At 60.2% G+C, this 56424-nt stretch carries 53 protein-coding genes, 1 tRNA gene and 4 pseudogenes (2 of these 58 cut by a window edge); 27 read left to right on the forward strand and 31 right to left on the reverse strand.

Annotated features, from left to right (window positions below; genetic code table 11):
- Nucleotides 1–2499, reverse strand: the 5' portion of a protein-coding gene (locus HJB84_RS10880; protein WP_221115924.1) for a PAS domain-containing sensor histidine kinase. The gene continues 162 nt to the left of window position 1, outside the view; only the first 2499 of its 2661 coding nucleotides appear in the window; it begins with the start codon at nt 2497–2499; its stop codon lies off the left edge, out of view.
- 138 nt (nt 2500–2637) lie between these two features.
- Nucleotides 2638–3306, reverse strand: a pseudogene (locus HJB84_RS10885) (response regulator transcription factor); the annotation flags it as partial.
- Nucleotides 3307–3554: 248 nt separating this feature from the next.
- Between HJB84_RS10885 and HJB84_RS10890 the strand changes: the two are divergent.
- The gene (locus tag HJB84_RS10890) at nt 3555–4487 is read left to right on the forward strand and encodes a LysR family transcriptional regulator (protein ID WP_207584023.1); all 933 of its coding nucleotides are present in this window, start codon (nt 3555–3557) and stop codon (nt 4485–4487) included.
- Between the two features lie 236 nt (nt 4488–4723).
- Here the strand turns inward: HJB84_RS10890 and HJB84_RS10895 are convergent, their stop codons facing one another.
- Nucleotides 4724–5392, reverse strand: a complete 669-nt coding sequence (locus tag HJB84_RS10895) for a VOC family protein (RefSeq protein WP_207584024.1) — start codon at nt 5390–5392, stop codon at nt 4724–4726.
- A 213-nt stretch (nt 5393–5605) separates the two neighbouring features.
- Between HJB84_RS10895 and HJB84_RS10900 the strand changes: the two genes are divergently transcribed.
- From HJB84_RS10900 to HJB84_RS10915, 4 genes are read left to right on the forward strand one after another with little or no spacing between them, the layout of a single operon-like run.
- Nucleotides 5606–6892: an epoxide hydrolase family protein gene (locus HJB84_RS10900; RefSeq protein ID WP_207584025.1), complete on the forward strand. Its 1287-nt coding sequence runs from the start codon at nt 5606–5608 to the stop codon at nt 6890–6892.
- A 38-nt stretch (nt 6893–6930) separates the two neighbouring features.
- A complete protein-coding gene (locus tag HJB84_RS10905; protein ID WP_207584026.1) occupies nt 6931–7740 on the forward strand; it encodes an SDR family oxidoreductase in 810 nt (269 codons plus the stop codon).
- A gap of 35 nt (nt 7741–7775) precedes the next feature.
- Nucleotides 7776–8804 carry a D-cysteine desulfhydrase family protein gene (locus HJB84_RS10910; RefSeq protein WP_207584027.1) on the forward strand — a complete coding sequence of 343 codons (1029 nt, stop codon included), beginning with the start codon at nt 7776–7778 and terminating at the stop codon, nt 8802–8804.
- A 52-nt stretch (nt 8805–8856) separates the two neighbouring features.
- Nucleotides 8857–9450 (forward strand): NADPH-dependent FMN reductase, encoded by a 594-nt coding sequence (locus HJB84_RS10915; RefSeq protein ID WP_077988599.1) that lies wholly within the window; start codon nt 8857–8859, stop codon nt 9448–9450.
- A gap of 52 nt (nt 9451–9502) precedes the next feature.
- On the opposite strand, the gene HJB84_RS10920 is transcribed toward HJB84_RS10915, so the two are convergent.
- The 6 genes from HJB84_RS10920 to HJB84_RS10945 all read right to left on the reverse strand — a co-directional run bounded on the left by HJB84_RS10920 (nt 9503) and on the right by HJB84_RS10945 (nt 14759).
- On the reverse strand, nt 9503–11050 hold the full coding sequence (locus HJB84_RS10920) for an aldehyde dehydrogenase (NADP(+)) (RefSeq protein WP_221115925.1): 1548 nt from the start codon (nt 11048–11050) through the stop codon (nt 9503–9505).
- A gap of 206 nt (nt 11051–11256) precedes the next feature.
- Nucleotides 11257–11892, reverse strand: a complete 636-nt coding sequence (locus HJB84_RS10925) for an isochorismatase family cysteine hydrolase (protein ID WP_207584029.1) — start codon at nt 11890–11892, stop codon at nt 11257–11259.
- A gap of 19 nt (nt 11893–11911) precedes the next feature.
- Nucleotides 11912–12460 carry a hypothetical protein gene (locus HJB84_RS10930; RefSeq protein WP_207584030.1) on the reverse strand — a complete coding sequence of 183 codons (549 nt, stop codon included), beginning with the start codon at nt 12458–12460 and terminating at the stop codon, nt 11912–11914.
- Nucleotides 12461–12547: 87 nt separating this feature from the next.
- Nucleotides 12548–13537, reverse strand: coding sequence for an enoyl-CoA hydratase/isomerase family protein (locus HJB84_RS10935; protein WP_221115926.1), 990 nt, complete (start codon nt 13535–13537; stop codon nt 12548–12550).
- On the reverse strand, nt 13534–14040 hold the full coding sequence (locus HJB84_RS10940; RefSeq protein WP_207584032.1) for a RidA family protein: 507 nt from the start codon (nt 14038–14040) through the stop codon (nt 13534–13536). Before HJB84_RS10940 ends, HJB84_RS10935 begins: the two co-directional genes overlap by 4 nt.
- A complete protein-coding gene (locus tag HJB84_RS10945; RefSeq protein WP_221115927.1) occupies nt 14034–14759 on the reverse strand; it encodes an SDR family NAD(P)-dependent oxidoreductase in 726 nt (241 codons plus the stop codon). Before HJB84_RS10945 ends, HJB84_RS10940 begins: the two co-directional genes overlap by 7 nt.
- A gap of 288 nt (nt 14760–15047) precedes the next feature.
- Between HJB84_RS10945 and HJB84_RS10950 the strand changes: the two genes are divergently transcribed.
- From HJB84_RS10950 to HJB84_RS10960, 3 genes are all read left to right on the forward strand, one after another.
- Nucleotides 15048–16133 (forward strand): nitronate monooxygenase family protein, encoded by a 1086-nt coding sequence (locus HJB84_RS10950; RefSeq protein ID WP_221115928.1) that lies wholly within the window; start codon nt 15048–15050, stop codon nt 16131–16133.
- Between the two features lie 145 nt (nt 16134–16278).
- Nucleotides 16279–17505, forward strand: coding sequence for a YbfB/YjiJ family MFS transporter (locus tag HJB84_RS10955; RefSeq protein WP_207584035.1), 1227 nt, complete (start codon nt 16279–16281; stop codon nt 17503–17505).
- Between the two features lie 202 nt (nt 17506–17707).
- A complete protein-coding gene (locus HJB84_RS10960; protein WP_207584036.1) occupies nt 17708–18166 on the forward strand; it encodes a nuclear transport factor 2 family protein in 459 nt (152 codons plus the stop codon).
- A gap of 48 nt (nt 18167–18214) precedes the next feature.
- On the opposite strand, the gene HJB84_RS10965 is transcribed toward HJB84_RS10960, so the two are convergent.
- The 3 genes from HJB84_RS10965 to HJB84_RS10975 all read right to left on the reverse strand — a co-directional run bounded on the left by HJB84_RS10965 (nt 18215) and on the right by HJB84_RS10975 (nt 21272).
- A complete protein-coding gene (locus tag HJB84_RS10965) occupies nt 18215–19252 on the reverse strand; it encodes an LLM class flavin-dependent oxidoreductase (protein ID WP_221115929.1) in 1038 nt (345 codons plus the stop codon).
- A 165-nt stretch (nt 19253–19417) separates the two neighbouring features.
- Nucleotides 19418–20455, reverse strand: a complete 1038-nt coding sequence (locus tag HJB84_RS10970) for an alpha/beta fold hydrolase (RefSeq protein WP_207584038.1) — start codon at nt 20453–20455, stop codon at nt 19418–19420.
- Nucleotides 20456–20603: 148 nt separating this feature from the next.
- Nucleotides 20604–21272, reverse strand: coding sequence for a response regulator transcription factor (locus tag HJB84_RS10975; protein WP_221115930.1), 669 nt, complete (start codon nt 21270–21272; stop codon nt 20604–20606).
- A 250-nt stretch (nt 21273–21522) separates the two neighbouring features.
- On the opposite strand from HJB84_RS10975, the gene HJB84_RS10980 reads away from it, so the two are divergent.
- Entirely contained in the window at nt 21523–24363 is a 2841-nt protein-coding gene (locus HJB84_RS10980; RefSeq protein ID WP_207584040.1) for a winged helix-turn-helix domain-containing protein, read from the forward strand.
- A gap of 710 nt (nt 24364–25073) precedes the next feature.
- Here the strand turns inward: HJB84_RS10980 and HJB84_RS10985 are convergent.
- A pseudogene (locus HJB84_RS10985) lies at nt 25074–27364 on the reverse strand (FdhF/YdeP family oxidoreductase).
- A gap of 719 nt (nt 27365–28083) precedes the next feature.
- Between HJB84_RS10985 and HJB84_RS10990 the strand changes: the two are divergent.
- The 6 genes from HJB84_RS10990 (at nt 28084) to HJB84_RS11015 (ending at nt 32046) form a co-directional block, all read left to right on the forward strand.
- Nucleotides 28084–28626 (forward strand): VOC family protein, encoded by a 543-nt coding sequence (locus HJB84_RS10990; RefSeq protein ID WP_207584041.1) that lies wholly within the window; start codon nt 28084–28086, stop codon nt 28624–28626.
- 176 nt (nt 28627–28802) lie between these two features.
- Nucleotides 28803–29516, forward strand: coding sequence for an SDR family NAD(P)-dependent oxidoreductase (locus tag HJB84_RS10995; RefSeq protein ID WP_221115931.1), 714 nt, complete (start codon nt 28803–28805; stop codon nt 29514–29516).
- Nucleotides 29517–29586: 70 nt separating this feature from the next.
- The gene (locus tag HJB84_RS11000; RefSeq protein ID WP_221115932.1) at nt 29587–30219 is read left to right on the forward strand and encodes a DsbA family protein; all 633 of its coding nucleotides are present in this window, start codon (nt 29587–29589) and stop codon (nt 30217–30219) included.
- Nucleotides 30220–30255: 36 nt separating this feature from the next.
- Nucleotides 30256–30492, forward strand: a complete 237-nt coding sequence (locus HJB84_RS11005; protein WP_012763342.1) for a 4-oxalocrotonate tautomerase family protein — start codon at nt 30256–30258, stop codon at nt 30490–30492.
- Nucleotides 30493–30803: 311 nt separating this feature from the next.
- Nucleotides 30804–31193 (forward strand): tautomerase family protein, encoded by a 390-nt coding sequence (locus HJB84_RS11010; protein WP_012763341.1) that lies wholly within the window; start codon nt 30804–30806, stop codon nt 31191–31193.
- 148 nt (nt 31194–31341) lie between these two features.
- Nucleotides 31342–32046 carry a type 1 glutamine amidotransferase domain-containing protein gene (locus tag HJB84_RS11015; RefSeq protein ID WP_221115933.1) on the forward strand — a complete coding sequence of 235 codons (705 nt, stop codon included), beginning with the start codon at nt 31342–31344 and terminating at the stop codon, nt 32044–32046.
- A 219-nt stretch (nt 32047–32265) separates the two neighbouring features.
- On the opposite strand, the gene HJB84_RS11020 is transcribed toward HJB84_RS11015, so the two are convergent.
- On the reverse strand, nt 32266–32685 hold the full coding sequence (locus tag HJB84_RS11020) for a heme-binding protein (protein ID WP_221115934.1): 420 nt from the start codon (nt 32683–32685) through the stop codon (nt 32266–32268).
- 1187 nt (nt 32686–33872) lie between these two features.
- On the opposite strand from HJB84_RS11020, the pseudogene HJB84_RS33555 reads away from it, so the two are divergent.
- Nucleotides 33873–34037: pseudogene (locus tag HJB84_RS33555) on the forward strand (ISAs1 family transposase); the annotation flags it as partial.
- A 582-nt stretch (nt 34038–34619) separates the two neighbouring features.
- Here the strand turns inward: HJB84_RS33555 and HJB84_RS11030 are convergent.
- Nucleotides 34620–35077, reverse strand: a pseudogene (locus tag HJB84_RS11030) (IS5 family transposase); the annotation flags it as partial.
- Nucleotides 35078–35427: 350 nt separating this feature from the next.
- On the opposite strand from HJB84_RS11030, the gene HJB84_RS11035 reads away from it, so the two are divergent.
- Entirely contained in the window at nt 35428–35985 is a 558-nt protein-coding gene (locus HJB84_RS11035; protein WP_221115936.1) for a hypothetical protein, read from the forward strand.
- 752 nt (nt 35986–36737) lie between these two features.
- Here HJB84_RS11035 and HJB84_RS11040 read toward each other — a convergent pair.
- Nucleotides 36738–37487: a cytochrome c biogenesis CcdA family protein gene (locus HJB84_RS11040; protein ID WP_207584142.1), complete on the reverse strand. Its 750-nt coding sequence runs from the start codon at nt 37485–37487 to the stop codon at nt 36738–36740.
- 170 nt (nt 37488–37657) lie between these two features.
- A complete protein-coding gene (locus tag HJB84_RS11045) occupies nt 37658–38539 on the reverse strand; it encodes a GyrI-like domain-containing protein (RefSeq protein WP_221115937.1) in 882 nt (293 codons plus the stop codon).
- Nucleotides 38540–38870: 331 nt separating this feature from the next.
- Between HJB84_RS11045 and HJB84_RS11050 the strand changes: the two genes are divergently transcribed.
- Nucleotides 38871–38946: transfer RNA gene (locus HJB84_RS11050), tRNA-Lys, on the forward strand.
- A gap of 201 nt (nt 38947–39147) precedes the next feature.
- Complete coding sequence (locus HJB84_RS11055; RefSeq protein ID WP_207584144.1) at nt 39148–39351, forward strand: CsbD family protein; 204 nt, start codon at nt 39148–39150, stop codon at nt 39349–39351.
- A gap of 105 nt (nt 39352–39456) precedes the next feature.
- On the opposite strand, the gene HJB84_RS33560 is transcribed toward HJB84_RS11055, so the two are convergent.
- A complete protein-coding gene (locus HJB84_RS33560; protein ID WP_259671073.1) occupies nt 39457–39684 on the reverse strand; it encodes a hypothetical protein in 228 nt (75 codons plus the stop codon).
- A gap of 90 nt (nt 39685–39774) precedes the next feature.
- Here HJB84_RS33560 and HJB84_RS11060 point away from each other — a divergent pair, with 90 nt between their 5' ends.
- Nucleotides 39775–39945, forward strand: a complete 171-nt coding sequence (locus HJB84_RS11060) for a hypothetical protein (protein ID WP_207584146.1) — start codon at nt 39775–39777, stop codon at nt 39943–39945.
- Between the two features lie 423 nt (nt 39946–40368).
- Here HJB84_RS11060 and HJB84_RS11065 read toward each other — a convergent pair whose 3' ends face one another.
- Nucleotides 40369–40827, reverse strand: a complete 459-nt coding sequence (locus HJB84_RS11065; RefSeq protein ID WP_221115938.1) for a DUF3237 domain-containing protein — start codon at nt 40825–40827, stop codon at nt 40369–40371.
- Between the two features lie 107 nt (nt 40828–40934).
- Here HJB84_RS11065 and HJB84_RS11070 point away from each other — a divergent pair, with 107 nt between their 5' ends.
- Complete coding sequence (locus tag HJB84_RS11070; protein WP_221115939.1) at nt 40935–41792, forward strand: LysR family transcriptional regulator; 858 nt, start codon at nt 40935–40937, stop codon at nt 41790–41792.
- Nucleotides 41793–41909: 117 nt separating this feature from the next.
- Nucleotides 41910–43400: an FAD-dependent monooxygenase gene (locus HJB84_RS11075; RefSeq protein WP_221115940.1), complete on the forward strand. Its 1491-nt coding sequence runs from the start codon at nt 41910–41912 to the stop codon at nt 43398–43400.
- Between the two features lie 102 nt (nt 43401–43502).
- On the opposite strand, the gene HJB84_RS11080 is transcribed toward HJB84_RS11075, so the two are convergent.
- The 3 genes from HJB84_RS11080 to HJB84_RS11090 form a co-directional block, all read right to left on the reverse strand.
- Nucleotides 43503–44279 carry a hypothetical protein gene (locus tag HJB84_RS11080; RefSeq protein ID WP_259671074.1) on the reverse strand — a complete coding sequence of 259 codons (777 nt, stop codon included), beginning with the start codon at nt 44277–44279 and terminating at the stop codon, nt 43503–43505.
- Between the two features lie 303 nt (nt 44280–44582).
- Nucleotides 44583–45161 (reverse strand): Fic family protein, encoded by a 579-nt coding sequence (locus HJB84_RS11085; RefSeq protein ID WP_207584151.1) that lies wholly within the window; start codon nt 45159–45161, stop codon nt 44583–44585.
- A gap of 3 nt (nt 45162–45164) precedes the next feature.
- The gene (locus HJB84_RS11090) at nt 45165–45374 is read right to left on the reverse strand and encodes a hypothetical protein (protein ID WP_207584152.1); all 210 of its coding nucleotides are present in this window, start codon (nt 45372–45374) and stop codon (nt 45165–45167) included.
- Between the two features lie 843 nt (nt 45375–46217).
- Here HJB84_RS11090 and HJB84_RS11095 point away from each other — a divergent pair.
- A complete protein-coding gene (locus tag HJB84_RS11095; RefSeq protein WP_207584153.1) occupies nt 46218–46511 on the forward strand; it encodes a DUF982 domain-containing protein in 294 nt (97 codons plus the stop codon).
- Between the two features lie 93 nt (nt 46512–46604).
- Here the strand turns inward: HJB84_RS11095 and HJB84_RS11100 are convergent, their stop codons facing one another.
- Entirely contained in the window at nt 46605–47432 is an 828-nt protein-coding gene (locus tag HJB84_RS11100) for a nickel-binding protein (protein WP_207584154.1), read from the reverse strand.
- Between the two features lie 384 nt (nt 47433–47816).
- On the opposite strand from HJB84_RS11100, the gene HJB84_RS11105 reads away from it, so the two are divergent.
- The 3 genes from HJB84_RS11105 to HJB84_RS11115 all read left to right on the forward strand — a co-directional run bounded on the left by HJB84_RS11105 (nt 47817) and on the right by HJB84_RS11115 (nt 48633).
- Nucleotides 47817–48074, forward strand: coding sequence for a DUF982 domain-containing protein (locus HJB84_RS11105; RefSeq protein WP_207584309.1), 258 nt, complete (start codon nt 47817–47819; stop codon nt 48072–48074).
- 122 nt (nt 48075–48196) lie between these two features.
- A complete protein-coding gene (locus HJB84_RS11110) occupies nt 48197–48367 on the forward strand; it encodes a hypothetical protein (protein ID WP_010069037.1) in 171 nt (56 codons plus the stop codon).
- Complete coding sequence (locus HJB84_RS11115; RefSeq protein ID WP_207584155.1) at nt 48367–48633, forward strand: hypothetical protein; 267 nt, start codon at nt 48367–48369, stop codon at nt 48631–48633. Before HJB84_RS11110 ends, HJB84_RS11115 begins: the two co-directional genes overlap by 1 nt.
- Nucleotides 48634–48760: 127 nt before the next feature.
- Here HJB84_RS11115 and HJB84_RS11120 read toward each other — a convergent pair whose 3' ends face one another.
- On the reverse strand, nt 48761–50257 hold the full coding sequence (locus HJB84_RS11120) for an FAD-dependent oxidoreductase (protein ID WP_207584156.1): 1497 nt from the start codon (nt 50255–50257) through the stop codon (nt 48761–48763).
- Between the two features lie 44 nt (nt 50258–50301).
- On the opposite strand from HJB84_RS11120, the gene HJB84_RS11125 reads away from it, so the two are divergent.
- A complete protein-coding gene (locus tag HJB84_RS11125) occupies nt 50302–50814 on the forward strand; it encodes a MarR family winged helix-turn-helix transcriptional regulator (RefSeq protein WP_207584157.1) in 513 nt (170 codons plus the stop codon).
- Between the two features lie 25 nt (nt 50815–50839).
- Here HJB84_RS11125 and HJB84_RS11130 read toward each other — a convergent pair whose 3' ends face one another.
- From HJB84_RS11130 to HJB84_RS11160, 7 genes are all read right to left on the reverse strand, one after another.
- Complete coding sequence (locus tag HJB84_RS11130; protein ID WP_221115941.1) at nt 50840–51229, reverse strand: RidA family protein; 390 nt, start codon at nt 51227–51229, stop codon at nt 50840–50842.
- Between the two features lie 54 nt (nt 51230–51283).
- Nucleotides 51284–51865, reverse strand: a complete 582-nt coding sequence (locus tag HJB84_RS11135; protein ID WP_207584159.1) for an NAD(P)H-dependent oxidoreductase — start codon at nt 51863–51865, stop codon at nt 51284–51286.
- Entirely contained in the window at nt 51865–53271 is a 1407-nt protein-coding gene (locus HJB84_RS11140; protein ID WP_221115942.1) for an FAD-binding oxidoreductase, read from the reverse strand. Before HJB84_RS11140 ends, HJB84_RS11135 begins: the two co-directional genes overlap by 1 nt.
- A gap of 1 nt (nt 53272) precedes the next feature.
- The gene (locus HJB84_RS11145; RefSeq protein ID WP_207584161.1) at nt 53273–54586 is read right to left on the reverse strand and encodes a cytosine deaminase; all 1314 of its coding nucleotides are present in this window, start codon (nt 54584–54586) and stop codon (nt 53273–53275) included.
- A complete protein-coding gene (locus tag HJB84_RS11150) occupies nt 54586–55449 on the reverse strand; it encodes an ABC transporter permease (RefSeq protein WP_259669482.1) in 864 nt (287 codons plus the stop codon). Before HJB84_RS11150 ends, HJB84_RS11145 begins: the two co-directional genes overlap by 1 nt.
- Complete coding sequence (locus HJB84_RS11155; protein WP_221115943.1) at nt 55449–56273, reverse strand: ABC transporter ATP-binding protein; 825 nt, start codon at nt 56271–56273, stop codon at nt 55449–55451. The genes HJB84_RS11150 and HJB84_RS11155 overlap by 1 nt, the downstream gene beginning before the upstream one ends.
- Before the next feature lie 70 nt (nt 56274–56343).
- Nucleotides 56344–56424, reverse strand: partial view of an ABC transporter substrate-binding protein gene (locus HJB84_RS11160; protein ID WP_221115944.1) — the 3' portion only. The gene runs 936 nt beyond the window's last position; the window shows 81 of its 1017 coding nt (coding positions 937–1017); its start codon lies beyond the right edge, outside the window; its stop codon occupies nt 56344–56346.

Genomic DNA, 56424 nt, shown 5'->3' on the forward strand with positions numbered 1-56424 from the left:
ACTGACAGAGAGGCCGATTCCCATGCCGTCTGGCTTCGTCGTGTAAAAAGCGTCGTAAATTCGGTCCACCCCCTGGGGGGCAAAGCCTACGCCGGTATCCTCGATGTAGAGCCGGATTTCTCGAAGGCCTCCCTCTGTCCTCAAACGAATTCGTCGCGGCCGATCTCCCGCGGCCGGCATCGCCTCGATCGAATTTCGAAGCAGGTTCATGATAACTTGCTGAAGCTGCACGCGAGCGCCGGTCACGCGCGGCAAATCGTTTGCGAAGTCGGCCGTCAATGACGTTTTCGCATGCTGCAGATCGCTCGATATCAGTGCGATGACTTCCTCGGCAATCTCATTGATGTCGACTGCCTCGAGGTGCGGCGGTTTGCGGCTAAACAATTCCCAAAGACGGGCGATCACGTCGGCAGCGCGGTTGGCGTCGCGGATCGTTCGCCGGGCCGTGTCCTTCGCGATATCGAGATTTGGAGGATTCGAAGCCAGAACTCGCAGACAAGTCTCCGCATTGGTCACCATGCCAGCTAGCGGTTGATTCACCTCGTGAGCAATTGACGCGGTCAACACGCCGAGGCTCGTAACGCGAGTTACGTAGGACAGTTCTGATCGCGCCCGATTGAGCGCATCTTCCGCCTTCCGGCTCTCGGTGACGTCCTGCACGGCGCCGATCAATTCCTGATCCCCATCCCTGTTCCGCTCACTATGCGCAAGCACCCGTACGTATTTTGGCGATTGGCTCGGCGTTATCAGGGTTATGTCGTAGTCGAAGTCGCCGGCCCCTCTGTTGGCTTGATCGATAACCTGCTCCACCGTAGCTAGACTATCGGGATCCAGACGGGACAGGACGATGTCGAGCGTCACCGGCGTCGTCGGATCGACTTCGAAGATACGATAGGTTTCCGCCGACCAGGTGACTTCGCTTGTGCCGAGATTGAGCAGGAAACTCCCCGTCTTGCTGAGGCGTTGAGCGTCCGCGAGGAAAGCCTCGCTTCTGCGAAGCTTCTCCTCGGCTCGCTTTCGGTCGTCGATATCCGTCAATAGTCCATACCAACGGATGATCTTGCCTTCGGCGTCGCGAAGGGGAAGCCCTCGAAGCTGGAACCATCTCCAGGTGCCGTCGTGCCGCAGAAAGCGGGTTTCGTAGTCGTATGGTTCTCCCGTGGCGATTGAACCCATGAAGCTATCGATGCAGGTCTGCAGATCGTCCGGGTGCGTGATGCCGTTGCTCGACCAGTCGTTCAACTCTGAGAGCGGACGCTCGAAATAGTCGAGGATCTGCTGATTGCCATCGATCAACTGGGCATCCGGCGAGAAGATCGCGATCATGCCCGCGATGCCGTCGACGATCAAACGGGACTCACGCTCCCGTTCGGCCAGTGCTCGTTCCGCGCGCTTCCGGTCTTCGATATCGATGTGGGTTCCATACCACTTTACGACCGTACCGTCGTCTCCGAGAAGCGGCGTTGCGCGAAAGAGAAACCACCGGTATGCGCCATCGCTTCCACGCATTCGCGCTTCGAAATCAGCAGGTCGGCCCGATATCAGTGACGCGTTCCAAAACTTTGCGAGATCGCTGGCGTCCTCCGGATGAATGACGGATTCCCAACCGGAGCCTTCGGCTTGTTCGGCATTCATTCCTGCATATTCAAGCCATCTATCGTTCACGAAGTCGCAGTAGCCATCGGGGCGGCACGTCCATACGGTGACTGGCATCGCGTTAACGATGTTGCGAAATGCCAGTTCGTTGAACCGCAGCGCTTCCTCGGCTTTCCGCCGATCATCGATATCGATATGAAGCGCGTACCAACGTGCGACGGCGCCGCTTTCATCCGCGAGGGGACAACCGACAATCCTGAACCATCGATATTCGCCGTCGGCGCGCCGGAGCCGTACCTCGGCCTCGTAGGCGGTGCCTTTATCGACCGCCCGTTGAATGGCTTTGGTTAACCCCTGCATGTCATCGGGATGGACGACATCACTTCGACCCCAGGAACGTAGTTCATCAAGCGACCGACCATAGTATTGCAGGAGGTGGCCGTTGATCGCCTCGACGTTTCCGTTCGAATCGAGAACTCCTATGCCGGCCGGAATACTTTCCAAGATAGTCTGATTTTCCGATGCCTTCGCGGCGGCGCCGTGTCGCATCTCTGGTCGCGATGCAATGTCCGCCCCCTCGGTCGCCAAGCCGTACCACCTCTCCACCCGGTCGTTGTCGATCAATGGCTTGCAGCGGACATGCAATTCCTGCAACGCGGCGGTGGGGTGACTTATTGGCAATGTGATTTCGAAAGGCTCGCGTCCGGACAGCAGCGCGTACCACTGCTGTCTCGTGTTCCGCAAGTCTGCGGGAGAGGCGGCTAGTGGCCAAACCGTCACCGCTTCGCCAAGCCCGAGGAAATCAACCAAATTGGCGTTCATGAAATCGATGCTGCCGTCCGGGAGGGCGGTAAAAGCCATTCCTGGCAACGCTTCCAGAACCCGAACGAGTTCCACGCTCATATCTATCCTTTTCGCGGGATTGCACCCTCAGGATACCGTGCGTTTTAATCAACCTGCCGTATATTATCCTATGGTATCGGTTGTGCCGTTATCGCCGGGTTCTACCAAGTTGTGCCGCGCGCCGATCGAGGCTTTACAGTGAATTTCGGGTGGCTCCTCCAGCCGAAGGCGCGCGGCCATGTTCACGAGGTCGGGAAGAGTTCGGGCGCACATCTTCCGCATGACTTGGCCGCGATGCGCCTTGACGGTGATCTCGCTGATATCCAACTCGTATGCCACTTGCTTGTTGAGAAGCCCTTTGACCACGCGCACCATGACCTCTCGTTCGCGCTTGGTAAGCGCCTCGTAACACCCTTGCAGCGCAAGCAGGTTGCTATCGTCACGCAACATGGCCGCGCTCTGTTCCAACGCCGAGCTCACGGCCTCCAGGAACGCAACCGTCTCGATCGGTTTGGTAAGGAAATCCAACGCGCCTCCTTTGAGAGCTTTCACGGTCGTCGGGACGTCGCCGAAACCGGACACGAATATGATCGGCATCCTGCTCCGGCTTATCGTAATCATGCTCTGGAGATCGAGGCCGTTCAGTCCTGGCATATTCACGTCAAGAACCAGGCAGCAGGGAGAGGCCAGAACCGGTGCTTCGAGAAAACTATGCGCGGAGTCGAAAAGCAGGGGTCGCCACCCGGCGGAGCCAATCAGCAGCTCCAGCGATTCTCGCACTGAGATGTCGTCATCAACGACGAAGACTGTCGGTCGATCCTGATCGCCTAGGTTCGAAGTCGTCACCGTGGAGGTCATCCGGTACATGTGCTCTCCCAAAGAGCTGTCCAGGTCGTCGCCAACTTCCCGAAAAATGGTATCACAAAATGTGCGCTTGGCGACAAAATCATCAGTTCGCTTAGCAAGCCTGGACAGAATGATCGGTCCAGCGGGGAAGTCCATTGTACGATGGTATCGGGCCTTAAGGGTCGCGCGTCACCTGCTTGTTGGGTAGAAGGCCCGTGACCGGCAACTTCGCGCGGCTCGCCGGCGCCTAAAGCGGTCAGGAGCAGATAATGGATCGTATCGATGCAATGAAGGTCTTTGTCACTGCGGTTGAAGAAGGAAGCCTGGCGGGCGCCGCTCGTAGGCTGAAGCGGTCCCCGACTGCGATCAGTCGGGCATTGGGTCTGCTTGAGCAACATGTTGGCGTGGAGCTCCTTCACCGAACGACAAGGAGTCTAAAGCTCAGCGAAGCGGGCCAGAGATATGTCGAAGCATGCCGCAGGGTGCTTGTCGATCTCGAGGAGGCGGACATGATCGCCGGCTCAGAGCGATCCTCTCCGCGAGGAACGCTGACAATTTCGGCGCCGCCCATCCTGGGCGAAGAGGTGCTCCGGCCGATCCTCGACAGCTTCCTTCGTGAGAACGCCAACGTCTCCGTTCGGCTTTTGATGCTCGATCGCTTCGTGAACCTGGTCGACGAGGGAGTGGACTTCGCCCTGAGGATCGGAAATCTCGCCGACTCGACCCACATGTCCACGCGCATTGGCGGAGATGTTCGCCGCGTCGTGGTCGCCGCGCCGCAATATCTCGACAGTCGAGCCGCAATCACTGAGCCGTCGGATCTCTCCCGCCACGACTTGATCGCCTTCTCGAACTTCGGCCTCGAATCCTGGAGCTTCGCGCCGGCCAAAGGCACTTCCGTCCCAAGAACCGTTCACTTCACCCCACGCTATCTCGTCAACAGCGTCCGAGCGGCTGCGGCATCGGCCGCCGAAGGAATGGGCGTGACGCGGCTCTATTCGTATCACGTCGCAGAATATGTCCGCGACGGTCGCCTAAGAGTCGTTCTTCATCAGGCGGAGCCACCTGCGCTGCCAGTTCACATCCTGACCCCTCAAGGACGCGCAGCCGTTCCGAAAGTTCGAACCTTCATCGACTTTGCAGTTCCGCGTCTACGTTCGGAACTTGGACGCATCGCCGCGGAATCCGGAAGCCTCGAATAATTGTGCCGAAACGCGGTTGGCTGCCTGCAGGCAAGCGACGGTTCTCCGCGACGTCCTTCCCAGCTAACCTCCTAGACACGGTGATGAGCTCGGCACCGGCTCGGTGCTCGTCAACCGAGGCGGACGGACGAGTGTCGCTGGTAGCCAGCGGGAACGCCGGCCCGAGAGGACCGGCGTTCTTGCGAAATGCTCGGGGCGGAGATGGTTGCCTGGGGCGCAGGCTTTCGTTCAGGAGGTCACGTCGGCAGGGTTTGGCCAGACTGCTCTTTGACCAGATAGTCGGCGTACCATTCTGGCCACGCCTCGTCGTGCTTGCCGCCGTCGCGCTTCTCATGCTCGCCATGGGCGGCCGCGGCCCTGCGCAGCGCCTCTGCGAGGTCGCCGGCGGATGTGAACGCTGCACCTTTGGTGTCGATGCGACCAGGAAGTCTCGCCGTGACTTCCTGTAGGAGCCAGCCGTTTCCGTCCGGGTCGGAGAAGGAGGCGAAAGAACCGTAGCTCGACCGGGAGGGATGTGGTCCTGGCAGCCGCTGGTCGGCGCCCTTGTGATGGAAGACGCCGCCGGCGTCGTGAAAGACGCCGCTCATCTCGGCGCCGCGGGAGGCAAGAGCCGCGTGCGCCATCTCGATGTCGGTAACGACCAAGTGGAGGCCTTGAGCGGAACCGGGTGAGGCGGCCGTCACATTCGATCCGAAAATCGTGGAGCAAGGCGAGCCTGGAGGGGTCACCTGCACGACGCGAAAACCGTCCTTGCCAGAGACGTCGGCGTCGAGCCTCCAGCCAAGGCCAGTGTAGAAGGACTTGGCGCGATCGACGTCGGACACGGGAATGACGACGACTTCGAGCTTCATGTCGATGTGATCCGCGCGCGCGGATTTGGTTGGGGTGGGTTCTTGGATAGCCATCTCGATCTCCCTGTTAATCGCGGTCACTTTCACCGCGATCGGCACGATGCGCCGTCGCTGTCCCCGATGTCCATTGTCCCAAGGTGTCGATGCGTCGAGCACGTCGGTAACCGATCCATTGGTATCGCCAATACCTTCGAACAATATCCTCGGCAGCCCTGCCGGACGATCCCTTAGACGCATTCCAACCATTCAGTTTCAACGGAGGACGTCATGTCAGCAGGAGTAGAAGCGAGAACCGCACTATCGACGACGCGGCGCGAACTGCTTGCAGTCACAGCCGCGACCGCCGCACTCAGCATTCTCCCCAAGCCCGTCAGGGCGGCGACGGAGGGCGATGCTATCCGCCCCTTCAAGTGCGCAATCCCGCAGGAGGAGGTCGATGAGCTGCGCCGCCGTGTCTGTGCGACACGTTGGCCTGGCAAGGAGACGGTTTCCGACCGTTCGCAAGGCGCGCAGCTTCAAAAGCTAAAGCCGCTCGTGGAGTACTGGGGCAAGGAATACGACTGGCGGCGCGGCGAGAAGAAGCTAAACGCGCATACGCAGTTCATGACTAGGATCGATGGCCTCGACATTCACTTCATTCACGTCAAGTCCAAGCACGCGGACGCCCTGCCGCTGATCATGACGCACGGCTGGCCCGGATCGGTGCTCGAACTCGTCAAGACGATCGGGCCGCTCACCGATCCGGCCGCTCACGGCGGCGCCGCGGAGGACGCCTTCCACGTCGTCATACCGTCGATGCCCGGCTACGGCTTCTCGGAAGTCCCAAGCGAAACCGGATGGGGCCCGGACCGCATCGGGTGGGCGTGGCACGTGCTGATGAAGCGGCTCGGCTACGACCGTTATGTGTCGCAGGGCGGGGACTGGGGCGCTGTCGTATCCGACAAGATGGCGGCGCAGGCACCGGACGGACTGCTCGGCATTCACACGAACATGCCGGCGACCGTTCCGCCCGACATTGCGAAGGCGCTCGCCGATGGCGAACCCGCGCCGGCCGGGCTTTCCGAAGACGAGAAGGCCGCCTACGAGCAGATGAACGCGCTGTACACGAAGGGCGCGGCCTACGCTTTGATGATGGTCACGCGGCCGCAGACGCTGGGCTATGCGTTGACCGATTCACCGGTCGGTCTCGCCGCCTGGTACTACGACAAGTTCGCCGACTGGACCTACAGCGGCGGCGACCCGGAGCAGTCGCTGACTAAGGACGAGATGCTCGACGACATCTCCCTCTACTGGTTCACAGGGACCGCGACGTCAGGTGCGCGGCTCTACTGGGAGAACAACGCCAACAACTTCAACGCCGTCGACATCAAGATTCCGGCTGCGATCACGGTGTTCCCCGGCGAGATCTACCAGGCTCCGAGGAGCTGGGCCGAGAAGGCGTACCACAACCTCATCTACTACAACAAAGTCGACAAGGGCGGCCACTTCGCCGCCTGGGAGCAGCCAGACCTTTTCGCATCGGAGCTTCGGGCGGCGTTCAGAACGCTGCGCTGACGCTTTATCCAAAGCACCGCAATAAAGGAGAAATGACAATGACAAACTTTCCAAGAGGCACTGCACTGATCACCGGTGGATCGTCGGGTATCGGCGCGCTCTACGCCGACAGGCTCGCCCGCCGCGGCTACGACCTGATACTGGTGGCGCGCAGCCAGGATGCGCTCGCCAGGATCAGCAAGGACATCGCAAGTTCGACCGGTCGGAAGATAAAGACCGTCCGGGCGGATCTCGGCCAGCGCGACGACCTCTCGAAGGTCGAAGGAATCCTTCGGAGCGACCCGTCGATCACCATGCTCGTCAACAACGCCGGGGTGGGCGCAGTCGAACCGTTGCTCATGTCCGACGTCGAGGCGATGGAAAAAATGATTGCGATCAACGTGACGGCTCTTACTCGTCTCGTCTATGCCGTCGCGCCGTCCTTCGTCGCACGCGAGCACGGCACGATCGTCAACATGGCTTCCGCATTAGGCATCGCTCCCGAGATCCTCAACGGGGTCTACGGCGCAACGAAGGCGTTCGTCATCGCTCTGACGTTCTCTCTGCAGAAGGAACTCGCAGAAAAAAACATCCGAATCCAGGCCGTACTTCCCGGCGCAGTGGAGACGCCGTTCTGGGAAGCGTCAGGCGGCTCGCTTGACCGTCTTCCGGACCAGATCGTCATGAAGGCGGAAGACGCCGTCGATGCGGCGCTCGCCGGTCTCGACATGGGCGAGCTGATCACCCTTCCGTCGGTTCCCGACATCGCCGACTGGAACGCATATGAGGCGGCTCGCCAGAAGCTGATGCCGAACCTTTCTCGCAACGTTCCCGCCCCGCGCTACCGGACGCCGGCACTGGCGTCTTGAAACCGGTGGGACAACACATAAGAAGAGAAGCAGAGATGTCCGACTGGAATCTTTTGAACGGTTTTCCGCGCGTGCGCCTGGTGAACGGACCGACGCCGATCCAGCGGCTGGATCGTCTGGAGCAAGTCCTCGGCGAGCGTCGACGAGGCGTCTCGATCTGGGCGAAGCGAGACGATCTGATGGAACTGGGGGGCGGGGGCAACAAGCTACGCAAGCTCGAATTCCTGATCGGCCAGGCCCTGTCGGAAGGCTGCGACACTCTCGTCGTAACTGGCGGCGTGCAGTCGAACTTCGCTCGTCTGGCCGCGGCCGCCTGCGCCAGAACCGGAATGGCATGCGAGGTCGTTCTGGCTCAAATGGTGCCCCGCGGGACCGAGATCTACCAGACGAACGGCAACGTCTTGTTGGATCGGCTCTTTGGCGCCCGTGTCCACCTCCTCGGCACGGGCGATGATGCGGGCGCATTCGCCAGGAGCCGCGCGTCGGAAATCGCCGCGGCTGGAAGCAAGGCTTTCGTGGGCACGCTTGGTGGTTCAACGCCGGTCGGAGCTTTAGGCTACATTGACTGCGCACTCGAAGTCGAAGTGCAATCGACCGAAATCGGCGTCGCGTTCGACCAGATGATTGTCCCGAATGGCAGCGGCGGCATGCACGCCGGTCTCGCCGCAGGAGCTGTTTTAGCCGGAAAAGATCCGTCGAGGATCAGAGCGTATACCGTTCTCTCGCCAGCGGAGGCGTGCGTCGCCGCGACGGTGGAAAAAGTCAACGCTGTCTTCGACCTTCTCGGGGAGCAATACCGAATTCGAGGGGAGGAGCTGGCGATAGACGGCGCTCAGCTCGGTAGCGGCTACGGCATGCCGACGTCCGAGATGGTCAAAGCAGTCAATCTCGTCGGCCGCACTGAAGGCCTGCTTCTGGATCCCGTCTACGGAGGGAAGGCCTTTGCCGGCCTGCTGTCCGATATCGAAAACGAAGTCATCGCGCCAGGATCGAACGTCCTGTTCGTCATGACGGGAGGTTCTCCTGGGCTCTATGCCTATGCAGACGCCCTGAGCAGCGACTGATCCTCTCCCCGGAGGGTCATTATCATCAACCCGACATAAAACGAGGAATGCCATGCCCACGAAACCTAAGATCGCCATCATCATCGGCTCCACCCGGCCGACCCGTTTCGCCGACAAGCCCGCACAGTGGATACTGAAGCAGGCTCAGGCTCGCGACGACATCGACGTCGAAATCGTCGATCTGCGCGACCATCCGCTGCCGTTCTTCGACGAGGTCGCGTCGAACGCCTACGCACCAAGCCAGAGTGCGGAAGCCGTTCGTTGGCAGCAGACCGTGGCCCGCTACGACGGGTACATCTTCGTCGTCGCGGAATACAATCGCTCGATCACCGGCGTGCTGAAGAACGCCCTCGACCAGTCATACGTGGAATGGGCACGCAAGCCGTTCACCGCGATCGCCTATGGCACGGCGGGCGGGTCGCGCGCACTCGAGCATCTGCGCGGAATCGGCGTCGAGCTGCAGATGGTTTCCACGCATGCGGCCGTTCATATCGGCGGCAGCGACTTCTTCACCGTCTTCTCGATGGGCGGCAACAAGCCGATCGAAGAGATCGAAGCCAACCTGCTGCCGTCGGCGAAGACTGCGCTGGACGAGCTGGTCTGGTGGGCGAAGGCCACGATGGCTGCGAAGGCTTCAGAGGTGTAACCTCTGCGAGACAAGGAGCGGGGGCGTCAGCGCCCCCGCTCCAGTTTATCGTCTACACGCGAGCGGCGGAATTGCTATTCTTGAGTGGAGCTGGAAGCAGGTCTGCCGGGAAGTCCTGGTAGGACACCGGGCGCAGGAAACGGTAGATCGCCAATGTGCCTACCGACGTCGATCTTCCGTCCGACGTCGCCGGATAAGGTCCGCCATGGACCATCGCCGGGGAGACCTCGACGCCCGTCCCGAAGCCGTTGACGAGGAGCCGTCCGGCGAGAAGTTCCAACTGCGGGATCATCTTGGAGGCGGCGACGACGTCTTCGGCATCCACGTGTAGCGCGATGGTCAACTGACCTTCCAAGGATTCGACGACCCTGCGCAGATCGTCGTGGTCACTGCAGCGAACGATCAGTCCCGCCGCGCCGAAAACTTCTTCCTGAAGCTCCGGATTGGCGAGAAAGGAAGCCGCCGTCGTCTGGAAAAGCGCGGCCGAGGCCTGATGAGCCGTTCCGTCCTTCCCGACAGAGACCTGCGATACGGATGGTGACGACGCAAGCCTTGCAACGCCCTTTCGATACGCCTCGCAGATGCCGCCTGTCAGCATGGTCTGAGCCGGCGCTTCCGCCAAGGCCGCCGCCGCGCTATCGACGAAGGCGTCAAGGCCCGCACCCTCGATGGCGATGATCAGCCCAGGATTCGTGCAGAATTGACCGGCGCCGAGGATGAGCGAAGCCGCGAACGATCTTCCGATTTCCGCGCCCCGGCTGAATAGTGCGTTCGGATAGAGGATGACGGGGTTGATGCTGCTCATTTCGGCGTAGACGGGTATGGGCTGCTTCCGCTCCGATGCGATCTTCATCAGCGCTGTCCCGCCACGGCGCGAGCCGGTGAAGCCGACGGCGCGAATACGATGGTCGGCGACAAGGGTCTGGCCGACCTCGAATCCTGCGTCGAACAAAAGCGCGAAAGTCCCCGACGGAAGCCCACATGCCGCGACGGCGTCAACGACGGCCTTGCCAACGAGTGCGGAGGTTCCGGGATGGGCGGAATGCGCCTTGACGATCACCGGACATCCTGCTGCGAGGGCAGAGGCGGTGTCGCCGCCAGCGACAGAAAAGGCTAGGGGGAAGTTCGACGCCCCGAACACTGCGACCGGTCCGAGAGCGATGTTGCGGAGCCGAAGGTCGGGCTTCGCCACCGGCTTGCGGTCGGCGTCGGCGGGATCGAAACGCAAGTCCTGGAAAGCACCGTCTCGGACCTCCTTCGCGAAAAGCCTAAGCTGTCCGACCGTCCGGGCACGCTCTCCTTCGATGCGGCCACGCGGCAGTCCCGTCTCGTCGATCGCTCGCATGACGAGTTCGTCGCCAAGGGCCAGAATTCCTTCCGCTATCGCTTCCAGGAAGCGGGCCCGATCTTCGAGCGACGTCTCCTTGTAGGCCGGGAAGGCGTCCCAGGCCAACGCTGCGGCCTGCTCGACCTGCTCCTTCGTCGCGCCTGCGAAGTTCGGCTCCATGGTGTTGCCGTTCGCAGGATTGGTCGCGAAGAACGCTGAGGCGGCACCGCGCACGTTTGCGCCGCCGATAAGAAGGTCGCCTGAGAGTGTCATCGTGGATCCTTTCGAAATGATGAGCGGGCCGCCTTCCAACAAAATGGGGGAGTGATGCGAGGCGTCCGCGGCTGGCTGTCGAATTCAAATAAGGTTCGGCGAAGCACGTGCCAACCCCCGAAGCGCAAATAGTATTACTTTTCGATGTCAGAAATCCGGCGTGTGGTAGGACGCGCGCCGGATGGCTGTTGGCAACGGCGTCGACCTTACGCCGTCTGGGTGAGAGCGATCGCCGCCACGGTTTCCTTTGTGTCGACGATGGCACTGGCGTAGCTCGGAAGATTGACCTCCAGGGCTGCGTGCATCATTTCCGGCGAGTAGTCGGCGACCGCGTCCTTGACGACCGTGACGTCGTAGCCGAGCTCGACCGCATAGCGGACGGTCGCCTCGATGCAGGTGTGGGCCACCAACCCGATCACGATAACACGCTGTATGCCGTGCCGTTTCAGCTCGAGATCGAGATCGGTGTTGGCGAAGCCGCTTGAGCACCAGTGTTCCGATGCGACGACCTCGCCGGCCACGGGCACGAATTCGGCACGGAACTCACCGCCCCACGTGCCGAACTCGAAGCTCTTGCGGTGCCAGGCCGCACGCTGGATCGGCGCCACGTACTTCCAGTTCTCGTAGTCTCCGGCCCGGTAGCGATGATGCATCGCGAAGAACACCCGGAGCTTAGCTTCGCGGGCGGCGGTCAGCACTTCAAGCATGTGTGGAACGCAGTTGTTCGCCTCCGCGACCTCCTTGATCCGCGGCCAGATCTTGCCACCCTCAGAAATGAAGTCGTTGTAGGGATCGACCACCAGCAGTCCGGTGTTGCTTCGATCGAAGGATAGGTCAGTCATGATGTTCTCCTTCGCCGGATCAGGCCGCCTTCGTCGCGGAGTTCTTCAGGGCTGCGCGTTCAATGCTCGCAGCGAACAGCGGCGTCTCGCCTTTGTTGTGGGCGATGGACATCGGCTGTCGCTGCGTTCGGAAGAGTTCGAACGGGATGCCCTGGCGATCGAGGAAGGCGATCATCTCGTCCGTTGCAAAGGATTGGACGCGGTTGGTGAATTCGCAGCGGTTCGCATCGAGCTTCTTCACACTCAGTTCCCAGGTGACGTGGATGGTGACCCGGCCGTTGGGCGTAAAGACGTCGGAATCGGAGTCGAGGATGAGATGATCCTTTTCGCCGAGTGTCTCATGGTAATGCTGGACCATCAGGCTGCCGCCGATCGTCTCGACGTTGATCGACATCCGCGTGCCGTCGGCCGCGGTGGTGAAGCCTGCCGCGATGTGGGCCGGCGAGCAGCCTTGATATTCTTTTTCAGGAAGATTGAAGCACCACGTCGGGATGTCGATCTTCTCGATCGGCGCATTGATGATGGCCGAAAAGCTTGAATCGACGATCTGGTGTTCGAGACTGTGCATGGGATATCTCCATTGTCGTTGAGTGCGTTGAAGGATGTCCGATGCCCGCGCGCGACCTGCCGCTCGCCACGCGGGCACCGTCTCGGCCTACTGGTCGGCCAGAGTTTGCGTGTAGTGTCCGAGCTTGGCCTCGATGTCCGGATCCTTCTGCAGGCCCATTTCCATCAGCCGTCCGATGTTCTTCTGCGCCGCCGGACGCTGGACCGACGTGATGAAGGCGTCCCAGCCGGCGGCGATCTCGGGATCGCTCGGAAGGCTCGCGAAATCGACCAGCCGCTTGGTGTCCGCAATGGCCTGTCGGTCGAAGCCGGAGATTCGCGTCGCGAGGGCGTCTACGAACGGATCGAGTTTGTCGTCGTCGAAGGAGCGGTTGACGTAGCCGTACTCCTCAGCGAGATCGCCGTTGATGTCGTCGGATCCGAGAAGAACTTCGAGCGCTCGACCGCGCCCCATCAGTCGCGGTAGTCTTGCCATGGGGCCGCCGCCGGGGACGAGGGCAGCGCCAACCTCCCACTGTGAGAGAATTGCCTTCTGACGGCTGGCGAAGCGCATGTCGCTGGCGAGAGCAAGCTCGCTTCCGACGCCGGTCGCGCGGCCGCGGATCAGCGCGATTGAAACGACCGGCGATTTGCTGATGCGAACCAGCATGTCGGGCAGGGGGTGCAAGCCCGTAGGCCCAGAGGGAAGGCTGGTGGATTCGGCGAGGGGCGGCGTAAAGTTGTAGTGGGTGAGGAAGAACCCCGGTACGTCGCTGTCGAAAACGACGACTCTAAGATTGGGATCGCTCTCGATTGCGGCCACCACTTTCTCCAACTGAGGGATCGTCTCCGGTCCGAAGATGTTGAAGGGCGGATTGTCGAAGGTGACACGCCAGTAGGCGGGCGTCCGCTTGTCCACCTTGATCTGCGCATGTTCCTGACCTGCGTGGGCCTTGACGACCGCACCGCGGTCCACCTGTTCGGCGACCTTCGTCTGACCGGATAGGGCGAGCGCCGGAAGCAGCAGTAGCGCCGCGGCGGTAAGGGCTTTCGACGACATCGCGATTGCGCTTGTCCTGGTAGGTTGTCTGACCTTCATGGCTGGCTCCGTTCTTGGGTTTGGGATGCAAACGCTGGCCCGATCTCGAAGACCAGTTCGATCTCGACCGGCATTCCAAGCGGTATGCTGGAAACGCCGAGGACGATGCGGGGAGGGAGCCGGGCGGGACCGAACACGTCGAGCAATAGCTCCGACGCTCCATCGGCGACTTTGGGGTGTTCATGGAAATCGGCAGGGCAGGCGATATAGACGCCCAGCTTGGCGACCGATCGAATTCTGTCCAGCGTTCCTAGCTGCGACTGCGCGGCGGCTAGACCACTAAGGCAGGCCGCCCGCGCCGCGTCGTAGCCTTCGGCGACGGACAGCTCGCGGCCGACGAGGCCCGTATAGAGTGGCAAATGTCCGGCGACCGGTAGCATGCCGCTTAGGAAAAGCAGCGAGCCGCTTTGGAACGCTTCGACATACGCGCCGAATGGCGTGGGCGCCTTCGGGAGGCATATCGCCAGTTCCTTGATGCGCGCCTCAGCGCTCGCGACTACCATTTGCCCAGATGTGCGCCGTTGTCGACGTGCAGCACCTCCCCGGTGATGTTTGAGGATTCCGTCAGATAGACGACGCCGTCGACGATCTCCTGAACCGCCGTGATAGTCCCCATCGGCGACAAGGATTCGAGGAAGGACCGCGGGTTTTTCGCATGGAGAGGAGTGTCGACCACCCCCGGAGACAAGGCGTTGACGCGGATGTTGTCCTTGGCGAACTCCAGCGCCAGGCTCTTGGTGACGGCGTTGAGGCCGCCCTTGGTAACCATTGGAAGCGACGCGGTCACGCCGGCAATCGGATGGTCCGTCAGCGACGACGTGATCGTCACGACGCTCCCGCCGGACTTCTGGCGCAGCATTTGTCCGATCGCGCGCTGCGTGAAATGGAGGAATCCCTCGACGTTCGTCGCGCACAGCCGCCGGAAATCGTCGATGGTGTATTCGAGGAACGGTTTGGTGAAGAACACTCCGGCATTGTTCACGAGTGCGTCGATCGAGCCGAACTGCTCAATCGCCGCCGCCGCCGCCCGCTCGGCGGTTTTCGGATCCGCGACGTCGCCGCTGATCAGTTCCAATCGCCCCGCACGGTCGAAAAGCGTGCTCTCGCTGATGTTCCGAGAGGTTCCGACGACGTTCCAGCCCTTGTCCAGGAACGTCTTGACGAGTCCGGCTCCGATCCCTTGCGACGCGCCTGTGATGATAACAGTCTTATGCACCTTCATGCCTGCCTCCGTTGTGGCGACGCGGGTACCCTTCGTCCGCCAGGTGGCGGTCGGTCGCTTTGTTCCTCGTGTGATGCGTTGATCCAGCCATCGGCCGGGAGCTTCCCGGCGGTCGCGCCGTCGTCCGCTCTGCCACGACAATCGCGCCGAAAATCGGGACCCGATATTGTACCAAGGTGTTCCCAATACCTTCGGATTGGGTCGCTCTTCAGGACACCAAGGTCCAATAGACGCGGGTCGTGGCCGGAGGTATCAGCGTTGCAACGTCACGCATGACAAGGAGTCCACATGACCCGCTGGCCGGATCGCCGAATTCTCGACCTGTTTGGAATCGAGCTTCCCATCATCCAGGCGCCGATGGCCGGAGCCACGACGGTCGAAATGGTCGTCGCCGCGGCCAAGGCCGGCGGTCTGGGGTCTCTCCCAAGCGCTCAGTTAAACGTCGAGGGGCTGCGTCAGGCCCTCCATGAGATCCGCGGCGCTACCCACGCGCCTGTGAACGTGAACGTCTTCTCACATGTTTCCCCCGCCGAAGATCTGGCAGCGCAGATGCGATGGAGAGCCCTGCTGGCGCCCTACTTCGTAGACGCAGGACTTGACCCCGCCGCGCCGATCGCCACGGCGGGCCGTGCACCATTCGACTCTTCGTTTTGCGAGGTGGTCGAGGAGTTGAAACCGGAGGTCGTGAGCTTTCATTTCGGGCTGCCCGAAAAATCACTGGTGCAGCGTGTGAAGGCGACAGGCGCGAAGATCATATCGTCCGCCACGACCGTGGCTGAGGCCGTCTGGCTCGAAAAAAACGGCGTCGACGCAGTCATCGCCATGGGTTTCGAGGCCGGCGGACATCGCGGGAATTTTTTGAGCCAGGACATGACGACACAGGTTGGAATCATGGCGCTCCTGCCCCAGGTGGTCGACGCGGTGCGGGTGCCGGTCATCGCAGCCGGCGGGATCGCCGACGGGAGAGGTGTCGCCGCCGCCCTGATGCTCGGAGCTTCCGCCGTCCAGGTCGGGACAGCCTACCTGTTCTGCCCTGAGGCGAGGATTCCCGCAGTTCAGGCAGAGGCGCTGGCTTCGGCCCGAGACGACAGCACCGCGATAACGAACGTTTTTACCGGCCGTCCAGCGAGAGGCATCGTAAACCGTCTGATGCGCGATCTAGGTCCAATCTCAGATGCCGTGCCTGCATTTCCAACTGCCGGAGGAGCTCTCGTTCCCATCAGAGCAAAAGCCGAGGCGGAGTCGAGGAATGATTTTACGAACCTCTGGTCGGGGCAGGCCTCCCGTCTTGCTTTGAAAGTTGGTGCCGAGGAATTGACGCGAGAGCTCTACCAATCCGCGTTGGACGTTATCGCACGCCGCAGTCCTACCTGACGGCATCCCGCAGATCCTTGCGGATCCCGGCAGACAGCCTGCCGCAGACTGACGGTTCACGCAGACCTCGACCAATCTACCTGAAGGGGAGCAGCCGTCGCGCGAATTCGTGGCGACATACTCCAATCGAACAAAGGACAGCGTCATGTCTAAACACAGCCCCAGCCCATATGTGGTCGTGCTCGCTGGATCGGCGTCCCTCGCCATCGCCATGGGCGTCGGGCGGTTCGCATTCACTCCAATTCTGCCGATGATGCTACACGACGGCGTCCTTGATCTTTCGCGAGCCGGAGGACTCGCGACTGCCAACTACGTCGGCTACCTGGTCGGTGCATTGGCGGCGATGGCAGTACCCAAGAGGTGGGACCATACCTTCGTCATACGCCTGACACTAGTGGCCACGGTTCTGCTTACGGCTCTGATGTCTGCGCCCTACGCCGAGGCCTGGGTCGCTCTTCGGTTCTTGGCGGGCGTCGCTTCGGCGATCGGATTCGTCTTCACCTCCGGTTGGTGTCTCGCCCAGCTTTCGGGAACCGGCAGCTCGATCGGAAGCGCCATATTCACGGGACCCGGCGCAGGCATCGCCGTGTCCGGGCTGGCCGCCAGCGGGATGACCATTCTCGGGCTGTCCGGCCACACCGCCTGGCTGATATTCGCCGCGATCTCCGTCACGATCAGCGGGATCATCTGGAAGACCTTCGGCGAGAGCGCGAAGCCATCCGACGCCTATTCGGTGGGGGCGCCGACGCGCGCCTCCGGCAAGGTGCCGAAATCGGAAATGCCTCTATTTGCGATCGCATACGGGCTGGCCGGCTTCGGCTACATCGTCACGGCGACCTATCTTCCGGTGATCGCGAAGAACAGCATTCCTGGTTCACCCTTGCTCACCGTCTTCTGGCCGTTTTTCGGGGTCGCGGCAGTCGTCGGATCGCTGCTGGCGGCGCGCGTGGAGCATAGCGCCGACGTGCGGCTCCATCTGATTGCCGCATACCTCGTGCAGGCGGTCGGGGTGGGGCTGTCGGTTATCTGGCAGGACGCTTTCGGTCTTGCACTCAGCAGCGTTCTCGTAGGCCTGCCGTTCACTGCGATCAGCTTCTTCGCCATGAACGAAGTTAGGCGGATCAGATCGAGCCACCACGCGCGTTACATGGGACTACTGACGGCGGTGTTCGCGATCGGACAGATCATGGGGCCGCCTGCCGTAGGAGTGATCATGAGGCATGTGGTGAACGTAGACGCCGGGTTCGATCTCGCGCTTGCCGTCGCCAGCATTGCGCTCGTAGTCGGCGCCGCGATCTATGTTGCGATGATCCTGCTGTTTCCAAGCGAGCGGAATGCGAGGACCGTAGGGCGCTCGGTCCGTCCCACTTGAAAATCACGCGCTTCTATCTTCTCCGATGCGATCGTCGCGTATCTCCAAATTTATGCTCGACACCATCGTACAATAGAAGGGTTGGTATCGATTGCGCATGCTGCCCTGACGTAGAGACGGGTAAACCAAGTTGGCCAGTACGAGGAGAGTTACATGCTTTCCAAGTGCGTCAGCCACCTTTGAGGAAGTACGGAGAAAATCAATGGACCGGCATCTCACAGTTAACGGCGGCGAGACGGCGCAGGACGATGGAAGCGCCTTGGATGCTTTGATACGATTCTATCGAGCCTTCAACGCTGGCGATCTCAAAGGGCTGGAACAGGTCTGGCTCGGCGGCTCGGATCCCAGCATGGACAATCCGATCGGCGGCATCCGCCGCGGTTGGGACCAGATCGCCGACGGGTATTCAAAGCTCTTCAAGGGAAAAACGAAGGTCCAGGTGACCTTCCACGACTTCACGAGTCAGGGCGGCGACGAGTGGCATCTGTTCGTCGGCCGCGAACGCGGAGTATGTCAGACGGCGACAGAGACGCTTGATGTCGCCTTCCGGACGACCCGGTGGTTTGTACGCAAGGACGGCGGTTGGCGACAGCTTCACCATCATGGGTCCGTCGAGGATCCGCAGATGCTGGCTGCCTATCAGAAACTGATCTTCGGCTGAAGAGATGGGGCGCCGGCAAACGTCGGCGCTCCGCGCGACGCGCACCCGCTAGTCGCGAAGCTGTTCCCGCACCAAAGGCGCGACGTCGGTTCCCAGCAGCTCGATCGAACGACGCATCGCTTCCGCGTCGAGCGCGGCGGTGCTCATCTGAAAAGTGATTCGAGCAATTCCTCCCAACGTTCTGTTAACATGGGATATCTTGGCAGCCACCGTCTGCGGGCTGCCGACGAGGAATGCGCCAACCGGCCCGCACATACGCTCGAACTGAGCCTGCGTCGGCGGCGGCCAGCCGCGCTCTCTTCCGGCGTCCGTGAACATTTGGAACCAGCCGGGGAAAAACGCTTTCTTTGCGGCCTCGTCGGTCTCTCCGACAAAGCCAAGAGCGTGGACGCCTATCCGCTGGTTTTCAGCGGGATGCCCGGCGACGAGCCATGCTCGACGATAGAGCTCGACAAGGGGCAGAAAGCGCTCGAAGCTCCCTCCGATGATGGCCACCATCAGCGGGAGGCCGAGAGAGCCTGCGCGGACGAAGGATTCGGGCGTGCCGCCAACGCCAAGCCAGATTGGCAATTTGGGCTGATGCGGACGAGGGAAGACACCCTCGCCATTCATCGCAGGACGAAACCGGCCCTGCCACTTAATGTTGGGCTGCTCCCTGATCTTGAGCAGTAGGTCCAGCTTTTCCGCAAACAGCGCATCGTAGTCCCTCAGGTCGAAGCCGAACAGGGGATATGCCTCCACGGAAGAGCCACGACCGACCACGATCTCCGCTCGTCCGCGGGATATCAGGTCCAGCGTTGCGAACTCCTGGAAAAGCCGGACGGGATCGGAGGCGCTAAGGACGGCGACGGCGCTCGTCAGCCTTATCGACTTGGTGCGCGCCGCCGCTGCGGCAAGTATCACGGCGGGCGCGGAATCAAGCGCGTTTTCCCTGTGGTGTTCGCCCATTCCGAAGACGTCCAGACCGACCTGGTCCGCCAGCTCCACCTCGCAAAGTACGCTCTCCATGCGATCGACGGCCGACTGCAGGCGACCCGTGTCAGGGTCGGGCAGGAGCATCGCAAAACTATCGATACCGATTTCCAAAGTTGAATCCTTTCAAGGAGCTCGCACCCGGAGCCACGGCGTTCTGACGCCTGCCCGGCGGAAGCGCTTCCCATCTCAACGACTAGGCGATGCCTCGCCAGTGTGATTTTTCGGATGGAGATCATCGATTTTTTCGATAATTGAGCGCGTCGGGACCCCGGTTGCTCACGCCCAGGAATCGACATCTCTTACCGCCTTGGCGAACGCCTCGGGCGCCTCCTGCGGCAAATTGTGGCCGATCCCGCCCGCGGCGAGACGGTGTTCGTATTTCGCCTTGAACTTTGTGGCGTAGGCGTTGGGATCCGGATGAGGCGCTCCGTTGGCGTCGCCCTCCATCGTGATCGTCGGCACATGGATCTCGGGACCGGCCGCAAGCCTGGTCTCGAATTCGTCGAACCGTTTTTCACCTTCCGTCAGGCCCAGCCGCCAGCGGTAGTTATGAACGACGATCGAGACGTGATCGGGATTGGTAAATGCTTCTGCACTCCGATCGAAGGTCGTGTCGTCGAACTTCCACTGCGGCGAGGCGAGACGCCAGATCAGCTTGGCGAAGTCGTTCGTATATTTTTCATAGCCGTCGCGACCGCGGTCCGTGGCGAAGTAGAACTGATACCACCACTGAACCTCCGCGGCTGGGGGCAGAGGCGCCTTTCCAGCAGCTTGGTTCCCTATGAGATAGCCGCTGACGGATACTAGACCCCTGCATCGTTCTGGCCAGAGCGCTGCGACGATGTCGGCGGTCCGCGCACCCCAGTCGAACCCGGCGACCGTCGCCTTTTCAATCTTCAAGGCGTCCATCAGCTTGATGGCGTCGACAGCAAGCGCCGACTGTTGGCCGTTCCGCATAGTGTCATCGGACAGGAACCTGGTGCTGCCGTATCCGCGCAGATGCGGCACGATCACACGATGACCACGCTCCGCGAGCAAAGGCGCCACCTCGGCGAAGGCGTTGATGTCGTAGGGCCAGCCGTGGAACAGCATAACGGGCGAGCCGTCTTCAGGACCGAGCTCGGCGTATCCGACATTCAGGTCTCCGGCGTCGATACGCTTGTCGGCAACCAGGCCCATACCCTTGTGCCGTACCGGCCTTTTGCTTTGCTCGGCACCTTCGACGCGCCCTGCGAGGATTCCTGCGGCCGTCAGCCCGAGTGCCACTCCGCCAAAGGAGCGGCGTGTCCAGGTCGCGTTGTTTGAGTTGCTCATGGCTGTGTCTCCAAAGATCGCTTGTAGAATGCCTGCCGCACGACAGGCCCTTGCGAGTCCATTTCAGACAGATGGCAGAAATGCGCTACTGTCCAATGGTGTCGGGTCAGCTACGGCTCGTGCTTAAACATGGAGGCGCTGCGGCGCCTCAGAACGCCGAAAGTTCGTTCGCGACGGAGCCTGACGCAGGGCCGAGCCTTGCGGCCATATACAACAGGTCAGGAAGTGTTCTGGCGTTCATCTTTCTCATGAGCCGGCCACGATGAGCTTTGACGGTGATCTCGCTAATGTTCAACTTGAAGGCCACCTGCTTGTTCAGCAAGCCTTCCACCACGAACTTCATGACTTGCCGTTCTCGCGGTGTCAGCGTGAGAAAATAGGCTTCCAAACGGTTCGCCTCGTTGAACGCACGAATAGATGCGTTTACCTCCTCCGCAATTACGGCGGGATCATCCTGCTTGGGGAGGAAGGTCACCCGGAATCTGGTTGTGGCAACAGACGTGGCCGGACTGCCGCTAGGGGTGACGACGATGATTGGGCAGTGCACGGCGTAAGAACAAATCAATCGCGCTAGATCTGAAACCGGCAGATCGGCCATGCTTGCGTCAACAAGGATGCAGTTGAAGCATCCAGATTGGGCACCGCTGAGCAAGTCGTGCGCTGAGGTGAACCGTTGTAGTTGCCGGCCCATGCCCGAAATATGTAGATGCAAATTGGGATCGAGTTCGGTGCCGTTATCCAATACGGCGACCAAAGCATCGCTGCAGAGTGTTGTCGCCATTGTCGAGAGATCAGTCGGTTTTTTTGTGGGGAACATGCCATTCGTCCTCATCGATCGTGCACGCGACGTGCTGCGGCTGGGAGATTGTTATGAATGCTTCACGCTGCCTCGTAATGAAGGTGCTCCGCGATTTTTAAACCAGCACGCATGCGTTCGCGACTTAAGTGGTGTGAGAGATCCTGAAAAAAGCTGAAGTATTCCCTTACCAGTTGTTGAAGTGCCCTTGGCGCAATCTGCCCCTCTGTGATTTTATCGATGCGGTTGAACCAGATAGATTCGGGTCGCTTTGGGACAGATTGAGATAGGCCTCTTCGAGCACTCCGGATGGGAGCTTGATCTCGAAAAGCGAGAGCTGCGTGCGATGGGCGCTCCGGTACCGCTCGGCAGTCGCGCGTTCGAAATCCTCGAAACACTTGCAGTTTCTTCGGGTAGGATCGTCACGAAAGACGAGCTGATGAAGCGCGTCTGGCCTGGAATGGTCGTCGAGGACAACACCCTCCAGGTTCATATCTCTGCAATAAGGCGTGCGCTTGGAAAGGACCGAGACTTGCTGCGTACCGTGTCCGGTCGCGGATATCGACTACTCGGCGAGTGGACGGAACCCGAAAAGCGGTTTGCCGATCCGACGCTCGCCACGCTCGTGCGGTCGAGCGAACGAGAGGATTTTGTTACTAACATCCCCTCGGCGGCGTCCGAGCTCATCGGCCGTCAGGCTGCAATTTCTCATATCGTGACGCTCATGTCGGCCTATCGAATTGTAACCCTGACGGGACCCGGTGGGATCGGGAAAACCGTACTCGCGTCCGAAGTCGCCCGCCGCCTGCAGCCGACGATCGATGGGGATGCATTCTTTGTGGAGCTGGTTTCCCTCTCGGATCCAAATCTTGTTCCCACTACACTTGCACAGGCTCTCGATCTGCGCCTTCAAGGCGACGACGTCTCTGCCGAGCTCGTTGCGCGGGCAATTGGTAACCGGAAAATGTTGCTTCTAATCGACAACTGCGAACATGTTGTCGATGCCGCTGCCGAGATGGTCGAGGCGATGCTGCGCGCCTGCCCGAACGTTTCGGTTCTCGCAACGAGTCGGGAACTTCTCAGGATCGAGGGGGAGTTTACATATCGTGTTCCCCCGCTTGATGTGCCCGCGAACGAAAAGGTTGGTGATGCGTTAACGCACAGTGCGGTTCAGTTGTTTGTCGCCCGAACGAGGGCGTTGCAGTCCGACTTTACGACGAGCGGGGACAGGGTCTCGATTATCGCGGGTATTTGCCGGCATCTGGATGGAATTCCCCTGGCCATAGAGTTCGCCGCCGCCCGTGCTGCCACGTTGGGGCTTCAACAGATCGCCGGCCGATTGGATGACCGTTTCGTTCTTCTGACCGGCGGACGCCGTACTGCCTTGCCTCGACACCGCACGCTTCGGGCCGCGCTCGATTGGAGCTATGAACTATTGCCCGAAGGAGAGCGTCGCCTTCTGCATAGTCTCTCCGTATATCCCGGAGGGTTTACCTTGGAGGCAGCGATGGCCGCCAGCGGGGAGGACGAGGAAGAGACCGCACTAGGGCTCTCGAACCTCGTCACGAAATCGTTGGTGACCTTCGACGGAACGGAGGCAGCCCCGCGGTGGCGTCTTCTGGAGACGGTGAGGGTCTATTCGCGGGAAAAGCTTGGAGGGGGCACCGACTATCGAATGACGATGAGGCGGACCACGGCCTTCTTCCGTTCGTTATTTCAGCCATTTTCGAGTGAAGACTCGCTGCAGTTGGCAATCGATGGTCTGGGGCCGTATCGCCGAGAGATCGATAATCTCCGAGCCGCTTTGACTTGGGCGCTTTCTCCAGAGGGCGATGGAAAGCTCGGAGCAGGCCTCGCCGCAATTGCCTCCGATTTCTGGACCGCGACCTCGCTCGTGTCCGAGTCAGGCGAATGGGCTAAAAAGGCGCTCTCCTGCCTCGAAGGAGAGGAGGGGGGACGTACGGAACTGGTCCTACAGTGCGCCCTGGGCTTCGCGATGATTTATACGCAGGGTATGAGCGAGCAAGGTAGAGCGGTGCTCGCACGCGCCCTAACACTCGCTGAAACGTTGGATGACCAGGACTACCGGCAACGCGTTACTTGCGCCCTCTGGCTTTTTAGCGCTCGATCGGTGGAGTTGGATGATGCGCTTGTTTACGCGCAGGAATACGGGAGAGGCGCTGGCGGAGGCGATGCAAGGTCACGCGCCACGGCAGCTTGGCTGTCGGGCATCCCGCAGACCTATCAGGCTCACCACGTGGAAGCTCATGACCGACTTGATTGGGCGGCGAGGAATTCGCCGCCCAACAATCGTCGTACGGATATGCTCAGGCTCGGGGCGGACATTCGGACGTCCTCAATGGCTCATGACACCGTCAACTTGATCTCGTTGGGTCGATTGGAGGTGGCTTCTCAAGCAGCCGAAGACTCAGTCGATGAAGCCCGTGCAACCAAGCAACCATTCGTATTTTGCGTCGCGTTGGCCTGGGCGTCCGCCTTCGTGTCACTCAGTCTGGACAACGAAGCGCGAGCACGACACTGGGGCGAAGAACTCACTGCGCATGCACTGCAGCATGGTCTGAAACCGTTCTACGCAGTTGGCATATGCGTCCGAGGCAGCCTGGCGTCGCGTTCAGGCTCGCCCGCGGAGGGGATCGACGCTCTTCAAGCCGGCATTCGAGACATGCAAGAATCCTCGTATCTACTGTTCTATCCGTTTTTCATGTGTGAACTCGCAGCCGCGTTGCAGGCGGCCGGACGTCTGGACGAGGCGCTCTTGGAGATCGACAGAGCACAGAAATTTTCAGTGGAAAAAAGCTACCGCTGGATAATGCCCGAACTTCTACGAAAGAAAGGCGAGATCATCGCAGCACAAGGTGCGAATGAGAGCTTAGCCGTAGACCTCTTTCGGGAGGCTGGCCTAAGAGCATCCGCTCAAGGCGGTTTGTATTGGGAACTTACAGCGGGCATGAGCTACGCGGAATATCTGGCCAGCCGCGGTGATCTTCGAGCGGCACAAGAAATCCTTCGTCCCGTCTACGAGCGGTTCCGCGAAGGACTGTCTACCCCTCGACTTTTGCAGGCGAAGAGGTTGCTCGGCGCGAAGCAATGAGCTTCGTAGATCTTTGACTGATGCTTCGACGCGGCTTCGAAACTGCACGGCCACGTTGTTGCCCGCTCGTTGACGAAGCCTGGGAATACGAAAGTATTGGCAATACCTATGTGCAACAGCTTCCCTCTCTGCTGGTTGCCATACTGGGCTCCTAGCCAGGCCGTTTGTCGGCGGGTGTCAGGAGAACACTATGTCTCACAGGAACCACAAGCCGTCGGGCAGTATCTTCCCAGGCGTCGCAATATTATTTGCAATGGCAGCTCTGGTTGGCGCCCTGGTGTCGATACAGCGGCCAGCGGCTCCGATCCGCGTCTGGGTACCTGCCCAGTCCGGCGAATCCCGTTTAGGCGGGGAAAAATCGCTCTCTATGTGCTCACCAGTGTGGGCCGGCTGCAATCCGTCGAATCCCGTATAACCTACAGCATCAAGGGCGCCGATATGATGAAGCTGCATTACAGCATGTGCGGGGCAGTGCTAAGCTCGGAGCACGTGTCCATGATGCGTGGTCTGCTCAAGGAGCATTGCGAGAACCGACAGTACGATAGACAAAGCGCCGAAGCCGAGGATGCGGCGAGGGGCCTTCTTTGGTGGTACCAGAACGGAGTGACCGAGCAAGAGAGGCTCAGGCACCTACTCGCGATCAGCGTGGTTCGCGGGTCTTGAGGCAGACCTGCATGACAAACTTACGCCTCTAGCCGTCTCGGTGTTTGTCAATCTGCGAGTTTCACCCTGACTGGCACTCCCTTGTAGGACGGCGTACCGGACTGGCGATCGAAGTGTCGGAGCGAGATGATGACGTTCATCTCTGGATAGTAGCCCGCGATGGAACCCTTCGGAATGTCGTAGGCTACCGCCGTGAAACCGCTAACGAGATGCTTGTCGTCGACCTCGCCAATGAGCCCTCGGACCTCGATGCGATCGCCGTCCTTAAGGCCTCGACCCGCGAGATCTTCCGCATTCATAAAAATCACGTCGCGCCGACCGAATACGCCGCGATAACGATCGTCCAATCCGTAGATGGTGGTGTTATATTGATCGTGACTTCGAATAGTCGTCAGCATCAAGACGCCTTCACTCTCGGCGGGCGTATCCTCGGAGAGACCGGGAGACGGGAGAAACTTCGCCTTTCGCTCAGGCGTGTTCCACCGGCGAAATGAAGCAGCGACGTCAAGTCTAAAGCCGCCCGGTTTGCGCACACGAGTATTGAATTCGTGGAAGTCGGGAAACACCTCCTCGATCTTGTCGCGGATGCGATCGTAGTCCGCTACCATACCCTCCCAGTCTATGCCATATCGGTCACCAAGCGTAGCTCTTGCGATCCCTCCGATGATCGCCGGCTCGGATCGGACAAGTTCGCCAGGTGGGTGAAGAAACCCTCGCGAAGCGTGAACCATGGACATCGAATCCTCGACAGTGACCGCTGGGCGGCCGGATGCCTGGATATCGCGGTCCGTCCGTCCGAGACATGGCAGAACGAGAGTGGTTTTCGCCGTCAGCAGATGGGATCGGCTGAGCTTCGTTGCGATATGGACGGCCAGATCAAGGCTCCGCATGCCCGAAAATGTGGCCCCGGAATCGGACATCGCGACCGCGAGGTTCCCGCCAAGACAGATCAGCGCCTTCGCTCGGCCATCGATGGCGGCCTCCACGGCCTCGATGGCGTTGTGACCTTTGTCGCTCGGCGGGCGAAAACCAAAGGCGCGTTCCATGCCATCGAGAAGCGCTTTGTTGGGGATTTCCGTTATTCCCACCGTCCGATCTCCTTGCACATTGGAGTGGCCTCGGATGGGCGCGATTCCCGCACCCTCTCGACCAATGTTTCCTCGCAGCATCAGGAGGTTCGCGATTTGCTGGACGTTGTACGTGCCCTTGGCGTGCTGTGTGATGCCCATGCCATAACAGACAATTAGTTCCTCGCATTCGCGTAAACGTCGGCTGCGCTCTCGATGGCCTGCCGGGTTAGGCCACTGACAGCGACTATCTCTTGCCAAGTGGTAGCATCGATATCCGCACATAGGATGTCGAATCCTGAGGTGTGTTGATCGATGAAGGGCCGATCAAGTATGCCGGCGCCGCCCGCGGCGAGACTTGATACGTCTCGTTCGAGCACCGCCTTCATTATCCCTTTCAAAACGGCCAGATCCCCGCCGACACGGAGTTGATGGTAGGCCGAAGCGATCGGCGTTGAGGACATGGTGACCATCTCGACCGGATCTTGAGGTGCGGCGAACCGCTCAAGCGCGCGCTCCTTCAGGGGGTTGAAGACGATGATTGGAACGCCTCGGCGCGCCGCCTCATGCAATGTCGACATCATGCGCGGATGGTTCGTGCCCGGATTGTGCCCAAAGCTGAAGATCGCGTCCGCATGATCGAAGTCTTCGAGCGTGACGGTTCCCTTGCCAACGCCGTTGGATTTCGGAAGCCCCACGCTGGTGGCCTCGTGACACATGTTTGAACAATCGGGGAAATTGTTGGTGCCATAGGCGCGGACGAATAGCTGATAAAGGAACGCTGCTTCGTTCGAGGCACGGCCGGAGGTGTAGAACTCGGCCTGGTCCGGATCGTCGAGCTTGTTCAACTCGACTGCGATCAGCGCGAATGCCGCGTCCCACGCGATCGGTTCGAAGTGGTCGGTGCCTGGGTCGTACAGCAACGGCAGAGTCAGGCGGCCGGCGTCTTCGAGCTCATGATCCGTCCACGTCCAGAGCTCGGACACGCTATGCTGCTTGAAGAACTCGGCGTCGGTCCGCTTCGCGGTGGACTCCCACGTAATCGCCTTGGCGCCGTTTTCGCAGAATTCGAACGACGACGTGTGCTTGGGGTCGGGCCATGCACAACCTGGGCAGTCGAATCCCTCCGGCTGGTTGGCCTTGAGAAGAGTTTTGCTGCCTTGCGCGACAATCTGTTGATGGGCAAGCGTCTTCGCAACGGCCTTAAGCGCGTCCCAGCCGCCGGCCGGGTGGTCGTAACGTTTGATTCCGTCCGGACGTTTGCTCTTCATGATAGTTCCTTCTTCGCTGGTGGCATGGTCGGATAGATATTGATCGCCAGATCCCCGTGAACGTGCGCGACGCCTGCTAAGGAAGTGTGACTTCAAAAAAAGGCCGTCTCCGGGCGGGTGGAGACGGCCTTGGCGGACCTTGGCGGATCCGCGCGCTCCGGCAGAGGGGAGGAGTGCTGGAGCGCAGTGCTCTTGAGAGCTTATCGCCCAGGAGGGGTGGGCGATGAGTAAAGCTAACCGGTCCGCGCAGTCCCCATAAGTGCACTTTGGTATTGGGCGTTCGCTGGCCACGGCCACGTTCGTGTATGCTCGAACAGCCTTAGGAAGCGGGCCGCTCTGGCCCGTGTGCTTTTTCGTGCTTGTAAGCAAACCAGCCCGTGGCTTCTCTGTTTCTGACCTTGGTACGAAGGGCCTCTATCGCAAGGTCGAGGTGCCCGCCTCGTTCGTGCAGTTCTCCTGCGGTGCTGAGCGGGGGCTCGGAAGGTTCGGCTACTGTTGTCGTATTTGCCATTTGACTCGCCTGTTCTGGAATGACCGATGGGTTTCGCCGCAGCCTTGGGCGCCTAACGCGACGGAGGCTTATGATGATTTCGTCCGCTCGACGGTGCTACGGTACGCGGCGGACCTAAGTGCAATGGCGGGCGTGGTGCGAGTTTATAAGCTTGGGCCACGTCGCCACCTTAAGGATCCGTCGGCGATCATTTCAAAGGAGCACTGATATGGATAGCGAACTGAGACCATCCAGCAAGGAAGCCCCGCAGACCATCTCGGGTGTTGCGATGACGCTCGAGCTTGCGGTGATCGCCGTCTCCGACGTCGAGCGAAGCAAACGTTTTTACGCGGCACTCGGATGGCGTTTCGATATTGATTTTCAAGGCGACGACTACCGTATCGTGCAGTTCACTCCGCCTGGATCTGGATGCTCCGTGATGTTCGGGCAGAACATAACCACGGCCCCGGCTGGTTCATCGCGGGGATTGCACCTGGTTGTTTCGGATCTACCGGTAGCAAGTGCCGATCTCGCATCCCGAGGCGTCGAAACGAGCGAACCATTCCATGACGTTGGCGGGATTTTTCATCATTCCAACGGCGTGGGCATCACGGCTGGACTGAATCCGGAGCGGAAAAGCTACGCATCGTATTTCATTTTTCATGACCCGGATGGAAACGAGTGGACTGTTCAGGAGATCACGACCCGCCTGCCGGGGCGCAAGGGAGATACCGCATTTACTAAGGAGCTAACTAAGGCGGTGTGGGGATAGCGAACTGGTCCACGACCGCCGACGAGCGCGCTAACGATTATGCCGAAAAACGGTTCAGTGACTGCCGCTGCCTAGCAATTCTCCCGATGAGCGAGAGCATCTAAATCAGTAGCACCGACGCCGAGGGCGTAGGGCGGCCCACACAAGGACCGCTGCAATTGAAAGGATGTAATATCATGAGCAATCAGCAGAAGGTCGCCATCATCACCGGTGCATCGCAGGGCATCGGCGAAGGTCTGGTCCGCGCCTATCGCGAGCGGAACTATCGCGTGGTCGCCACATCGCGTTCGATCAAACAGGGTTCTGATGACGGCGTACATGCCGTGGCGGGCGACATCTCCAATTCCGAGACCGCAGAGCGCGTCGTCCGCGAGGCGATTCAACGCTTCGGCCGGATTGACACGTTGGTCAACAACGCGGGCGTGTTCACTGCAAAGCCTTTCGTCGACTTCACTCAGGAAGACTACGACTTGAACTTCGGCGTGAACGTTTCGGGCTTCTTCCACATCACGCAGCGGGCGGCGAGGGAGATGCTCAAGCAGGGCTCCGGCCACATCGTCAGCATCACCACGAGCCTCGTAAACCAGCCGGTGTCGAGCGTCCCCACGGCTCTCGCTTCGCTCACCAAGGGCGGTCTGAACGCCGTCACGAAGGAACTGGCCATCGAGTTCGCCAAGACGGGCGTCCGGGTGAACGCCGTGTCTCCTGGCATCATCAAGACCCCGATGCACGCTCCCGAGACCCACGAGTTCCTCTCCGCTCTCCATCCGGTCGGCCACATGGGCGAGATAGAAGACATCGTCGAGGCCGTGATCTACCTCGAGAGCGCAAGCTTCGTCACTGGAGAGATCCTACACGTCGACGGTGGCCAGAACGCCGGCCGCTGGTAGGCCTCGACCAGGAAGCGGGCACGTGGCGTGGATATGCCGCGCGCCCGACAAGCGAGTGAAAGGAAAGACAATGGAACTTGTACTAGCCGCCGATCCGATGTGCTCTTGGTGCTATGGATTCGGCAAGCAAATGGGACTGCTGCTTGAGCGACGTCCGGACCTATCCTTGAAGATCATTCTCGGTGGACTGCGCGCGGGCGCGACCGACGTTCTCGACGACGCGGGCAAGCAGTTCAGACTGCACCACTGGGGCATGGTCGAGGAAGCCAGCGGCGTGCCGTTCAACCGGGAAGGCCTTCTCGCCAGAAAAGGCTTTGTCTATGACACGGAACCCGTGTGCCGCGCAGTGGTGACCGCCCGCATCCTCAGGCCGGAAGCCGATCTTCTGAGCGTCTTCCGGGCATTCCAGCATGCCTTCTACGTCGACGCGCTCGACACCACGGACGGCGCCGTACTGGCTGAGACCGGATCTCGCGCACTCGCCGAACTCGGTCATCCCGTCAGCTCGGAGGAATTCCTGGCAGAATGGAATAAGCGTAGCACGATCGAAGAAGCCGCAACGGACTTCGCGACGGTGCGAGCAATGGGTGTTTCAAGCTTCCCGACCTTGTTCTTGAACAAGGCTGGAACTCTCGGCAAGGTCGGCGCTGGGTATGCGGATGTCGACGAACTTGAGAAGCACCTCGCTGCAATGGCCGCCTAGCAGATCGACGAAGTCATCGAACAAGGAGAATAGCAAATGCCCATAGTCACCGTGCAAGTAACCCGTGAAGGCACGACCCCAGACCGCGCGTCGGTAACTCCCGAGGAGAAAGCCGCAATCATCGCGGGCGTCAGCCAGGTCATGCTCGACGTCCTCAACAAGCCGCTGGAGTCGACTTACGTGGTGATCGAGGAAGTCGACTTGGACAACTGGGGCTGGGGCGGCCTTCCAACCGTCCAATACCGGAAGAAGAAGGCTGAAGGCAAAGCCTGACCTCACGGTATTCCAGAGGAAGAATATGCACGCCGCCGGTGATCACCGGCGGCGTGTGCGTTTTTCGCCGCCGGCCGGATCCAACTGAACGCAAGGAGCCGAAGCTCTCAGCTCGGCAAACAGGATGCGGAGCATGCTGTGAGCGAAGTGGGTTCATCCCAGCCAGTCGGCGTGCCTGGTGCTGCGGCAAGGAACCGCTATCGCTTCTCCGTGCCGTCGAGGCGTCGGAAATGCCATCGTGCAATAGCCTTGGCCACCTAGCAGGAGGACAGTTCTCAGCGACACTGTTTTCGGCAATTTTGGAGACACCAATGCCCCTCGTCAAAATCCATATCCTGAAAGGTCGTTCGCCACAGGAGGTCGACGTGCTGCTTGATACCATTCACGACGTCGTCGTGGAGACTTTCGGCGTTCCGCGGAGAGACAGATACCAGATCCTTCAAGAGCACGAGGCGTCGAATATTCGCGCGCTTGACACTGGGCTCGACATCACCCGGACCGAGAAGTTCCTACTGCTCGAAATAACCAGCCGCCCGAGGTCTCGAGATGCCAAGGTGGCCTTCTATTCAAGCCTCACGCGTGCGCTCCAGGCTCGCTGCGACGTGGCGCCATCTGACGTGATGGTCTCTCTGCATATCAACTCGGACGAGGACTGGTCGTTCGGCATGGGCAGCGCGCAGTTCCTGACGGGCGAGCTCTGATAGGCACACACCTCTCGGTCTGGTAGGTCCACCAATACCAAGGTATCGGCGATACTAACGTGCACATGCAAATCCGGCTGATCCAAGACATGCTCCCAGTCGTGCAGCCGATCGGCTGCAAATTCAGAAAAGTGGAAGGAGCTTAGGCATGAAGATCCTTATGGTATTCACCTCGCACGACACCCTCGGAAGCACAGGGCGCAAGACTGGTTTTTGGCTGGAGGAGGGCGCCGCACCGTATTACGTCTTCCGCGATGCAGGCGTCGACTTGACACTCGTGTCCCCCAAAGGCGGTCAACCTCCGATCGACCCGAAGAGCGATCTGCCGGAAAATCAGACGCCCGCCATGACGCGGTTCAAGGCCGACGAGGCCGCGCGGAAGGTTTTTGCGAGCACCAAGAAACTAAGCGAAGCCCGTTCCGAAGATTTCGACGCCGTCTTTTATCCCGGTGGCCATGGTCCCATGTGGGATCTCGTGGACAATCCGGAGTCCATCAAGCTGATCGAGTCCTTTTACAACTCCGGCAAGCCGGTGGCGGCAGTCTGCCACGCGCCGGCCGTGCTTCACCGCGTCACCCATAAAGGCGCTCCGATCGTCAAGGGAAAGCGGGTGACGGGTTTTACCAATGGCGAGGAGGAGGAAGTGCAACTGACGAAGGTCGTTCCTTTCCTCGTTGAGGACGAGCTCAAACGTCTCGGCGGTCTCTATGAGAAGAAGGCGAACTGGGAGAGCTTCGCTATCACCGACGGCAGATTGATCACCGGGCAGAACCCGGCATCTTCCACCGCGGGAGCGCAGGCGCTCATCAAGCTTCTCACCAGTTTGAAAGCTGGCGCCGCCGTCGTCGCCTAGAACGATCAACGGCAAGCGAAAAAGAGGCCGGTAGATCGTGCATCTGCGGCCTCTTTTTGTACTCGTGGAGGATCAAGCCGAACAGCCAATTTCAGGTTCCCGAGAAGATGGCGGCTTTCGTTTCGAGAAATGCGAGGCCTCTTCCGTTGCGCCTGTTGATAGCCAGCGCACGGGTTTGGACGCGCTGTGGAATGGGCTGGCCGAGCATCTGAATCGTCTTCACCCTGCTGGGCGCGCAGAGACGTCGCTCTTTCGTGGCCGAAGCGCCGCCTCGAGGATACCAATGTCCTGGGCGACGGTCCCGCCGCTTATTCCGACGCCACCGACGACCACGCCCTCGTAGACAAGGGGCGCGCCTCCTCCCATGGCGCAGAAGCTGTCTTGCGACATCAAATGGAATAGCTCTTTTCCAGGCTGTACGAGATCAAACAGGTCGGATGTTCGTTGCTGTGTGAGTGCGGCGGTGTAAGCCTTGCGGTGGGAGATCAACATCGAGAAGGCAAGTGCGCCATTTATCCTATGCTGCAGTACCGGATTCCCGTGAACGTCGATGACGGTGACAGTTACCGGCACCTTAGCGGTGAACGCTTCCGCCTCCACGCGATCGGAGATGTCCTTTGCAAGAGCAAGCAAGTCCATTGTACGGTTCCTTAGTCAGGTTAAGTGGCGTTGAATGAGAAAGCTTGTGGCGGAGCCGACCGGGCCGTTACCGAACCTTGGTATCGCAGAGACCAAAGTATGCCGCGCCCGCAGGCGGTAAGAGGTCGGCATCGTGATACAGATCGTGCGGCTGCCAATCCCCTTGAGCGCGATCATCTCCAGCTTTCGCGATGCTGCGGTGCAAATCAGTGATGTCGCGAACGGATATCAGGCGCGGCTCGTCACAAGCCGCAACGGTCGGCCAAGGGTCGTCGCATGGAAGGATTTGGGAGCAGACGATGACGCGAAGCCGCAGCAGAGATCGCCATCACGGGTGCGGACGACAGTTCCTGGAAGTTCGTCGCGAAGGGCTTTAGGAGCAAGGCGGCGTCGGCCGGAACGAGCTGATGCCCAAGTGCTGAGGGGAGCCGGTGCCGTGAAGCCTCGCCCTGCACCTCGATACTCGAGACGGTGTATGTCGAGAACTTGGACGAGGTGCGTTCGGTTCTCTCCGAAGTCACGGAAAGTCCGGAAATCCTCCGCGTACCGCTTTCGAAGCTGGAGGCCAGCTATCGAACGCGACTCCAAGAGACGGGGCTTCTCAGCAGTTGCAAAGGCTGGCCTTCTGCTGCCGCCATTCACGCCTCAATCTATCGCTGCATTCCAAGAAAAGTTCGAGCCGAGCAATCTCTGGACCGCGCGGTATCTACCTGAGAAGCGAAAGCGGATGATGCCTGAAATGTTCCGATCTTTGACGGACGCGGGGATCGCGCCCGTCACTCTTAGCTACAATGGAACAACCACCGTCTGGCGCCGCGAGGAACTGGAAAGCCATTTCGGATCGGATCTCGTGCCATGCATGCGATGAAGCGGCCTTTACCCATGCAGACCAATGTCCCCGCGCGTTCGTCGAGTGCAGGCAGGGCGGCGACGTCTGCGATCAGATGCGGGGGATATCGCTTCATCTCATCGGTAACCTGGGCACGGACCATTTGCAGGCTTATACGTTCTATGATTTCGGAGGCGATAGGGAATTGAAGGAGATCCAGGGCAACATGGCGCGGCTCCTTTCCGCGCAGCCCGGTATGGGTATCAGCGTCGTGTGAGAGATGCGGCTTCTCTATAGAGGTGGGTGAACCGTTGCGAATCAACAACTTGGTGGATTCTCTTTAATGTGGGTTCGTCACTTTGAGCGCGGTCTTCCGTCCCATGACACCCTCAATGACGTGATCAATGCGCTCGACGCGGACGTGTTCAAAGCCTGTTTCACCGCGTGGGTGGAGGCGCTCAGGGACAGCGATCCCGAGGTCATCGCCATCGATGGCAAGACGTCGCACCGCAGCCATGCCCGCGTGACATACTGCTGTGCGCGACAGGCGGGCAGGATATGTGGGGACGACGCGTGGCTTCCTATTTCGATTATTGCGGCCTGCCGGTTGTGGCTGCGCTGTACGTCACGAAAATCGCAGACCGTTGAAGCTGGTTTTGCGAAATTAGGAAAGATCGGGGAGAACGCCAATGCCGCACATACTCATTTTTGTTTTCTACGTAGGCACGTCGCCTACGCCGACCGTCACGATTGTTCAGGAGTTCAACACCGCGAAGGCGTGTCAGAATGCCCAGAACCGATTGAGGCTCGACCTGGTGAACAAGTTTCCCGATGGTGAGGATCACGGAGGTTGTTTCGAGAAGAACCTTTGACCTGCCGCATCACCCGTAGTGAAATTGTTCACGGTTGCGCACTGTTTGAGACCTCTAGATATTCTTCGGCGGTGCGCCAGCTTGCAATGTGCATGGGAAAGTCCAGCGCCTTTCTGTAGCTGAACGTTGCAGATCTGGTTCCCAGACTTTTGGCGTCGCAGCGAGGACAGGCGGAAGAAAGCGTGGTCGGTGCTTTCACTCCGGAGCCACTAAGAGTCGGATTCCAAAAGGGGTCAACGATATCGATATCTTGCGAGGCGTCTTGTGAGCATGCGGATGTGGGCGATCGTGATCCACGCTTCTGCTGATGCGACGGTTTTTTCGAAGTCCTTGGCCAACCTGCGGCATCGACCAAGCCATGCGAAGGTCCGCTCGACGACCCAGCGGCGCGGCAGGATTTCAAAACCCTTGGCCTTGTCGGAACGTTTGATGATTTCGAGTGTCCATTTCCCGATTTTCTCAGCCGCTTTTTCAGCTTGTCGCCCGCATGGCCGCCATCGGCGAAGACATGAAGCAGCCATGGCCATCGGTTCCTGATGGATTTCAGGAGATCGGGAGCGCCGTCGCGATCCTGAATATCGGCACTGTGCACCATGAGGCCGACCATCAGCCCGAGTGTATCGACGATGATGTGGCGCTTGCGACCCTTGATCCTCTTGCCAGCATCAAAGCCTCGGATACCACCGCTTTCCAAAAGTACGTGATGCGCATGGACACGTTGGATGGCGCCCAAACAGAAGCGCGCATCGAGTTCAGGGTGTGCGACGAAGCACTGGATATCCTCGAGGTAAGCACAGGCGCAGCTCACTGATCGGCGCCGCGCAAAGCAAATCCGCCGCCAGTGTTGTGCTGACGGCGGATCGGGGTCGTGAGGTGAATTAGGCTGCTTCGGGCTCGATGGCCGTCCCATCCGATGCGTTTCGTCACGTCCAATATTCAAGGATACGGCCACGCTCACCACAACCTGCTCGTAAACGGTGCCTACGAGAATGGTGCGCGCTGGCGGGGCACGGCGCAAACGCCGGCGGAAATCGGCTTGTCGTGAAACAACTTGCGGCAACATTTATGGATAAAGCTGGGCAGTATCTCTCCAAGATCGGAGAACGGCTGATACTGTTGCAATCGACAGGCTTGGCGGCGGTCGCAATGTTAGTGTCTTACGCTTACGGACGTGCAAATTACACGCCTGCTGGAACCCAATGCGCTCCTTATTCGAAGTTCATGCAATTCGACCCATCGACCTGCCATAAGATACCCGCCGTCATTGTCTACCCGGAGCCTTGGCTCGATATGCTCGTTGCCGCGATCGTAGGAACGGTCATCCTTGGCATGATCGCCGCGACAATGGACCGGTCGGTGTTTGTCAGATACCTCTTCTGCGGCTGGCTCACATTCTGCGCTGTCATCGCAGTTTCAGGATATTTCAACTACTCCGGCATGGGTCAGTTTCCTAGCGCCTATTTCGTGGTCTACCCGGCTACGCCCGTCATCGCGTTCGGTGTTGCAGCAGCGTGTGTCGCTTCAATCGCGAACGTTGTGCTCAGGATAAGAGCCAATTTGTGTTTCGGCGTGCAAAAATTGGATGCCGATAAGGGGTGAATTTTGGACGCCGATTGACACCCGGATTACGATCGCATTCTGGGACTTCCAGATCAGCCGTCCAGCGTGACGGAGTTGGGAAATCAGCACGCGGCGGTGGCACGAGACATTCTGTCCGGTAGCAACTCGGCGCCAACCTTTGCAGACGGCGTCTACCTGCATCGGTTGCTCGATGCGGCCCAGATGTCGGTGACGCAGGCAGGCAGGCGGGTCGAGGCTCCTTACGTCCTGCCTGCGAACATCGGTTCCCTGCGCCAGTTTGAGCGCTTCGTCGAGGAAACGGTGAGAGCGATCGCGTCGGTAGTTTGCAGAATTTGGGGGGAAGCAGGCTGCTACGCACTCGCGTAGCCTCTGCTGGTACGACCGCCTTTCGACTAGAAGTCGTTGAAGCTCGTGTCCCTTTCCTCATCGGCTCCTTAGGCGGAGCCGATGGCAGCTCAGGGACTTCGTCGACTCAATCTAGCCAACGCTAGATCGAAGATCGCGGACGCCAGAAGACTGGTGATTGGATCTGGCTTGAGAGACAGATATGGACATTGGCCGGGATTACGAGACGAATTTGGACATTCCGGAGCAGGAAGTCGGCAAATGCGAGAACGAATATGCACGTCCGTACAAACGACGCAATTAAACGCCCCCGCTGACCTCTGACTTTTTTAAGAGAGCAATTTGCACCGAATTGTGGGCGCCGCGCTATTTCTGAGGAGCCCACGCACCTGCTGCCATAGCCGAGAAAATCGGCAACTGGACGCCTAGCCGATCTGCATCAGAATCGGGAAGGTCTGCTGAAACCAGATGGCCACGTCGCTGACCCATCCGAACAGGAAGGCAAGGCCGGTCAGCACCAGGAAGACACCCATCACCTTTTCCACCGTGCCGAGATGCCGGCGGAAGCGCGACAGGAAGCGCATGAAGGCGCCGGAAAATCCGGCGGCGATCCAGAAGGGGATTGCCAGGCCGAGGGAATAGACGGCAAGCAGCCCGGCGCCGGAGCCGACCGTCTCGCGCGAGGCGGCGACACCGAGGATCGCGCCGAGCACAGGGCCGATGCAAGGCGTCCAGCCGAAGGCGAAGGCAAGGCCCATGACATAGGCCCCCGTCAGCGTCGCCGGCTTGCCGCCGCCTTGGAAACGCGCCTCGCGGGCAAGGACCCCGATGCGGAAGAGGCCGAGGAAATTCAGCCCCATGACGATGATAATCAGCCCGCCGAGCTTCGATAACAGGTCGAGATGCTGGCGAAGCGCCATGCCGATGCCGGAGGCGCCGGCGCCGAGCGCCACGAAGACCGTGGCAAAGCCGAGCGTGAACAGCAGGGCGGAGAACAACACGCCGCGCCGGACATCGGGCGCGACGGCAACCGCACCGCCGCCACGGAACTGCTCGACCGAAATGCCGGCCATATAGCAGAGATAGGGTGGGACGAGGGGAAGCACGCAGGGCGAAAGAAAGGAAAGCGCCCCGGCAATCAGCGCGCTCCACAGGGAAATATCGGCAATCGACACACATTCTCTCCGGCTGCAATCTGCATGATGTTCCTAGCTTTGCGAGGCCGGGATTGCCAATCACCTTTTTGCGCTTTGCTTAGCCTCGAACCGGTAGAGACGGAGAATGGGCGGATAATGGCCCGTAGATTTCCCAGCGATCGGGAGCGACAGGCCGCGGCCATAGAATGCTATTTCAGCGGCAAAAACAGTTCCGCGACCGCCTCATGCTCCGCCACCTCCGGAAAGAAGCTCAGCCGCTGGCAATAGATCGGGAAGTCGCGTGCTTCCTCGCCGCTCACCGGAAGCCAGTCGCGATAAAGATAGAGCGCGGCGGGCTCCAGATTGTCGGTGTTGCCGACGATGCGCAGCACCGCGCAACGTCCGCCGGGGATTTCGCCGGCCTTGACCTGCGCGCCGTTCGGCTCGATCGGTTGGTCGGTCCCGACACAGAGGTCCACGCTGTAATCGGCAGGCGAGGCAGGGCGCCGCTCGGACCGCCAGACATTGAAGGTCGGATTTGTCTTGGGGTGCAGGCCGGCGGCCTGGCGCCAGGCGATGAACCGCTGGATGGTGGCGCCGAGCGTCGCCGGGTCGCCCCGATGCTCGATAATCGCCACCGATGTCGGAGGCACATTGCGAATCGTCACGTCGTCAGTGGTAAAAGTCTTCTGCATGCGCTTGCTCCTTGCGTTGTCGAGGGGCCCGAAGGCCGCAAGCCACGGCTCCCAGTCGGGAGATTTCCGGAACGACGAAGGCGATTGCCCGAACCGTTGCCGAAAGGCGCGGGCGAAGGCATCAGGTGCATCGTAACCGGCATCCATCGCTATATCGGTGACACTTTGGGCATCCCTGTAGGCCAGCCGGTGCGAAGCGCGCTTCATCCGGGCAAGCTGGATATAACGATACACGGATAGACCGAAGGTCGCCGTGAACTGCCGGTGGAAATGAAACTTCGAGAACGCCGCAACACCGCTCACCGTTTCCAGGTCCAGATCGTCGTCCAGATGCCGATCTATGTAGTCAAGCACCCGCTGCATCCGGTCATGGTAGTTTTGAAGCGCCGCCTTCATCGTTCCGTCCTCCGTGGCAGCATGAGATAAGCGCATGCCGACATGACGCGCTCGACCGATCTTGCGGTTTTGTCATGGGTCGCAGAACCTTGCCAAGGATTTTGGAGATGATGCTCGCATCCGCCGCCGCGCGCCTTTGAGGCTGCAGCCTGGATATGTGCCTTGCCCCCGCAAGATATTTACCTTGGCCCTTGGCCCCGCAAGATGTGCATTGCTCGCGCAAGAAATGTGCCGACTGCCGGAAAAAGCCGAATTTTTCGGTTGACCGCAATGGGTCGCCTGCCTATGTTCCGCCCACTTCCAGCCGGGGTGCTTCACACCCGCGGAGCGGGAGAGCGTAGCTCAGCTGGTAGAGCAACTGACTTTTAATCAGTAGGTCTCGGGTTCGAACCCCGACGCTCTCACCATTTCTAATCTTCAATATGACTGCCGCTAGCTGAGATCAGCAGTCAAAGGCGTCGCTGCTGTCGCGCACATGCACGTATGGTCTGGAAGGCAATCACAGCCAAACGCAGAATCACGCGACGGTTCAAAAATCAGCTTCGTCACAGGAACCAACTTCCACTGCGGTCCGTTTTCTTCTCACCAACATATAGGAGAAATAGATCATGGATTGGAATCGTGTCGAAGGAAATTGGAAGCAGGCGAAGGGCAAAATCAAGGAGCAGTGGGGCAAACTCACTGACGACGATCTCGACCAGATCGCCGGCAAGCGGGATCAGCTGGAAGGCAAGATCCAGGAGCGCTACGGCATCGAAAAGGACCGTATCAGAAACGATGTCGATGATTGGTATGGCCGCCAGACTTGGTAATTACCTCAACAAAAGCCCGGTGAAAGCCGGGTTTTTGCCGTCGAAGGATCTGAGGTGCAACCAGCTCCGTGAGGTTCCTTTGGAGCGATCAAGTCGGTCGGATGTTCATGAATATCTCCCAAAAGCCAGGAGAAGTGCTCCGACGGCGATAACGGCCAGAGCTGGCCAGTTCTGGGATATCCCGAGGAACCTGAGGCCTTCGCGCCGTGGTTCCAGCGTGCTGCCGCCTTGCGGCATGTGATGCGGATCGCTCGGTCTTCGACCAAGCGCCGACGAAAACAGAAAAACAAAGCCGCCGATTATGAGAGCGGCACCGATCAGGATTGCCCACATGGTGGCCTCCGCTAGTAACAGGGATTTTGGGTAAACCGGATTCGGACCTGTTCGTTCCGTGAAAGACTGCTGAGCAATCTTGGAGATCCCATGGACAAGACACCGAAAACGGCGATCCGCGGAATGATGTTGTACCTACTCGCTCTTCTCGTCCTGGGCGTTCTGGCCGGCGCCGCCTACACAATCTATGGCCATCCCGCCGATCCGTCTGAGCGACCAGCGGCTGAGACGATTCCGCAAAAAGCCACGGCTCCGCAGTAAAGCACATCACACCAACTATTTATTGATCACCCTTCGAGAAGAAACGGTGACCCGGGAAAGCACTTGCCACATCGGCTTCCCACCCGGTCAGGTCGTGTTGAAGCGCCCGGGTTCCACGGCAAGAAAGCCGCAAGCGGCAAGCAACATCGCTTTGGAAAGCAAGGCAGAAATTCCTGTCGCAAGTCGTTCCAACCAGTAGGGATCTTTATTTATAGGGAGAACAACCTGCGACACGGAATCAGCCTCTGCTGAGCGAAGCCGTTGCGGCATTATGTTACCCAACGCCGATGGCGCATCTAAAGCATGTCGCGCAAAAGTGTGCAGCGGTTTTCCCAGGCAAAGCGCGAAGCGCTTTTGCCAACGACATGCGTAAAAACAAAGACCTAAAGCGCGAGGAGCGAATCTGAAAGATCGCGACGCGCTTTAGAGAATTTCAAATACGTCATACTCAACGCCGCCCGGACACCGTCCGCCCTGCGCAACCGCGACGATTTGGTTGAGCCACGCATGCCGTGGCGCGGCCGTCTCGAAATAGGGAGTTGTCCGCAGATAGTATTCGGAGGCGTCGACCGCTTCGCCGCGTGCCAGACGCTCGTCAACGGCCGAGGTGGAGCGCCTGATGCCGCGATAGGTCATCAAGATCAGATCGCCGTCATCGGCGACGAGCAGGAGCCTGGCATCCTGCTGAAACGTGCCGTCTGCACGCGCAAGCAGCAGATCGGAGCCGATCAGCGGCGACACTTCGCCTTTCAGGCGCTCGCCCTCAAAATATCCACCGGAAACGGAAAATATGCGGCGGCCTCCGGCCGGCGTCTGGCCGAGCTCCAGGGCCGGATGAAGTGTCATGAAAAGTCTGAATAAGGGCCGAGATTGCAGGGTCATGTCAGATCGCCTATTGTTGACTTCAACCCTAGCTACAAGCGCTCTGTCCCCAAAACGCGCTTTGCTTGTGAGCATCACAAGAAAAACTCATCAAAAGCGAAGAGATCATGCGGCCGCCGTTGGAGTCCTTGCGAATTCTGGAAGCGTGCGTTTCTGCCGGCAGCTTTGCCCGTGCGGCCGAGCGTTTATGTCTCACCCCAGCGGCAGTCAGCCTGCGTATCCGGTCGTTGGAGACCGAACTTGGTCAGCCGCTGTTCCAGCGTGCCGGGCGCCGCGTTGTCCCGACGGCTGCTGCCGCTGTTCTGGCGGGTCGAATTCGGGCTGCATTGGATGGCATCGCCGGCGCGCTTGATGAGTTCCAGGCGGCCATGCCACCGCTCCGGCTGACGGCGCCTCCGACATTCGCCTCGCGCTGGCTCGCACCGCGGCTGTCCCGCTATCACTCAGTGGGAACATCACCGATCGAGGTCGACGTCTCCGCCGATATTCGCGATCCCAGCGCATTTGACGTCGCCATACGGACGGGGCGTGGCGGATGGGACGGGCTTGACGAATATCGGCTCGCTCCGGTTGAGGCAACTCCGATGCTGGCGCCCTCACTGCTTGGAACGAGAACCCTGCACGGGCCGGATGAGCTGACGGATTTCGAGCTTTTGCCGCATCCGGATTGGCATGCCTGGTTCCAGGGCGCTCAATGCGAGACGCCGCCGGCTCTGCGGTTTGCGATGGTCGATTATCCCACGCACGAATTGGACGCCAGTGCGGCGGTGGCAGGCGTCGGCGTGGCGCTGTTGTCGCCGTCCATGTTTCGACCGCTTTTGGACAAGGGAGTGCTGATCGCACCCTTCCCATATGTGCTGACCGGGCCGGCCTGGCATTTCGCGTTAATGCGCACCGGCGACTCCCGCCTCGCGCCCAGGCAGCTCTGCGCATGGCTTTGTGAGCGGGCTCACGAGCCAGCCTGATAGGGAACAACCTGCGGCAGGCAAGATCGACAGCAGGCCAGCCATCAATTTGGCTTCCCGGAAGCAATTGAGCCTCTATATCGCCCTCGGAAGTCGGAACAGAGGAGTTAGCGGACGATGGAGCATGCAGTCGTTATTGCCGGAGGGGGGCCGACCGGCCTGATGCTGGCGGGCGAATTGGCCTTGGCGGGCGTCGATGTCGCGATCATCGAACGCCGGCGGAACCAGGAGATCGTCGGTTCGCGCGCCGGCGGTCTGAGCGCGCGCACGCTCGAGGTTCTCGACCAGCGCGGCATCGTCGAGCGGTTTCTGGCGGAGGGCCAGATCGCCCAGGTCACCGGATTTGCGGTCACGCGGCTGGATATCAGCGATTTTCCGACCCGGCATAATTATGGTCTGGCGCTGCGGCAGAAGCATATTGAGCGCATTCTGGCCGGATGGGTCGGCGAGTTGCCGGTGCCGATCTATCGCGGCCGCGAACTGACGTCCTTTCAGCAGGACGACACCGGCGTCACCATCGAACTCTCCGATGGGGCTTCGTTGAGGGCAGGTTATCTCGTCGGCTGCGATGGCGGCCGCAGTCTGGTTCGCAAGATGGCCGGCATTGAATTTCCAGGATGGGATGCGACGACGAGCAACATTCTCGCCGAGGCCGAGATGGAGGAGGAGCCGCCACTTGGCGTCCATCGCACCGCGCTCGGCATGCATGCCTTCGGCCGGGAGGAATATGAAATTCGCGACGGCAAGGTCGTCTTTGCCAGCGAAGGTCCGATCAATGTCATGGTGACGGAAAAGAATGCCAGCGCCACGAGCGAACCGACGCTCGGCGATCTCAAAGAAGGCCTGATCGCCGCATGCGGAACGGATTACGGAATCCATGGTCTGACCTGGATTTCCAGGTTCACCGACATGTCGCGGCAGGCGTCGGCCTACCGCAAGGGCCGCGTTCTCCTGGCTGGCGATGCCGCGCATGTGCATTCTCCGGTGGGCGGGCAGGGCCTCAATACCGGTGTGCAGGATGCCGTGAATCTGGGCTGGAAGCTGGCCCAGGTGGTGAAGTGCATATCGCCGGAAAGCTTGCTCGACACCTACCACGCCGAGCGCCATCCAGTGGCCGCCCGCGTGTTGCGGACGACGATGGCACAGGTCGCCTTGCAACGGACCGATGACCGAACCGAAGCCCTGCGGGACGTGGTCTTGGAGCTGCTCGCCATGCAGGAGCCGCGCAAAAGGATCGCCGCCGAAATGTCCGGCCTGGCCATCCACTACGACCTTGGCGACGGGCATCCGCTGCTCGGCCGCCGCATGCCTGACCTCGACCTCACCACGCTCGATGGCCCCTTGCGCGTCTATACGCTGCTCCAAAATGCGCGGCCGATGCTCGTGAATCTCGGCACGCCCGGCAGTCTCGACATCACGCCGTGGTCAGACCGCGTCCAGCTGGTTGACGCCGGCTGTGATGGTGCGTGGGAGCTGCCTGGGCTGGGTGCGGTCTCTGCACCGACTGCAATTTTGATCCGACCCGATGGCTATGTCGCGTGGGTCGGTGAGGGGACGCAGGATGGTCTGCGCGAGGCGATGAACAGCTGGTTCGGAGCGCCAGGCTGAAAATCGCAAGAAGCTAAAGCATGTCGCGCAAAAGTGTGCAGCGGTTTTCCCAGGCAAAGCGCGAAGCGCTTTTGCCGCAACGACATGCGTAAAAACAAAGACCTAAAGCGCGAGGAGCGAATCTGAAAGATCGCGACGCGCTTTAGGCGGCAAGCGAGACGAGACGCAATCCGATAGCATCTCGGCCTCCGGCATCGGTTTGCCGCGACGCTCCCATGTCCGGCGGCTGATGCCGAAAGCCTCCCAGGGGCGCGCTTGGCTGAAAGAATTGGCGAGATAATCGGCTCTGGGAAGCGCGCCTGCGGCACGGCGTTGCTGCTCTTTCCGGCTTCGGTCCCGCTGCCGCCGCCTTTGTTTTTGAAGTTTTGCTCTTTTCCCTTTCGGCACATCGAAGGCCCCGATCGTGCGGATATCGAGGGCGCAGCGCTCCGAGTAGCTCAAATGCAGAGCGTGGCCGAGCGCGTCGGCCGACAGCGAGGAAAACCGCACCTTCGTTCTCTCGTAGATCACGTCCTCAATGTCGGCTTTCCCAGCCCAAGGCAGCCAGCGTCCCGCCCAGCCGAGAACCACGTCGACAAACGCTTCCTTGAATTCCACGAGGGCGAGGCTGGCGATCACCTCGACATAGATCAATGCGTCATCCGCCTCGGGCACGATGTCGCCATGGCGATGCCTTATCAATTTCTCGATCTCGCGCATCCGGCCGCGGAAGTGGTTCCAGCGGCCGCCCCGCGCGCGGCGCTGCACGGCCTTGTAACCCAGCAGGCAGTCGCCAACTTTGATGGCTGAAACTTCGCGGGCAAACCCATCCGGCTGATCGGATTTTGCAGCCCGCTTCCTGGATTGAGTCGCGTCATCTGCGGCAGTAGGACGATCCATCGATTTCGCTCACGATCGGCTCCGGGAGGCCGAAACGCTTGACTGTAAAGGACGTCGAGGGGGGTGATCCACACATCATTCGGTGGATCGTCAACAAAACGGGCATGAATCCCGGTGCGACCCCGATGCTTCACCATGGTTTTTCGAAGGGCGTGCGAGATTGCTTGTTTGTCGCGAGGAGTTAGTCGCGATCGAATAGCCGCGTTCCGAACTCAGGCGGGCAATTCACGAACCGCCGCCTTCAACCCACCCATCGCGACACGTCGCCAACGCCCGCTGCGGTCCTTTTGTCGGGCAGTAAGCCTAAATCATTCGCCGGATTTCGTTGACAAGAGGTGCCAGCTCGCGGTGGAAGCTTTTGATCATCGCTTGTAGAAACGGCCCAGGGCGTAGTTCGCCTTCATCGACCTCATATCCTGCATTGCGCGCCAGCATCGTGAGGAAGACCAGCTGGATACGTCCATTGCCCTCACGGAATGGATGGATCGCGTTGATTTCCCCCAAAAACCATGCGGAACCTTCGGCAAAGGCGTCCTTTGTTTCGGCCGTTGCGAGATATCCGCGGCTTGCCAATTGAGCAAACAGTCGTTTGGCCTCCGCCTCGATGTATTCGGGAAAACCGAACCAGTTGTCACCCTTGCCTGTGCGGATGGTACGAATATTCCCGGCCCAGCCGTATACATCCTGGAAAAAATGGTAGTGTAGCGCGCCATAATGCGCGAAATCCAAGTTGCCGTTCGGGAGGGATTCCGTGGCACGAGAGTCGAACATGAGCTGCTCGAATTGGTCAAGCTGATCCTGATCTTCGATATCGGCTTTATTGACCAGGACGTGAGTGCCCGGATAACAGAGCGGGTCCTCGACGGCATTGTAGCGGACCACCCGTCAGACTTTCTTGAAAGCTTTGACTATCTCTCGGCGGTAAGCGTCCCCCTTAAGGTCGCCGGACGTCAGTTTCTGCGACAGCGCCTTGGAACCGGCACTCAGCTTCAAACCTTCGACCTCGGCAAATTTCGCCGCCTTCTTTTCACCGATCGGACGTGTGACAAATCGACCGGATTCAGCAGGCCGACCTGATTTCGTTTCTTTTGTCATATCGCATCGTAACATCCAGCCAACCCTCACGCGATCATAATTATCGGAGCCGCGGCCAGATTCGTCCGTCTGTCGCCGCGAGGACAAACCGGTCGAGCCGCCACAACTTCCGTCAGTGACGTCTTACTCAGCGAAAGCCGAAGAAACTCAAAATCGCGAGCACGATAACGACAGCGCCGACAAGCCAGATCAAATTGTTCATTGGGAACCGTTCTCCTGTTTGAATTGAGCCAACCGTGACCCGTTGACCTAACTGCGGGCGGGGCTTGCGGTTCCCTAACCATTCCCGTTGCTGCAGCGCGCCTCACGACGCGGTGATACCGCGGCTGCTCTCCTGGGAAGCGGGGTTCAGCAGCATCTCGCACTTCGGCGGCCCGGCAATCTCAGCGAAGCGCTGAACGAATGTCGGGCGCCAGCGCCATCAATAACTGCACGAGCGCGCGTTACCGGGCCTGAAGCCACCCGCGCATGCCGGGTTTACCGATGTATCCCGTTGATACTGAAAATCTTCGCGATCGTGCTTGCTGGGCGAGGTGCAGGAAGACGTGATCGCAGACACACCGATCAGCATTCCGGCAGCCACCAATGTGAGAAATCGATTCATTGAACGTCTCCTTGCGAGGTTGATCCTGGTCACAATCTACCATGCCGTCACGTTAGCTTGTGGAGCCTTGAAGCTAGATCGCTGATCAATTCACTCAAGATAATCTGATCGAGCTATTCTGTCATTATGGAAGTAGTTGCCGATGGTTTCAGCGAAAAACAGCCGTTTTTGTCTTGAATAAATTATGGTTTTTCAGTAATATTATCCCATAAAAAAGTAATATAAATGGGAGGAATACTATGAATGAAACTCGGTTCGATCCGGTTTTGCTTCATCGTCAGCATTTCATCGCTGAGATCACGTGTCTCGATGAAATCTTCGATATTCTCGGTGAATGGCCGGAGGACAAGCGAGGTCTGGCATATGACACGCTGTTGAAGGCGTGCAGAGACACGGCCAGCGGCCGTTTCCCGCTGAGTGCTGCGCGCGAGAATTTCCGGCGGTTTCTGAAGATGTCGGGTGTGCTGGCCAAGGTCGAGGGCGCCCCCAAATTCGAACAGCTGATGGGCGATCGAAATATCGGCAATGCCTGATGATACTGAGTAGGCAGGGGCGCGCCGTCACATCATGTGCGGCGCGTCTTGCGTTCGATGTCGGCTGCCCCGCCCTCGCCACAAAGCGTCACGTCAAGCATGCCCGCCATTCGCCCATTCGCATCGGAAGACCATCATAGGCTTCGAAAACCCCTTGAGCCGACGGCGCGTGGCGTGGCCGAAGAGATCGGCGGCACCATACTCCCGGAAAATATTCTCCGAGACGAGAATCTGGTCGCTGGCGGCAACCGCACAAAGGCGCGCCGCAAGCTGCACCGTCGATCCGAAGAGGTCATTGCTGTCCTCGACCGGCTCGCCGCAATCAAGCCCGATGCGGATGTGGATCGGCTCGGCGTTTCCGCCGTTGTAACGCTTGAATTCCTGCTGGATCGTCATGGCGCATTCGACGGCGGCTGATGTGGCGGAAAAGGCGGCCATGATGCCGTCGCCGGTGTGTTTCACTTCCCGGCCTGACGTTTGGCCAAGGCATCGGCGCACGATCGCGTCATGGGCTCTCACCATTTCGGTCCCTATGCGGTCGCCGAGCCGCGCCGTCATCTCGGTCGATCCGACGATATCGGTGAAGAGGATTGCCCGGTGGCCGGGATCCACCTGCGCCGAGGATTGGCCAGCCGCCGGCTCGAGGTCATGAATTCGGCCGAGAAAAGCCTCGACCGCAGACAACGCGACCTCGACGATCTCGTTGGCGACGAAACCGTGCGCATCGCGATGCACACATTGGGCGGTCTCCATGTCAGGCGCATCGACGAGACAGAAGACGGTCCCGCGCTGCTGGTCGAACCAATAGGTGAGAAATTTGACGTCGTAGCGATCCTGAATGTCGAGATCCATGCGGTGCGCCCGGGCAACGTCGGCCGCCGACGTTCCCTCGAGAAAGTGCCGGTCCATGAAGATAGGCATCGCGCGTCCTCCCAGAAGGGATGGCATTGTACGATCTGGATGCGGCTGCGTCCACCTTTGGGACAATCAATATCCGATCATTTCGGCCTGTTGCTTCCAGAAATGCCAATGAATCCTGTCAGTTCTATAGAATACTAGGGAAGAGATTGATTTTAATGAGTAGGTTCGGGAGGGAAAGCCTGATATTTACCATAATCTGTCGTTTGATAACTGATCGCCGGGTTCTCTGCGCCGATCGGGACGGTTCAAAGGTTGCATGTTCTCAAAGCGCCTGGCTGGAGGGACGAGGAGACATAGTTGCCCCGCAGGCGAGCGGCCCGCCAACGGCACGCAAATTGCATTGTTACTGGTACGCTCACCGAAATTGGGAAAAGCTGTAGCAAAGTGAGACAGACGGCACATTTTCGACCGGTCGGCTTGGCCTCAATAGGGCTCGGCCATTATGCCGTTATTAACTCTGTGTGGGATGCCGCGCGCACGCTGCTGCACGATTGGCCAGTAGACGACGGCGAAGAATATTTCGAAGCCGTGAAATCCTGCCTGGATGCGATCATCGGCGATCTCCCGCCGGATGAGGTGCGGGCATCCTTCATCAGGGCTGCGCAGGAAGCCGGTATCGCCGTCATCGAAGCTGCGGACTGAACGCCCGCCGTGTTTCTACCCCAGGCTCCGGCCTGATCCCGTTGAACACCCAAATCCCTCCCGACTTGACTTTTCCGGCCGAGGTTCTATTTTAGAACAAATCAGGAACATCGGAGATGGTCATGACGCATACGGAACAGGTGATCGCCAACGCCCTAGCTCTTGTCGAAGCGTCCCGCGCGGCGCGCGAGCGGGATCAGCTGCGGCGCGCCGCCTGGCAGAGAAAGGTCGAACTCAGCCGGCCGCTGCCGCCCTTGCCACGCCCGGTTCAATTGCCACTGGCGCTAAACTGATGCAGCCGGCAAAGATCTTGCAACCCGAGCCGGCTTGGCCCGATTCAGCGCGGCCCGATCCGGCTTGGCCCGATACAGCTTGGCCAGATCCGGCGTGGGAAGTCGAAGCCGTGCTTGCCTGGCATGACGACAATGCCAAGGCGGCGATCCGCTCGCTGCTCGACGACTGCAAACATCTGCGCCAGCAACTGGCGCTGGCGGAGAGAGCGATCAGCCGGGGAATGACCCGCGGTTGGACGCCGCGATACGAGCGCGACGCCCTCTGAAACATTTGCGCTGCGCGCCATTGGGGATCGGCGATCCGCCTGGCGGCGGGGCGACCGGCAGCCTGGAACGGGATGGTTTCAGGCCGGGTCCGCCTCAAATAGAATTCTGCTCCAAGCGGCTCAGGCATCATGTTCCAAGGCCGACATTTGCCAGATAGGCATCCAGCGCCAAGGCATCAGACGATCCGACGATGGCGCCGACATATCCGTCCGGGCGCACGAGCGCCCAGTCACCTGGGGTCAGAGCGTAGGCGTCACGGAAGTGCCCGGCTTTATCAAGGATATCGCCGCGCCGGCCGATCCTGTGGATGTGCAATCCGCTGCGCGGCGGCACAGTGACTTGCTCGACCTCGTAGCCGAGCAGCGTCCAGTGCGCGCCGCTGAACAGTTCGAACAGCCGTCTCGGCTGGCCGGCCGCACCCGTGAGCGGCGCATCCGGCGCGCGGTCGCCCGCCAGCAGGCCGCCGCGGCGCTCCGGCTTTTCCAGCGCGATGGAGGATTCGGGATAGCCGATATCCAACTGATGGACCTCGCGGCCGCGCCGCATCTCGCCCCGCTTGAGTTGGTCGAGAAGATCTGTGGCAAGACCCAACATCGCCGCGGCGACCGGGCGACGCTCTTCCTCATAGCTGTCGAGCAGTGCATCAGGGCCGCCGGCGACGACTGCAGCCAGCTTCCATCCGAGATTATAGGCGTCCTGAACGCTGGTATTGAGGCCCTGTCCGCCGGTCGGCGGATGCGTATGGGCAGCATCGCCGACCAGGAACACGCGGCCGAGCCGGTAGCGATCGGCAAGCCGGGCGTTCATGGTGAAGGCCGAAGCCCAGGAGACCGAGTGGACGTGAATATCGTCGCGGCCGGTGCGCTCCGCGACCAAGGCGGTCAACCATGAAGCGGAAAGGTCGATCTCGCCTTCGAGCGGAATGGGTCCCTGGATCTGGAACAGTTCCGTTCCCGCGAGCGGGCAAAGTGCGATCTGTCGCCGCATGTCGCCTTCGCCGAAGCGATGCCAGGCGTCGCGCTCCAACCCCGTCAGCATGACATCGGCGACGATGGCGCGCACGCCGAGCGTCTTGCCGGGAAAACCGATATCAAGCGCGTGGCGTACGAAGCTGCGCCCGCCATCCGCGCCGATGAGCCATCGCGCCTGAATAGTCTCTTCGCCAAATGGTCCCGTGAGCCGCGCCGTCACGCTTGCCTCGTGCTGTTCGAAGCCGATGAGTTCGCATCCGAACTCCGGCTGGTGCCCCAGTTCGAGCAGGCGCTCGCGCATCACGCCTTCGGTCAGGAACTGCGGCACCATCAGCGGAAGATGGTAGGGCTCGGCGGGCGTCGGCTCCCCACGCAGCACGGCTTCGGATTCGCTGAAGATTCCGTCGTCGCGATATTCTCGCTGCAGGGGATAGGCGCCGCCGAGCGCGACGATCTGGTCGAGAATGCCGAGATCCTCGAAGACCTCCTGCGTTCTTGGCTGAATTCCCTTGCCGCGGGAGCCGCGGAACGGGTCGTTCAATTTCTCGATCAGGCGGAAGGATACGCCGCGCCGCGCCAGCTCGATCGCCAGCGTCAGCCCGGCCGCGCCGGCGCCTGATATCAGCACGTCGACTGAAGAATTCTGTGTCATTGCGATCTCCATATGTGTATTATGCACATAATAGGAGAATGGATATGGCGTCAACAAAAAACGTGCAAAATACACATATGTCCGAAAGGTTGCGCGAGTTGCATAGGGCATTGATCGAGATCGTCAGCGTCATGAACCGGCCCCAGCGCGATGAGCAGATGGTCCGCGAGGCCGGTATTTCGCTCGATCGCGCCCTGTTTCCGCTGCTGGTCACGGTGGAACGGCTTGGTCCGATCGGGGTGGTCGAACTTGCCGATCGCGCCGGGCGTGACTACACCACCGTCAGCCGCCAGGTCGCCAAGCTTGAAAGTCTTGATCTGGTGGAGCGCCGCGGCAGTACTGCGGATCGTCGCGTGCGCGAGGCGGTGATAAGCCCGAAGGGCAAGGCGATGACCGATCGCATCGACGCCGCGCGCGAGCGCATGGGCCGCGCCATCTTCGAGCGCTGGGACGAGCACGACTTCAATGAACTGGTGCGGCTGATGCGGAAGTTCGCCCGTGATATTAGTGGCGATATCGGCAATGGCGCCGAGGAGCCGCAGACAGAAGGCGGCTGACCGGCGGACGACCCGAGAGGCCATGTCAAAGCACTTTGGCGGCCGTGACTTCGACTTCCACGAGGAATTCGGGGCGGGTGAAGCCGCTGATGATGATCAGCGTCGAGGCCGGCTTCGGATCGAGTGTATAGCGATCGCGCATGGCCATATAGGCAGGGAAATCCTCACGCTTCGTCACGAAGCCTGAGATGCGGATGACGTCGGCAAAACTCATTTCCGCCTCGGCGAGAATTGCTTTGATGGCCTCGAAGCAAAGTTCTGCCTGTGCGCCGATATCTTCCGGCACTTTCTCGTCGAGACCGATCCCGAGCTGCCCCGAGGTCACGAGCAGCGAGGCCCCGGCCGGCACCAGCAGCCCGTGATTGTAATTTCCGAATGGACGACGGACAGACGCCGGATTGAAAATCTTCTTCATGGGCATTCCTTGCTTCAATGAGGATGCTACCACGACCAACCACCCGGTCGGGTCTTAAAACCGCTCCATCGCCATCTTTACCTTCTCCAAAAACCTGGCCCGGGTTTCCGGCGTGCAGTTGTTCATGTCGTAATGGGCAAGAAAGGTGACCGGCCGCAGCGGATTGATCTGCGCCCTCAGCACACGCTTGACGATCTTCTTCGGCGGGTTGCCGGCGGCGAAGGCGCGAAACGGCGTCGCGCCGTATGTCAGCACGGCCGCGAGTTTCCTGATGTGGCGCAGCCGCGATTCCACCTTGCCGTCGACCAACTCGAAGGAGACGCCAGGAAGCCAGACGCGGTCAAAATAACCCTTCAGGATCGCCGGAAAACCGAAATTCCAGATCGGCGTCACCAGCACCAGCGCCTCGGCCTGCTTCAGCCGCTCGACATAGGATTTCACCAGCGCGGTATTGCCGGGATAATCGTGATAGGCGAGCCGGTCGTGGCGGGAGAGCACCGGATCGAAATTCTCGGCATAGAGATCGCACGCATCCACCTCGTGACCGGCCTCTCGCAGGCTTTCCAGCGTCTGTTTGTAGAGCGCCTTGCCGTAGCTTTCCTCGACCGGATGCGAATGAAGCACGAGAACTCTCATTAGGCCTCCATGACGCTCGCAAGCCCGGGGAAGAGATAATTCTTGCCGGCATTGAAATCGAAATCGGGATTCTCCCAGGCGATCATCTTGCCGGGGTTCAATAGCCCTCTCGGGTCCGTTTCCTGCTTGAAGGCGAGCTGTACTTTGTCGGTGCGCTTCATGCCGCCTTCCTCTAGCGTATAGCGATGCGGATTGAAGATCGGGCAGCCGTGATCCTGGTGGATCTTGATGATCTCCTCGAGGCGCTCCTCCGTGGTATAGCGCACCAGCGGCAGGCCGGAGCATTGGATCTGCCCGTCGAACCTGATGAATTCGAGATGTCCAGGCACTTCGTCGCCGAAGATCTCGACCATCTTGGCAACCTTGGCGACGTGATCCGGGCCTGGATACTGAACCTGCAGATAGGTGAAGCCGGGATCGACCTTCAGCGCACGCAGCGTCGTGTGGTTCCAGGCAAGCTCATAGGCATGCGGAATACCTTTCATGCTTTCGACCGTGTCGGAGCGGAAGATGATCTCGCCCTTGTTGGCGGCGGCAAAGGCGAGGAAAGCGTCCATCGAATGCGGCGCGATCATCAGCACCACCACTGACTGGCCCTTGCGGATATAGGGCCTGTGGCGGGTGAAATAGTCGTGCGAGATCGGTGCCGCGATCGGCGCGATTTCCTTGACGAGGATGCCGTTGCATTTGGCCAGCGCATCCGAGAAGCGCACCGATGCCATGAAGTCGTCATAGCCGACAAGCACGTCGACCCAATCATAGGCAGGGGCGAGCGGCATTTCGATTTCGGTGATGATCCCGTTGGTGCCGTAGGCATGGCTGACCTTCTGCAGGTCCCAGCCAGTCAGGTCGAGCACGCGCGGCTCGGCCTCCATGGTGACGACGCGCAGACGCAGGATATTGCCGAGATCGCGCAGACCGCCCCAGGTGATCGACCCGACGCCGCCGGAGCCGCCGGCGATAAAGCCGCCGACCGTCGCCGTCTGCGCCGTCGACGGGTGGAAGCGCAGCTCCTGGCCGGAATGCGCTTTGGTCTGCTTGTCGAGCTGGGCAATGACGATGCCCGGTTCGCAGACAACCCGGCCGGGATGGATTTCCTTGATTTTGTCCATGGCGGCAAGGTTGAGCACAATGCCGCCGGAAAGTGGCATGGCCTGGCCGTAATTGCCGGTGCCGGCACCGCGCGGCGTTACCGGCACGCCGTGCGCGAAAGCGACCTTCAGCGCCCGGATGACCTCTTCTTCGTTTTTCGGCGTGACGACGAGATCGGCCGTGACATTGTCGAGCTGCGCCTTCAGGATCGGCGAATACCAGTAGAAATCGCGGCTTTTCTGACGCACCAGCGCCGGATTGTCCTCGACGGCGATGCCTTCGAGTTGCTTTTTGATCGTCTGATAATCCGGCATGTCAGGCTCCAACGACGCTGTCGAGTTCACGGTAGTCCGGCAGGCTGCGGTCGATCACCTTGCCGCGGCGAAGCACGACGCGGTCAGACTGCGGACGGGAAAGAAATTCGCTCCAGCGCCGGGCGCTGAAGAGCACGAGATCGGCCAAGGCGCCAGCGGCGATGCGCCCCTTGTCGGGCCGGCCGAGAATATCCGCAGGCGAGGTGGTGACGACGCGCGCGGCCGTGTCTAGCGGATGATCGAGATGCAGAATGCGCACCGCCTCGCGCAACACCTCGACCGGGTCGAGATCACCATACGCATAGAAGGGATCACGCGTATTGTCGGAGGCCACTGCCGTCGCAACGCCGGCCGCCGCCAGTTCCTTGAACAGGGTGACGCCGCGCCAGCGAGGCGTCCGGCCGGGGTAGCGGTCCTGCAGATAGAGGTTGCACATCGGCAGCGAGACGATGGAAAGGCCGGCTTTTGCGACGAGCTCGACCGTGCGTTTTGCCGTCTCCTCGTCCTGCCTGGCGAGCGAGCAGCAATGGCCTGATGTCACCTTGCCGTCGAACCGATTGCGCAGCACGGCTTGTGCGATCGCCTTCAGCGTCTCGGCGGCAGGATCGTCGCTCTCGTCGACATGAAGATCGACGTCGAGGCCGTTATCGGCGGCAGCCCTGAAAAGCACATCGAGTTGGCTGTCGAGATCGGCGGTCATCCGGGTGACGCCGCCGATCAGCCCGCCTTTTTCGCGGACGACGGTGACCAGGTCGGCGAAATAGGTCGCGTCCACCATATTTTCCAGCGGGAAGAGCGCCACCGCCTGCAGCGTAATCCTGTCTTTCCAGGCCTCGCGCATCTCGGCAAAAACCTCGAAGGAAATACGGTGCTGCGGCGCCAGGGAATCGAGATGCGTGCGGATCAGGCTGGTGCCGTGCGCATAGGCCGAACGCAGCGAGAATTCCATGCGCTTGCTGACATCAGCCGCCGACCAGTGCGCCTCCCGGTCCGTCCGCACCGCGTCCAGGGCGCCGATGAAGGTGCCGTCGGGATTGGCGTTGCGCGGCCAGATATGCCCCTTGTCGAGATGGGTGTGCATGTCGGTGAAGCAGGGCCAGACCATGCCGTCCTTCAGATCGGATCGTGGTAATTCCACCGGCGCTGCGCCCGCCGGCAGCAGCGCGGAGATGACGCCATCGGCGATGACGATATCCGCCTTGACCAGCCCGTCGATCGCCGGCGCGTCAAATCCCTCGACGGCGACGGCAGGCAGCGTCGCATTGCTCAGCACGAAGCGGCCGGCATTGGGCGGCGAAAGGAAGGAATAGGTCATCAGTTTTCTCGTTTCAGGCTGCTCTCATGCCAACGGTGCAGGGCGAGCCAGGAAATGAAGGAGGTGACGGCGAAGATCGCCACGCCAAGCAGGGAGAGCATCAGCAGCGCGGCGAAGAGGCGCGGAATGTTGAGCCGATATTGTGCTTCGAGCAGCCGGAAGGCGAGGCCGGAGCCGGCGCCAGCCGAGCCTGCCGCGAATTCTGCGACGACGGCGGCGATCAGCGCCAGACCGCCGCCGATCCTGAGGCCCGTCATGAAATAGGGTTGGGCGGCGGGCAGTTTCAGAAAGAGCAGCGTCTGCCAGCGCGAGGCGCCGTAAAGCTCGAAGAGGTTGATGAGATTGTGGTCGACGCTCTTCAGCCCCTGGACCATGTTCGAAAGGATCGGGAAGAAGGCGACGAGGAAGGCGCAGATCAGCAGCGCCACCTGGGTCGACGGCGCATAGATCAGGATCAGCGGCGAGATCGCCACGACAGGCGTCACCTGCAGGATGACGGCAAGCGGATAGAAGGCAAGCTCGATCCAGCGCGACTGCACCAGGAAGATCGCAAAGCCGACGCCGCCGACAAGGGCCAGCATCAGCGACAGGAAGGTGATCTTGGTGGTCACCCAGAGGGCAGGGGCAAGCGTACCCCAGTCCGTCACGAAAGCGTTAGCCACTGCGGCCGGACCCGGCAGGATATAGGGCGGCACGCCCGAGAGCTTCACATAGGCGTACCAGATCAGGATCAGCAGGCCGATAACGAGGAAGGGGATGGTGATGCGCAGGGCGAGATCGCGGCGCCTTGCGCCTGCGACATGGGGAATGGCATTTGCAGCAAGGTGAGGGAGCTGCGGCGGCGTATCAGTTTGGTCACGCATCAATGCTCTCCCGCCGCGTTGATTGCCCCGATCAGCGAAAGGGAGACCGTCTCACACGCCTTCCGGTATTCTTCCGAGGTGCGGTAATGCTCGTCGCGTTCCAGGCTGGTGGTCAGAAGAACATCGGCATGCACGCGTCCGGGCCTTGCCTTCATCACAACGATGCGGTTCGAGAGATAGGCGGACTCGAAGACCGAATGGGTGACGAAGATGACGGTGATGCCGGTCGCCTTCCAGAGCCGCAGCACGTCGTCGTTCAGCCTCTGCCGAGTGATTTCGTCAAGCGCCGCGAAGGGCTCGTCCATCAAAAGCAGCTTCGGTTTCGTAACCAGCGCGCGGGCGATAGAGACGCGCATCTTCATGCCGCCGGAAAGTTCGCGTGGATAGGCTTTGGCGAAATCCTGGAGGCCGACGGTGGTCAGCACCTGCATGATTTCTGCATGCGCTGACGCCTTCGAAATCCGCCTCAACCTCAGCGGCAGGTGGACATTGTCGAACACGTTCTTCCACGGCATCAGCGTCGGCTCCTGGAAGACGAAGCCGATATCGCCCTCCGGCAGGCCCTTCGAATTGATGCGCGAACTCGGCCAGCCGATCGTTCCCGACGTCACGTCGCCAAGGCCGGCGATGATGCGCAGCGCCGTCGACTTACCGCAGCCGGAAGGGCCGAGCAGGCTGACGAACTCGCCGCTTTCGACAGTGAGCGACATGTCGGAAAGGGCAACGGTGCCGCTGGAAAAGACCTTCGAGACCGACTGCATCGCGACCAGCGGCCGCTTGCGCGTCTCTTGCGGGGATCGGGCCTGGGCTTCTGCTAAGGGCATGCCTGTCTCATTCACCAGGGGAGGATGGGGTCCGCCACCTCAGGCGGACCATCGGCCGACGTCGGAGGGCTTACTTCTTCATCGCCATTCCGGTGCTCTTGCAGACGAATTTCGTCGTGAAGGCCTTGGTGTAGTCGGTCTCCGGCTTGAA

Source organism: Rhizobium sp. NZLR1b, from assembly GCF_019685155.1.
Taxonomy (GTDB): domain Bacteria; phylum Pseudomonadota; class Alphaproteobacteria; order Rhizobiales; family Rhizobiaceae; genus Rhizobium.

Coding starts and splice junctions, on each gene's coding strand:
- HJB84_RS11045 (WP_221115937.1), bottom strand. CDS start 38,539: ATGAAGGCGGCGCTTCAAAACTACCATGACCGGATGCAGCGGGTGCTT.
- HJB84_RS10970 (WP_207584038.1), bottom strand. CDS start 20,455: ATGAGCAACTCAAACAACGCGACCTGGACACGCCGCTCCTTTGGCGGA.
- HJB84_RS10935 (WP_221115926.1), bottom strand. CDS start 13,537: ATGAAGGTCAGACAACCTACCAGGACAAGCGCAATCGCGATGTCGTCG.
- HJB84_RS11120 (WP_207584156.1), bottom strand. CDS start 50,257: ATGACACAGAATTCTTCAGTCGACGTGCTGATATCAGGCGCCGGCGCG.
- HJB84_RS10975 (WP_221115930.1), bottom strand. CDS start 21,272: ATGTTCCCCACAAAAAAACCGACTGATCTCTCGACAATGGCGACAACA.
- HJB84_RS10960 (WP_207584036.1), top strand. CDS start 17,708: ATGGACCGGCATCTCACAGTTAACGGCGGCGAGACGGCGCAGGACGAT.
- HJB84_RS11145 (WP_207584161.1), bottom strand. CDS start 54,586: ATGACCTATTCCTTCCTTTCGCCGCCCAATGCCGGCCGCTTCGTGCTG.
- HJB84_RS11135 (WP_207584159.1), bottom strand. CDS start 51,865: ATGAGAGTTCTCGTGCTTCATTCGCATCCGGTCGAGGAAAGCTACGGC.
- HJB84_RS10895 (WP_207584024.1), bottom strand. CDS start 5,392: ATGGCTATCCAAGAACCCACCCCAACCAAATCCGCGCGCGCGGATCAC.
- HJB84_RS10900 (WP_207584025.1), top strand. CDS start 5,606: ATGTCAGCAGGAGTAGAAGCGAGAACCGCACTATCGACGACGCGGCGC.
- HJB84_RS11110 (WP_010069037.1), top strand. CDS start 48,197: ATGACGCATACGGAACAGGTGATCGCCAACGCCCTAGCTCTTGTCGAA.
- HJB84_RS10890 (WP_207584023.1), top strand. CDS start 3,555: ATGGATCGTATCGATGCAATGAAGGTCTTTGTCACTGCGGTTGAAGAA.
- HJB84_RS11005 (WP_012763342.1), top strand. CDS start 30,256: ATGCCCATAGTCACCGTGCAAGTAACCCGTGAAGGCACGACCCCAGAC.
- HJB84_RS11155 (WP_221115943.1), bottom strand. CDS start 56,273: ATGCCCTTAGCAGAAGCCCAGGCCCGATCCCCGCAAGAGACGCGCAAG.
- HJB84_RS10945 (WP_221115927.1), bottom strand. CDS start 14,759: ATGAAGGTGCATAAGACTGTTATCATCACAGGCGCGTCGCAAGGGATC.
- HJB84_RS11140 (WP_221115942.1), bottom strand. CDS start 53,271: ATGCCGGATTATCAGACGATCAAAAAGCAACTCGAAGGCATCGCCGTC.
- HJB84_RS10940 (WP_207584032.1), bottom strand. CDS start 14,040: ATGGTAGTCGCGAGCGCTGAGGCGCGCATCAAGGAACTGGCGATATGC.
- HJB84_RS11100 (WP_207584154.1), bottom strand. CDS start 47,432: ATGCCTATCTTCATGGACCGGCACTTTCTCGAGGGAACGTCGGCGGCC.
- HJB84_RS11075 (WP_221115940.1), top strand. CDS start 41,910: ATGGAGCATGCAGTCGTTATTGCCGGAGGGGGGCCGACCGGCCTGATG.
- HJB84_RS10995 (WP_221115931.1), top strand. CDS start 28,803: ATGAGCAATCAGCAGAAGGTCGCCATCATCACCGGTGCATCGCAGGGC.
- HJB84_RS10910 (WP_207584027.1), top strand. CDS start 7,776: ATGTCCGACTGGAATCTTTTGAACGGTTTTCCGCGCGTGCGCCTGGTG.
- HJB84_RS33560 (WP_259671073.1), bottom strand. CDS start 39,684: ATGTGGGCAATCCTGATCGGTGCCGCTCTCATAATCGGCGGCTTTGTT.
- HJB84_RS10955 (WP_207584035.1), top strand. CDS start 16,279: ATGTCTAAACACAGCCCCAGCCCATATGTGGTCGTGCTCGCTGGATCG.
- HJB84_RS11080 (WP_259671074.1), bottom strand. CDS start 44,279: ATGGATCGTCCTACTGCCGCAGATGACGCGACTCAATCCAGGAAGCGG.
- HJB84_RS11065 (WP_221115938.1), bottom strand. CDS start 40,827: ATGACCCTGCAATCTCGGCCCTTATTCAGACTTTTCATGACACTTCAT.
- HJB84_RS11070 (WP_221115939.1), top strand. CDS start 40,935: ATGCGGCCGCCGTTGGAGTCCTTGCGAATTCTGGAAGCGTGCGTTTCT.
- HJB84_RS11150 (WP_259669482.1), bottom strand. CDS start 55,449: ATGCGTGACCAAACTGATACGCCGCCGCAGCTCCCTCACCTTGCTGCA.
- HJB84_RS11115 (WP_207584155.1), top strand. CDS start 48,367: ATGCAGCCGGCAAAGATCTTGCAACCCGAGCCGGCTTGGCCCGATTCA.
- HJB84_RS11000 (WP_221115932.1), top strand. CDS start 29,587: ATGGAACTTGTACTAGCCGCCGATCCGATGTGCTCTTGGTGCTATGGA.
- HJB84_RS11010 (WP_012763341.1), top strand. CDS start 30,804: ATGCCCCTCGTCAAAATCCATATCCTGAAAGGTCGTTCGCCACAGGAG.
- HJB84_RS10950 (WP_221115928.1), top strand. CDS start 15,048: ATGACCCGCTGGCCGGATCGCCGAATTCTCGACCTGTTTGGAATCGAG.
- HJB84_RS10915 (WP_077988599.1), top strand. CDS start 8,857: ATGCCCACGAAACCTAAGATCGCCATCATCATCGGCTCCACCCGGCCG.
- HJB84_RS11015 (WP_221115933.1), top strand. CDS start 31,342: ATGAAGATCCTTATGGTATTCACCTCGCACGACACCCTCGGAAGCACA.
- HJB84_RS11055 (WP_207584144.1), top strand. CDS start 39,148: ATGGATTGGAATCGTGTCGAAGGAAATTGGAAGCAGGCGAAGGGCAAA.
- HJB84_RS10925 (WP_207584029.1), bottom strand. CDS start 11,892: ATGACTGACCTATCCTTCGATCGAAGCAACACCGGACTGCTGGTGGTC.
- HJB84_RS10990 (WP_207584041.1), top strand. CDS start 28,084: ATGGATAGCGAACTGAGACCATCCAGCAAGGAAGCCCCGCAGACCATC.
- HJB84_RS11020 (WP_221115934.1), bottom strand. CDS start 32,685: ATGGACTTGCTTGCTCTTGCAAAGGACATCTCCGATCGCGTGGAGGCG.
- HJB84_RS10905 (WP_207584026.1), top strand. CDS start 6,931: ATGACAAACTTTCCAAGAGGCACTGCACTGATCACCGGTGGATCGTCG.
- HJB84_RS10930 (WP_207584030.1), bottom strand. CDS start 12,460: ATGCACAGTCTCGAACACCAGATCGTCGATTCAAGCTTTTCGGCCATC.
- HJB84_RS11095 (WP_207584153.1), top strand. CDS start 46,218: ATGAATGAAACTCGGTTCGATCCGGTTTTGCTTCATCGTCAGCATTTC.
- HJB84_RS10920 (WP_221115925.1), bottom strand. CDS start 11,050: ATGACACTCTCAGGCGACCTTCTTATCGGCGGCGCAAACGTGCGCGGT.
- HJB84_RS11090 (WP_207584152.1), bottom strand. CDS start 45,374: ATGACAAAAGAAACGAAATCAGGTCGGCCTGCTGAATCCGGTCGATTT.
- HJB84_RS11130 (WP_221115941.1), bottom strand. CDS start 51,229: ATGAAGAAGATTTTCAATCCGGCGTCTGTCCGTCGTCCATTCGGAAAT.
- HJB84_RS11125 (WP_207584157.1), top strand. CDS start 50,302: ATGGCGTCAACAAAAAACGTGCAAAATACACATATGTCCGAAAGGTTG.
- HJB84_RS11060 (WP_207584146.1), top strand. CDS start 39,775: ATGGACAAGACACCGAAAACGGCGATCCGCGGAATGATGTTGTACCTA.